Here is a 55,282-nt window from a genome sequence, read left to right on the forward strand (position 1 = left end):
GCGCGGCGTCGGGATCGGCACCATCGGCTCCGCCCGGATCAGGCGCAGCAGCGTGTCGCCGCTGACCGGCATCGCAAGACGGGTGGCCAGCCGGGTACCAGGATCGCCGCCCGCGCTCAAGGCGATGGTGCGCTGCGCCTCGGCAAGTCGCCGGGTGCGCCGGACCCGCGGCGCCGCGACCATGCGCAGGCGTTCGGTGAAGACACGGCGTGGGCAGTCCGCGGCCGGACACCGGAACCGGCGGACTTGCAGACGCAGTTCACCCATACGTGCCAGGGCAGATCGCCCAGGCGGCGGTTGTAACGACTGTGGACGCGGCGCGATGGTCGGCGGCACAGCGGGCAGACGGCCGTAGCGGCACGCACATGGGCCGCCATCACGACACGATCGGCGTCGACCGTGACCTGATCAACGACAAGCCCGGTCGGCAGCAGGGAAAGTAGCGATTTGGACAAGGAAACGGGTACTCATGCGGGTAAATGGTTCCCTTTATGTGCTCACTCCGTTGCCCATCTACATCCGGCCTGCACCGAAAATGCGGAAGGACCCCGGGGCTGGATCCCGGTGCCGTGGTTGATCGACCTCATCGAGGACAGCCCGGCCCTGTTCGACGCGCTGCGCGCCCGCGCACGCAGACTTTGACACGGGGGGCCAGGGACATGGACAGCTTGATCGGCGAGGCGGTGGCCGCCGGGGCGGGGATCACGCATGGCGACACCCGCCGGCCGGTGAGCTATCCGTCTCCGGTCCGGGTGGAGCGCTTTCGCCAAAAGGTCGCGGTCATGCTGCGCGAGCTGCCGGAGGACATGACCGTCGCGCAGCTGCGCGACGCGCTGGAGGGGTGACGCTTCCGGTCCTTGCCGAGACAGCCCCGGCTGGCGCGCGGGACCTCGCCGACGCCCGCCACGCGGCGGCGCTGCTGCTGGACCGCATCCAGGAGCACCTCCTCGATGCCTTCTACGCCGGGCGCGGCGCCAACACCGTCCGCGCCTACCGGCAGGACCATGAGGATTTCCGGGCCTTCGTCGCCCGGCAGACCGGCATCGCCGGCTTCGGCGACAGCGCCGAGCGGGTGGTCCGCCTGCTGCTGGCGATCGAGCACGGGCAGGCCAACGCCCTGGCGCTGGGCTACCGCAACGACATGACCGGGCGCGGGCTCCAGCCGGCCACCGTCAACCGGCGGCTGGCCGCCCTGCGCTCGGTGGTGAAGCAGGGCAACATGCTCGGCCTAGTCGCCTGGGCGCTGGAGGTCGAGAACGTCGACTCCTCGGCCTACCGCGACACGCGGGGGCCGGGGCGCGAGGGCGTCAAGGCGATGATTGCCCAGGCCAAGGGGCGGACCGACGCCAAGGGGGTGCGGGACACCGCCATCGTCCGGCTGCTGCACGACGTGGCGCTGCGCCGGGGCGAGGTGGTGTCGCTGGACCTGGAGCATTACGAGAGCCGGCGCGGCACCCTCGCGGTGCTGGGCAAGGGGCGGACCCAGCGCGAGCGGGTCAGCCTGCCGGCCGCCACCAGGACGGCGCTCGAGGCGTGGGTGGCGGAGCGGGGCATCCACCCTGGCCCGCTGTTCCATCGCCTCGATGCCGCCGGCCGAGGCGGCAGGCGCCTGACCGGCTCGGCCGTCCACCAGATCGTGCGGGGCCTCGGCACCGAGGTCGGCATCGCCACCCGGCCGCACGGGCTGCGGCACACGGCGATCACCAGCGCGCTGGACGCCAGCAACGGCGACGTCCGCAAGGTGCAGCGCTTCTCGCGGCACCGGGACGTGCGGCTCCTGCAAACCTACGACGACAATCGGAGCGACTTCGCCGGGGAGAGGCGATCAAGACCAACATCGTCGCGTGGCGGGACAAGGCGGCCGAGCTGGGGCTGGCCACCGAGGGCGAGCTGACCGACGCCGCGCGCAAGGGCATCAACGCCATGTTGGGCCTGGGCACCGCGGTCACGCCGCTGCGCGGGGTGCCGGCGGTGGCGGAGCAGGCGCGGATCAACCTGGAGACGGTCAAGCCGGCGCTGACCGCGCTGGGCTACACGGCGGCCGAGCAGGCGGACATCGCCGAGCGCTACACCGCCAAGGCGATCCAGGACCACAAGGACTCGGTGGCGTTCCTCCAGACGCAGGGCCGGGTCGCCCTCGACAGTCTGGTCGACCCGTCCGCCCGGCTGTCGGTCAAGGACGGCCTGAAGGCCGCCGGCTTCGACGTCGCCGACTCCGGCCTGTCCGGCGTCATCGCCGCGTTGCAGGGGCTGGAGGGTGCGGCGGTCGGCGGCACGCTCGGCTTCGCCGCGATGGGTGAGGCACTGACCACGATCAACGCCGCGCTGTCGGATGGCGTCATCAGCGGCGACCAGTATTCCACGCTGCTGGGCTCGATCACCGCCGCCTGGAACCAGAGTCAGGCCGTCGCGGGCGCGCGGCGGTCGGGGCGCATCGCCTTCGAGACGGCGCTGGACCCGGCGTGGCGGGCCGACACCGACACGCTTCTGACCGAGGCCGGGCTGACGGCCGGCGCCATCGACGCGCTGCGCGGCTCCTTCACGTCGGTGGCCGATGGCGCCCGGACCGGCACGCTGAGCGCCGGCCAGCTGCGGACGGCCTACGATGGGCTGGAGGCGCAGCTCGATGCCGGCGCCATCACCACCGACGCCTTCACAGCGGCGGTCGGCCTCCTCACCGACGCGTGGTCGGAGAGCGCGCGCACGGCGCGGGCGCTCGCGTCCTACCAGACCGACGTGACGGCGCGGATGCTGACGGCGGTGGGCAACGCGCGCGGCGCCGGGCTGGCCACGCTCGACGCCCAGCAGGCCAACGAACTGGCCGAGGCCCAGGCCAACGGCTACGACACCTCCCGCCTGCTGCTGGTGCAGGCGGCCGAGCGCGCCCGCCAAGCCTTCGATCTGGCGCAGACTGACCTGCTGGAGGCGTACGACCGCCAGATCGAGGCGCAGCAGATTGTAGCCGCTGGGGGATCGGGGTCCAGCCGCAACGGTGGGCGTCCGGGTGCGGTCAGCGATAATTCGGAAAAGAAAAAAGGGCCGGGAAATTCCCGGCCCTTCCCGCAAAGCGATGATCGGTGTCTACGCGAAGGCCTTGTAGGCGATCAGCGTAAAGGTGTCGCGGACGCCCGGCAAGGTCTGGACATGCTCGGTCACGAAACGGCCGATGTCGTCGTCCTGTCCGAGATAGCACTTCATCAGAAGATCGTACTGGCCGGAGATGGAATGCACCTCCGACACCGGTTCAATCTGCTGGACCGCCTGGTCGGCGACCAGATAGGCCTTTCCCAGCTCGCACTTGACCATGACGAAGATGGTCTGCACGGACTCAGCCCTCCTGGCTCTGCTCGGCGGATTCCGCGACCGTCTCCGCCGCCGGGCGAGGCCGGGCCGAGCGCAGCATGAAGGCGGGCATGTGGTCACCGAAACCGATCACCGACACATCGTCGTCATCGTCGTCACGGCGGCGGCGGCGGTCGCGGTCACGATCGCGGCGCGGCTCGCCATTGCGGCGGGCTTCCGCGGCAGCCAGCGATTCGCGCGGCTGACGCTCCGGACGCTCCGGACGCTCCTCGCGAAGCGGACGTTCCTCACGGGGGGCGCGCTCGTCACGGACGGCACGCTCTTCCCGAGCGGGACGCTCCTCGCGGTTCGGCCGCTCATCGCGCGACCGGGCTTCCGGGCGACCTTCGGAACGGCTGCGGCTGCCGCCACGGCCGCCACGGCGGGGGCGAGCGTCCTCGTCGCCGAACTCGGCCGTCTCGAGGCCGTCGATGGCGATCATCGGAATCTCCCGTTTGATGAGGCGCGTGATGGCACCGACCAGCTTGGTGTCGTCGGGCGTTGCCAGCATGAAGGCGCGGCCCTGCTTGCCGGCGCGGCCGGTGCGGCCGATGCGGTGGACGTAATCGTCGGGGGTCAGGGGCACGTCGAAGTTGAAGACGTGGCTTAGACCCTGGACGTCGATGCCGCGCGCCGCGACATCGGAGCAGACCAGCAACGAGATCTCGCCCTTCTTGAACAGGTCGAGCGTCTCGGTTCGCTTGGACTGCACCATGTCGCCGTGCAGTGCGCCGGCGTTGAAGCCGTGACGCTCCAGCGACTTCTGGAGCACGGCGATGTCGCGCTTGCGGTTGCAGAAGATGAAGGCGTTCTTGACGTCCTCGGTGCGCAGCAGGTGGCGCAGAGCCTTGCGCTTGTCCATGTCCTGCACCAGGGCCATGGCCTGGGTCACCGTTTCCGCCGGGGAGGCGGGCGGGGCGACCGTCACCTCCTGCGGAGTGGTCAGGAAGGCGTCGGCCAGACGCCGGATCTCCGGCGGCATGGTCGCCGAGAAGAACAGGGTCTGGCGGGTCTTCGGCAGCTTGCTGACGATGCGCTCGATGTCCGGAATGAATCCCATGTCGAGCATGCGGTCGGCCTCGTCGATGACGAAGACCTTGATGTCGTTCAGCATGATGTTGCCGCGCTCGAACAGGTCGATCAGACGACCCGGAGTCGCGATCAGCACGTCCACGCCGCGGTCCAGCTTCTTGACCTGCTCGGAGAAGGTCTCCCCGCCGATCAGCAGCGCCATGCTGAGCTTGTGGTACTTGCCGTACATCTCGAAGCTGTCCGCCACCTGGGCGGCCAGTTCGCGAGTCGGTTCCAGGATCAGCGACCGCGGCATCCGCGCCCGCGCCCGCCCGGAGGCGAGCAGCGAGATCATCGGCAGGGTGAAGCCCGCCGTCTTGCCGGTTCCGGTCTGCGCGCAGCCGAGCACGTCGCGGCCTTGCAGGACCCAGGGAATCGCCTGTTCCTGAATGGGCGTCGGCTGGGTGTAACCCTTGTCCTCGATGGCGCGCAGGACGTCAGGGCCAAGCCCAAGTTCCGAAAATAGCATCCAACCTGTTTCTGATCTGGAGTTCGCAAATCGAGCGTGCAACGCCCGATGCCTAGATAGTGCGGCAGAATAGGTAGTCAAAGGCCCATGTCAATAGACCCGATGTTGAAACCCCCAAAATAGGCGGGAATGCCGCCGCCGTTGGCGAAAAAACCGACTTGCGATAGGTTGGGTCGCCCCCGGGAGGGCTGTGGTTCCTCGTTGGAGAGTGTCCGTCCATGCTTATCCGCGCCGAAGAGTCGGCCCTGGTCGTCGTCGACGTGCAGGCCCGCCTGCTGCCCGCCATCCACGAGTCCGGCCGGGTGCTGCGCAACGCCGGCATCCTGCTGAAGGCGGCCGGGGCGCTGTCCGTCCCGGTGCTCCTGACCGAGCAGTACGCCAAGGGGCTGGGCGAGACGGTGGAGCCGGTCCGCGCCGCGCTGCCCGCCGGCACGCCGACCATCGAAAAGATCACCTTCGCCTCCACCGGCGAGCCGGCCTTCGTCGCCGCGCTGGAGGGGCTGCGCCGCCGCTCCGTCGTTCTGTGCGGGACCGAGGCGCATGTCTGCGTGTTGCAGACCGCGCTTGGGTTGCTGCGACTCGGCTACACGGTGCATCTGGTCGCCGACGCCGTGTCGTCGCGTACGCCGGCCAATCACGCCGCCGCCATCGACCGCCTGCGAGCCGCCGGGGCCTCCATCGTCACCACCGAGATGGTGGTATTCGAATGGCTGGAGCGCGCGGGGACGCCGGTCTTCAAGACCGTCAGCGCCCTGATCAAGTGACGGCGGGACGATGATGGAGGTGGAGGGAATGACCCGGCCGACCCTGATCCTGCTGCCTGGCATGCCGCTCGACGCGGCGCTGTGGGACCATCAGGCCCGCCATCTCGCCGAGGTCGCGGAGGTCCGCGTCGCCGACCTGACGGCCCATGATTCGGTCGGTGCCATGGCGGAGCATGTCCTTGCCGGCGCGCCTTCCCGATTCGCGCTCGGCGGCCTGTCGATGGGCGGCTACGTCGCGCTGGAGATCCTGCGGCGCGCTCCGGAGCGGGTGGAGCGGCTGGCGCTGCTGGACACCAGCGCGCGGCCCGACACGCCGGAGCAGACGGCCAACCGCCGCGACGCCGTGGCGCTCGCCCGCCAGGGCAAGTACGGCTCGGTGATGCGGGCCGGGCTGGCACGGTTGGTCCATCCCGACCGGCTGTCCGACCGGTCGCTGGTCGACTCGGTGCTGGCCCAGATGGAGCGGGTCGGAGTCGACGGCTACGCGCGCGAACAGAACGCCATCATGAACCGGCCGGACAGCCGGCCCGGCCTCGGCGCCATCCGCTGCCCGACCCTGGTCCTGTGCGGGCGGGAGGACGCGCTGACCCCGCCCGACCTGCACGCGGAGATGGCCGCCGCCATTCCCGGCGCCCGGCTGGCGCTGGTCGAGCAGTGCGGGCACCTGTCGGCGATGGAGCAGCCGCAGGCGGTGACCGCGCTGATGCGCGACTGGCTGCTGCGTCCCTGACGGTTCATCTGGAAGCAACCGCCTCCAGGCTTTTTCCATCGTGACCGGGCTTGTCACGGCATGACGCGCCGGAGGACGGCGGACACGATGGGGGGGCCGGGAGCCTGCCCTTCACAATGCCCCTGAGGCCGTGGCGTCAGGGCCTCGGATGCCTCGGCGGGACGCCTCAGCAGGACGCCTCAGCAGTCTGGGGTGCCGCCACACCGTGTGTCGTTGGCCTGCCTCGTCGGGAACAGCGAGAAGGTCATGTCGCTGATCAGATACTGGAAATCCCGGTCGTCGGGCCCCTGCGGCCGGTCGAGCCAGCCGGTGGCCGAGGTCAGCGCCCCGCCGCCACGGCAGAAGGCGCCCTGGACGACGATCGGGCCGCCCGGCGGCCGCGTCGGGATGGGGGCGTCGCCGCAGATGGCGGAACTGAGCGTCGTGTTGGCGATGTTGAAGGCCAGCACGACCTTGTAGTCGGGCCGGGCTGTCTCGTTCGGCGTGGTCGTCAGAGTGGTCTTCACGCCGAAGACGCGGTTCTGCATCGAGGGCAGCACCTTTGCGGCGAAGCTCTGCGGGTCCAGTCCGAAAGGGTCGCCGATCAGGACCACCCGCAGATCCCGCTCCGACGCGGCGTAGGCGACCTCGCTGAGCGTGTAGGCGGGCATCGGGTCGTTCGCCACCACCCGTTCGTTCATGCAGCCCCCCAGCAACGGCAGGGCCGTTCCGGCGAGGAGCAGGGCCGGGAGCGCACGCCAGCGAGTCATCTCATCCTCACTCCAATCAGAAACCGTCCTGCTCTGATATGGCGCGCCGGGGCACGATTGACAGGAGCAGGACGGGAGCGCCCCGCCGCCGTCAGACGTCGATGTCGTCGGCCTTCACGAACTTGGCGTTGTCCTGGATGAAGCGGAAGCGCAGCTCCGGCCGCTTTCCCATCAGATCCTCGACCAGCATCCGGGTGCGGTCGCTGTCGGCACGCTCCTCCGGATCGGCGGCGTTGGGAACGACGACGCGCAGAAGGGTGCGCTTGGCCGGATCCATGGTGGTGTCGCGCAACTGCGCCGGCATCATCTCGCCCAGGCCCTTGAAGCGGCTGATGTCCGGCTTCTTGCCCTTGAACTGGCGGGACAGCAGTTCGTCCTTGTGGGCGTCGTCGCGGGCGTAGACCTGCTTGTTGCCGTGGCTCAGCCGGTAGAGAGGCGGCAGCGCCAAGTACAGGTGCCCGTTCTGGATCAGTCCCGGCATCTCCCGGTAGAAGAAGGTCATCAGCAGCGAGGCGATGTGGGCGCCGTCCACGTCGGCGTCGGTCATGATGATGACCCGCTCGTAGCGCAGCTTGTCGCTGGAGAAGTCCTTGCCGACGCCGCAGCCCAGAGCCTGGGTCAGGTCGTTCAGCTCCTGATTCGCCCGCATCTTGTCGGTCGAGGCGCTGGCGACGTTCAGGATCTTGCCGCGCAGCGGCAGGATCGCCTGGGTCTCGCGCTGGCGCGCCTGCTTGGCGGAGCCGCCGGCCGAATCGCCCTCGACCAGGAAGATCTCGGTGCCTTCGGGCGAGTTGCGCGAGCAGTCGGCCAGCTTGCCGGGCAGGCGCAGGCGGCGGGTCGCGGTCTTGCGGCCCATCTCCTTCGACTGCTTGCGCCGCATCCGCTCCTCGGCCTTCTCGATCAGCCGGTCGAGCAGGGCGTTGGCCGAGGGCGGGTTGCCCGACAGCCAATGGTCGAAATGGTCCTTCACCGCCGTCTCGACGAGGCGCTGGGCCTCGGCCGTGACCAGCTTCTCCTTGGTCTGGCCTTGGAAATGCGGCTCGCGGATGAAGACCGACAGCAGGATGCAGGCGTCGCCCATCACGTCGTCGGCCGTCACCTGACCGGCGCGCTTGTTGCTGGTCAGCTCGCCGTACGCCTTCAGGCCGCGCGTCAGCGCCGCCCGCAGGCCCGCCTCGTGCGTGCCGCCGAGTGGGGTGGGCACGGTGTTGCAGTAGGTGTGCGAGAAGCCCTCGTCGTCGTCCGGCCACGCCACCGCCCATTCGACGCGGCCCTGGCCGCCGGGAAAGTCCAGCGCACCGGCGAAGGGGGAGGGGGTCAGCGTCCTGCGGTCGCGCAGCGCCGCCGTCAGGTAGTCGAGCAGGCCGCCGGGGAAATGCAGCGTCTCCGCCGCCGGAGTCGTCGCGTCGACGGACAGCAGCGCGGGATCGCAACTCCAGCGGATCTCGACACCGCGGTAGAGATAGGCCTTCGAGCGCGCCAGCCGGTACAGCCGGTGCGGTTCGAAACGCGCGGTCTCCCCGAAGATCTCGGGGTCGGGGTGGAAACGGATGGTGGTGCCGCGCCGGTTGACGTTGCCCTTGGGCGTCAGCGGCCCCTGCGGCAGGCCGCGGCTGTACTCCTGCACGTACAACTGCTTCTCGCGGGCGATCTCCACCGTCAGCCGGTCGGACAGGGCGTTGACCACCGACAGGCCGACGCCGTGCAGACCGCCCGAGGTCTCGTACACCTTGTTGGAGAATTTTCCGCCCGAATGCAGCGTCGTCAGGATGACTTCTAGCGCCGACTTGCCGGGGTATTTCGGGTGGTCGTCGATCGGGATGCCGCGCCCGTTGTCGCGCACCACCACGGTGCCGTCGGCCGTCAGCTCCAGGTCGATGCGGCTGGCATGGCCGGCGACGGCCTCGTCCATCGCGTTGTCCAGAACCTCGGCGACGAGGTGGTGCAGCGCCCGGTCGTCGGTGCCGCCGATGTACATGCCAGGGCGACGGCGGACGGGCTCAAGCCCTTCCAGAACCTCGATGTCCTGGGCGGAGTAGCTGTCGGCCTTGGGCCCTTTGTTCTCGAAAAGATCGCTCATGGCGGCATGATAGGAATTTCGTCAGGGGTGCGCAAGCGCATCCTGTGGCGCTTATATACCCTCGATACAAGATTTGGTGCGTCAATTTTTTGCGACTGCGAGGGCCGATGACCAAGGGTGCAGGGACCGGGGGGACGGGGACCGGAGGTGCGGGGTATGATTTCGACAACGGGCCGGCCTTGCGGGCCATCGCCATGCCGGCCGACACCAACCCGAACGGCGACATCTTCGGCGGCTGGCTGTTGGCGCAGATGGATCTGGCCGGCGGCACGGTGGCGGTGCGCCGCTCGCGCGGCCGGGTCGCCACCGTCGGAATCGAGGCGATGACCTTCCACAAGCCGGTCTATGTCGGCGACGAGGTGAGCTGCTTCGCCACCGTCGAGAAGGTCGGCCGCACCTCCATCCGGGTGCGCATCGAAACATGGGTGCGCCGGGAACGGTCCGGAGCCGAACCGATCAAGGTCACCGAGGGTGTCTTCACCTACGTCGCCATCGGCGAGGACCGCAAGCCGCGCGAGGTGCCGCCGGGGTGAGCGCGCCAAGCGCCTATCCGCCGGTCGTTTCGCAGCCGGGCTGAAGGCCGGGATCGCCGGCGAAGCTGCCGTCGTCCACCGTCTTGTCGGCGGCGCCGTAGTCCGGGTTGACGGTGGCCTGGAGCGCCGCCAGACGGTGGGCGGTGGCGACGCGGGCCTCGCGCTCCACCGCGCGGTAATGGTCGATCACCTGCTCGCCGAAGGCGGTCAGCACGGTGCCGCCGCCATGCTTGCCGCCGACCGCGGCGCTGACCACCGGCTCGCGGAAGATGTGGTTGAGGTCGTCGACCAGCAGCCACGCCCGCCGGTAGGACATGCCGAGCGCCCGCCCGGCGGCGGAGATCGAGCCGGTTTCCCGGATTCGTTCCAGCAGCATGATCTTGCCGGGGCCGATCGATCCGCCGGGCTGGAAATCGATCCGGATTCGCATGCGGGTCATGGCGTTCCCTGCCTTTCCGGGCGGTCGGCCGTCGCCAGCTCCCAGCCGTCCCCCTCTGTGCTCCACGCGCCGGTGCGGAAGAAGCCGTCGATCCGGGCGATCCACGGATCGATGTCCAGCCCGGCGCTGGCCAGCCAGTCTCGGTTGAAGTAGGTGCCGGCGTAGCGTTCCCCCGAATCGCACAGCAGGGTGGCGACGCTGCCCCGCCGCCCCTCGCGCAGCATTCCGGCGATCAGCGTGATGCAGCCGACCAGATTGGTGCCGGTCGAGCCGCCGCAGGAGCGCCCCAGCCGGTCGCGCAGAACCCAGGCGGCGGCGACGCTGGCGGCGTCCGGCACCTTGACCATGCGGTCGATGACGCCCGCCTGGAAGGAGGGTTCCACCGTCGGCCGCCCGATCCCCTCGATGCCCGAGCCGCGCGGCGCGGTGGCGTCGGGGTTGCCGTCGCGGAAGCTCTCGAAGAAGGCGGATTGTTCCGGATCGGGAACGCAGACCCGCGTCGGCAGCCGGCGGTAGCGCACGTAGCGCCCCATCGTGGCCGAGGTGCCGCCGGTGCCGGCGCCGCAGACGATCCAGTCGGGAACCGGGTGCGGCTCCTGCGCCAGCTGCTCGAAGATGGATTGGGCGATGTTGTTGTTGCCGCGCCAGTCGGTGGCGCGTTCGGCGTAGGTGAACTGGTCCATGAAATGGCCGTCGCAGGACCGCGCCAGCCTCCGTGCCTCCGCGCAGACCTCCGACGCGCGCTCCACCATGTGGCAACGGCCGCCGTAGAACTCGATCTGCGCGATCTTGGCCGGCGAGGTGCCGCGCGGCATCACCGCGACGAAGGGAAGGTCGAGAAGCTGGGCGAAATAGGCTTCCGACACGGCGGTCGAGCCCGACGACGCCTCGATCACCGTGCTGCCCTCGCGGACCCAGCCGTTGCACAGCGCGTAGAGGAACAGGGATCGCGCCAGCCGGTGCTTCAGGCTGCCGGTGGGGTGGGTCGATTCGTCCTTCAGGTACAGCGTCACCCCCGGCCCCCCCGGAATCGGCAGGCGCAGCAGGTGGGTGTCGGCCGAACGGTTGACGTCCGCGTCGATGCGCCGCAGCGCCTCGTCGAGCCAGCCGCGCGGCGTCGAAACGGCCGCGGGTATGGGCACGGTGGAGGAGGGGGTGGTCATGGAAGCCATCCAGGAAATCCGAATCCTTCCATAGCGCGGATTGTTGCGGAATGCACCCCGTCCCGCGACCGCCCCCTCCGGATCCCCTTTATCCCTGCCGGATCTTGGCGAGGAAGCCCGACACCTCGGTCCGCATCCGCTCGGTCTGGCTGCTGACGGCGCGGGCGGCCTCGGCCACCTCGGCGGAGGCGTTGCCGGTGGCGGTGGCGTGGCCGCACACCATCGTCAGGCTGCTCGACACCTGGGCGACGCCCTGCGCCGCCTCGTTGACGTTGGCGCTGATGTTGCGGGTCGCCGCCCCCTGTTCCTCGATGGCGGCGGAGATGCTGGAGGCGACGTTGTTCACCGTCTCGATCACCCCGCCGACCCCGCGCATGGCGTCGACCACCGAGGCGGTGGCCGCCGTCATCGCCGCGATCTGCGCCTGCACGTCGTCGGTCGCCTTGGCGGTCTGGTTGGCGAGGTTCTTCACCTCGCTGGCGACGACGGCGAAGCCCTTGCCGGCCTCGCCGGCACGGGCCGCCTCGATGGTGGCGTTCAGAGCCAGCAGGTTGGTCTGCGCGGCGATGGAGCGGATGAGGTCGACCACCTCGACGGTGCGCTTGGCCACCGTGTCGAGCTGTTCGATGAGCTGGTAGGTGCGCCGCACATCCTCGACCGCGCGGGTCGAGCCGGCGGTCGATTCGGCGACCTGCTGGGCGATCTCGCGGATCGAGGCGGCGAGCTGCTCGGTCGCCTCGGCCACGGCGTTGACGTTGCCGGACGTGTGGCTGGCGGCCTCGGCGGCGGTGCCCATCAGGCCGGTGGTCTGATCGGCGCCCCGGCTCATGGCGCTGGAGGTGCCGGTCAGCGTCTCCGCCGCCTCGGCGACCGAGCGGACCAGGCCGCCGACCGTGCGCTCGAAATCATCGGCGAAGCGGTTCATGGCGGCGCGGCGTTCCTCGGCGGCGCGGGCTTCCAGCGCCGTCTGTCCGGCGCGCAGGTTCGCCGCCTCGATGGCCGTCAGCCGCAGGGCTTCGACCGCGCGGGCCAGCGTGCCGACCTCGTCGCGCCGTTCCGCCCCCTCGACCGTGGTGGCGAGGTCGCCCCTGGCGATCTTGCCGGTGGCCCCGGCGATGCTGTCGAGCCCGTTGGCGATGCGCGACACCAGACGGTAGCCGAACAGCCCGAGCAGCAGGGCGGTGGCGACGGTGGTCGCCAGCGTGCCGACCAGGATCGAGCGGAAGGCGGCATCGACGTCGTCGATGTAGACGCCGGTGCCGATCATCCAGCCCCAGGGCCCGTAAAGGGCGGCGTAGGCGAGCTTGGGGAGGGGCTGGTCGCCGCCGGCCTTGGGGAAGTCGTAGACCAGGAACCCGGTGCCGGCCCGCGCGCGGCTGAGCAGTTCGCGGATGATCAGGGTGCCGTCGCTCGACTTGAAATCGGCCAGCTTGCGGGTGCCCTCGATGTCGGGCCGTATGTGGAACACGTTGGTCCCGTCATACTCGAAGCCGAAGACGTATTCCTGCCCGGAGAAACGCACCGAGCGCAGCGCATCCTTGGCGCGTGCCTGCGCCTCTTCCCTGGTGAGTTCGCCCTTGGCCATCCGCGCGTCGTAGGATTTCAGGATCGCGACGGAGGATTCCACCACCGAGCGGATGGTGTTCTCGTAGCCGTCGACCATCATGGCCCGCTTCGCATAGGCCGACCAGACCCCCGCCGCCAGGATGGCGACGATGAAAAGCCCCTGAAGGATCAGAAGCTTCGCTCTGATGCTGTGAAAGGAAATACGCATGCCGACCGTCCGCTTTCCATCGGTTCGCCCACGAGCGGACCGGCGGCGCCCAAACAGCGCCGCTCCGGCCCGAGCGGGGAATATCAACAAATTTTCCATGGCTAATACGGCGCAATGGCCGTACGCAATCGTCACTAAAGACAGACGGACAGTATGACGCAGGTGCAAAAACTGTGATCTTTGCAAGACATCGGGCCCGACGGGCGCCCCAATCCGGTGCGACGTCCTATCCGGCTCGGACGGCTTACCACCCGGCACCGCATCTGGCAGAGTGACCCCATGACCTTGATCGCATACCCGCTGTCGGGCGCGCTTCCCGATATACGTCCCGCCCGCGCCACGCGCGATTGGATCGACGCGCTGCCGGAGCAGTACGGCTACCGCTGTCTGCCCCTGAACATCGCCAGCATGCACGGCTGGGAGGTGTGCAGCCCCTGCCGCGCGACGGCGGTGTGGAACGGCGGCACCGGCATCGACGCCATCACCGTGACGGCGGAGGAGCAGCATCCGCTGCTGCCGGCGAGCCATTTCGGCAGCGGCGTCCTGACCTTCCACGTCGCCGTGCTGTTCCGCACGCCGCCGGGGATCAACCTGATGGTCACCGGGCCGATCAACCATCCAAAGCACGGGATCATGGGACTGTCGGGAATCATCGAGACCGACTGGTCGCCCTATCCCTTCACCATGAACTGGAAGTTCACCGCGCCCAACGTGCCGGTGACCTGGGAGAAGGGCGAGCCCTACGCCCACCTGATGCCGATCCAGCGCGGTCTGGTCGAATCGCTGGAGCCGGAGATCCGCGAACTCGACAGCGACCCCGAGACCGCCGCGCAGTACCGCCACTGGGCGACCTCGCGCAGCCAGTTCAACGCCGAACTCCAGAAGCCCGGCAGCGCCGCCACGCAGGAGCGCTGGCAGAAGGGCTATTACCGGGGCAAGCAGCCCGACGGCAGCGACGGCCCGGACGGGCACGAGATCAAGCTGCGGCCGAAGCCGTTTCCCGCAAGGTGAGAAAGCTCGGCTTTCTTCGAGGCGGGGCGTTGACAAGATCCATCGCCTGTCGATAGGTGAAGGACAGCCGTCCGCTGTCGGGCGGTGTCATAGCGCTTGTTCTCAGGGCAGGGTGGAAGTCCCTACCGGCGGTATCCTCCTCGCAAGGGAGGGAGCCCGCGAGCGCCCGCAGCCATTGGCCGCGGGGTCAGCAGACCCGGTGAGACGCCGGGGCCGACGGTCACAGTCCGGATGAAAGAGAATGAGCCGGCCATGGTTGGCGTCCCCGGAAAACCGGCGGCGGCGGCGGTGGCCTGCGACGATGGTCCGGGGATCCCGTTCCCGGCTGTCGGCCGTCTCTTTGCGCCCTGATTCAGGCTTGCTCGAACCGGAGTAAGACCCATGAATCAGTTTGTGAATCAGTCTGTTCAAGCCCAGCACGGCAACAGTCTCCTGGCCCGTTTCGGCACGGCCGCCGAACGGATCGACCGTGCGCTCGACGCGCTGCGCGAGGGGCAAGGCGTCATCGTCGTGGACGACGAGGACCGCGAGAACGAAGGCGACATCGTCTACGCCGCCGAAACCATCACGGCCGCGCAGATGAACTTCCTCATCCGCACCTGCACCGGCATCGTCTGCCTCATCCTGCCGGCCGAGCATCTGCGACGGCTGGAACTGCCGCCAATGGTCGAGTCCAACAGTTCGCGCTTCGGCACCGGCTTCACGGTGTCGATCGAGGCGCGCGAGGGGGTGTCGACCGGCGTGTCGGCGGCGGACCGCGTCACCACCATCCGCGCCGCCATCGCCGACGATTGCCGGCCCGACGATCTGGCGCGTCCCGGACACGTCTTCCCGATCCGCGCCCATCCGGGCGGGCTGGCGGCGCGCCGGGGGCACAGCGAGGCGACCATCGAGCTGATGCGCCGGGCCGGCCGCAAGCCCGCCGGAGTCCTCTGCGAGGTGATGAACCCGGACGGCAGCATGGCGCGGCTGCCGGAACTGGTCGCCTTTGCCGAGACGCACGGCATGCCGATCGTCACCATCGAGGATCTGGTGGCGAGCGCCCGGCTGTCGTCGGTCGCCTGAGGCAAAGGGAAGAAGCCCCGTTCCATCGGGACGGGGCTTCTTCCGGTCCCCGCCTACAGCGCGGCCTGCACGGTCTGCACGAATCGCGGCAGGCCGACCTGCCGGCGGCGGCGCAGCCGCTCGGCGCGCAGGATGGCCTCCACCGCCGCCACGCTTTCCTCGACGTCGTGGTTGACGATGACGTAATCGTATTCGGCCCAGTGGCTGATCTCGTCGGACGCCTTGGCCATGCGGTTGGCGATGACCTCCGCCGAATCCTGGGCGCGGCTGTGCAGACGGCGTTCGAGCTCCTCGCCCGAGGGCGGCAGGACGAAGACGCTGACGAGATCGTCGCGGGCGTTCTGCGCCAACTGCTGGGTGCCTTGCCAGTCGATATCGAACAGCACGTCGCGGCCGGACGCCAGCGCGTCCTCGACGGCGCCGCGCGGCGTGCCATAGCAGTTGCCGAAGACGCGGGCGTATTCGAGCAGTCCGCCGGCCTCGACCATGCGGTCGAACAGCGCGAGGTCGATGAAATGGTAATCGACGCCCGGAACCTCGCCGGGGCGCATCGGGCGGGTCGTCACCGACACCGACATGGCGAGGTCGCCGTCGCGGTCGAGAAGGCGGCGCGAGATGGTCGTCTTGCCGGCGCCCGAGGGCGACGACAGCACCAGCATCAGGCCGCGCCGGGATATGGTCTTCGAAGGGGAAGCGGGCGACTGGGTGCTTTGCGGGGCCATGGCGGTCACTCGATGTTTTGGACCTGTTCGCGAAGCTGCTCGATCGAGGCTTTCAGCGACAGGCCGATGCGGGTCAGTTCCACGTCGGCCGACTTGGAGCACAGCGTGTTGGCCTCGCGGTTGAATTCCTGGCAGAGGAAGTCGAAGCGGCGGCCGATGGCGCCGCCCTCCGTCATCATGTCGCGGGCGGCCTGGATGTGGGCGCGCAACCGGTCCATCTCCTCCCGCACGTCGGCCTTGCCAATGAGGATCGCCGCCTCCTGGGCGAGGCGCTCCTCCGACAGGGCGGGGAAGGAGCCGAGAATGGTGGCGACCTGGGTGCGCAGCTTCTCGCGCAGCGCCTCGGGCTGGGTCGAGGCGCAGGCTCCGGCGGCCTCGACCAGCCGGGCGATCTCGTCGAGATGGCCGTTCAGCACCGCCGCCAGCCGGGCGCCCTCGGCCAGCCGGTTGACGGCGAGCTGGTCGATCAGCTTGGCCAGATCGGCCTTCAGCGCCGATTCGACCCGTTCACGCGCCTCGGTCTCGTCCTCCTCGACCGGCTCGATGATGCCGCGCACCGCCAGCAGCGAATCGAGGCGCGGCGGCGCAGCCCCGGCGCCCTCGATCTCGCGGGCCAACTCCAGCACCTGGGCCAGAAGCTCGCGGTTGATGCGGAGCTGCGAGACGGCCTGGCTGCGGTTGACGGTGAGGGTCAGGTTGACGTTGCCGCGCGCCAGCCTCTTCGGCACCTCGGCGCGGGCCACCGCCTCGACGCCGTCGAAGCCGGACGGCAGGCGGCAGCGCAGATCCAGGCTGCGGCCATTGACGCTCTTCGCCTCGAAGGTCCAGGAGAAGCCATCCCCGTGCCCGTCCACACGCGCGAAACCGGTCATGCTGGCGACAACAGGGCGATGGGCGGGCAAGGGGACCTCGGCTGCAAGCTGTGGGATGATATGGCCCACCTTATACCGGCGGTATGATCCGGCAACAAGCGGGCAAGGGAGAGGTTTCATGCGGGATCCGCGTTCCATCGTCATCACCGGCGCCTCCAGCGGCATCGGCGCGGCCCTGGCCGACCTCTACGCCGCGCCCGGCATGGCCCTGGCGCTGACCGGCCGCGATCCGGCGCGGTTGGAGGAGGTGGCGGAGCGCTGCCGCCGGGCCGGCGCGTCGGTCACCGCCGGGCTGGTGGACGCCGCCGATCGGGAGGCGATGGCGTCGTGGCTGACGGCGGTGGACGCCGCGACTCCGGTCGATCTGGTGATCGCCAACGCCGGGATTTCCGCCGGCACCGGCGGCGGTGTGGAGAGCGAGGCGCAGGCCCGCCGCATCCTGTCGGTCAACATCGACGGCGTTCTGAACAGCATCCATCCGCTGCTGCCGGCGATGCGGGCGCGGCGGCGCGGACAGATCGCGCTGATGGCGTCGCAGGCGGGCTTCCGGGGGCTGCCGGGCGCTCCGGCCTACTGCGCCAGCAAGGCGGCGGTGCGCGTCTATGGCGAGGCGCTGCGCGGCGATCTGGCGGCGGAGGGGATCGGCGTCTCGGTGATCTGCCCCGGCTTCGTCAAGAGCCGGATGACGGCGGTCAACCGTTTTCCCATGCCCTTCCTGGTCGAGACCGACGCGGCGGCGCGGACGATCAAGCGCGGGCTGGAGCGCAACGCGGCGCGCATCGGCTTTCCCTGGCCGATGGCGGCGGCGGTGTGGCTGCTGGCGCTGCTGCCGCCGGGCTGGACCGACGCCGCCCTGACCCGCGCGCCGAAGAAGGGGTGAGGATCAGTCGGCCTTGGCGTGGGCGATGGCGTCGCGGACGCTGACGCCCTTGCGCAGGATGTTGTCCACCGCGCGGCCCTGGACGAAGTTGATGCCCATCTTGTGCGCGTAGACGAGGCTCGACACGCTGTCGCAACGCGCCAGGATGAATTTGCAGCGGTCCTGCTCGGCGATGCGGTCGCGGAAGTACTTCTCGAAGGACGGCTCCATCTCCAGCATGTCGTTCGACCAGAAGATCTTCGCGTAATCGGCGTTGAGATACTCCAGATCGAAGTTCGTCACCCAGAAGGGGTTCAGCCCGTCCACCGCGATCTGGTAACGACGGTCCTGCGCGAACTCGACCACCTCGTTGAACAGCGACAGGTTCTCGATCAGGTCGCCCTTGGAGACCTCCAGCACGACCTGCCCACGGAAATCCATCGGCAGCCGTTCGTCGAACTTCACGAAGCCGGTGGAGATCACCGTCGACAGGTTGATGTTGATGCCGATCCGCCGCCCGCGCATGAAGCTGAGACCGTGGTTCAACGCCCGCAGCACCGACTGGTCGAGGTTGGCGGTGAAATAGTTGAACAGCCATTTGTTGGCGGTGATGTCGTAGTCCGGGCAGAGACGCTCCTGCAACAGCTTGATGGAGATGTAGAGTTCGAAATACTCCATCTCCTCCTCGCTGCCCTTGCCGATGTTGGCGATGGCCTGATTGAACAGGAAGGGCGACAGGTCGAACATCTGCATGGAGCGCTCGAGCTTGCCCAGTTCCTCCAGCGTGATGGGGGGCTTGGTCTCCAGCGGGCCGCCGCCGGTCTCGTTGGCCTGCAACTCCTCGATGAAGCGGATGACGTTGATGAAGTTCAACGCCAGTTCCATGATCGAGTAGAGCGAATACTCCTTGTAGGGATTCGGCCCGGTCAGCGTCGTCTTCGACAGGAAGACCTGTTCCAGCTTCTGGCAAACGTCGGTCACGCCGGTCAGCTTCAGCCCCTTGTAGAGGATGATGACGTCGCCGTTGGAGATGTTGAAGGATTGCAGGAAGGACGCCTTGCTTCCCAGTTCCTGGATGATGGTGCGGACCATCATCTGGCTGGTGGGATCCTTGTCGCGCAGCAGCGACAGGTGCATGTGGATCAGCCGCATGCCCTGGAGTTCGCTCTTGGCCGAGCGCAGCAGATTCAGCAGCTTGTCATTGTCGAAATCGGGGCGCTGGTCCTTGGCGGCGGCGACGGCGGCCTGCTTTTCCGTCGTGGAAAGCCGGACCCGGTCCCGTCCCATCGGTGGTTTGCCGCCGAACCTGCTCATTCCGTGCCTTCCCCCGAACCGACTTTTCCCGATCACGCCCCGTGTCCGCAGACACCGGCATGCCCGCGCGCTCCCGACCAGGAAAGCGCCGGATGACGGGCGGAGCCGGAGTCACGTTCCGCCCAAGCACTGGAAGCACTGGACAAGGACATGCGGCCCCGAACCGATACTGCTTGCAACTTTCTTTAAAAAGCCTTTAAGGCATGGTTAACGAAATAAATGCATTCGATATTGTGCCTAAAGCGATAGGCCCATCGAAACCACGCCATCCAGAAACGTCAAGTTTCGGTTTCTTCGGATTTCGGGAGCGGCATCGGTTCTCCAGCAGGAACGATGCGGACGCGACGGTTTATGACCGCGAGCGCGATCCTTCCATGCTTGAGGGCGAGCGCGTCGTCTCCGAACAGTTCGCGGCGCCAGCCCTGCATCGCCGGAACGTCCGCGGAATCGTCGGCCGCCATCGCCTCCAGGTCGGCCGATGAGGCGACGAGCTTGGCGGCGACGTTGTTTTCGTCGCACTTCATCTTCAGCAGGACGCGGAGAAGCTCGACGATCGGTTGCAGTCCGGGCGGCGGCTCCTCCCGCGGCTCGATCTTGGGCAGGTCGCGGTCGGGAATGTCGAGACCGGCCTGGACGGCGGACAGCACGTCGGCCCCCTGGCGCCCCTCGGCGAAGCCCCGGCCCATGCCGCGGGTGCGGGCGAGGTCGTCGACGCTGGTCGGCGCGTGGGCGGCGATCTCCAGCAGCGCCTCGTCGCGCAGCACGCGCGAGCGCGGCATGTCGCGGCGCTGCGCCTCGCGCTCGCGCCACGCCGCCAGCTCCTTCAGCACCGCCATGAAGCGCGGCTTGTTGGTGCGCACCTTCAGCCGCAGCCAGGAGCTGTCGGGATCGACCTGGTAGGTGCGCGGGTCGGTGAGGATCGCCATCTCCTCCTCCAGCCAGTGCGAGCGGCCGGTGCGGGCGAGGCGGCGCTTCAGCTTCTCGTAGGCCGGGCGCAGGTGGATGACGTCGGACAGCGCGTAGGTCAGCTGCCGCTCGGTCAGCGGACGGTGCGACCAGTCGGTGAAGCGGCTGGACTTGTCGATGCGCGCGCCGGCCAGCTTGGTGACCAGCGTCTCGTAGCCGACGCTCTCGCCGAAGCCGCAGACCATGGCGGCGACCTGGGTGTCGAACAGCGGGGTGGGGATGCTGCCGGACAGGTGCCAGAAAATCTCCACGTCCTGGCGGGCGGCGTGGAAGACCTTGAGGATCGACGGATCGCCCATCACGGCGTAGAGCGGCGCCAGATCGAGCCCCTCGGCCAGCGGGTCGATGGCGACGGCGCCGTCGGGTCCCCCGATCTGCACGAGGCAGAGCTGCGGCCAATAGGTCTTCTCCCGCAGGAACTCGGTATCGACCGTGATGTATTCGGCCCCGGCCAGCGACTGGCAGAAGGCCTGAAGGGCGTCGTTTGTCGTGATGAGCGTCATGGTTGCTTCATACACGAGGCGGCGGGCGGGTTAAAGGGGGGTGAAAGATCGTTGCGCTTTCGCTCGGCGACGACGCGCCGCGTGCGCATTCGTCGTACGCGGCTTGACTTTCACCGGCTTACGGTGTGGTGTGTCGGACCCCATTTCCTTGCCGGAATCCGACCTTTTCAAGGTGTTTCGACCCATGCACCCCTACCGCACGCACACCTGCGGCCAGCTTCGTGAAGAGAATGCCGGCGAAACCGTCCGCCTGTCGGGCTGGATCAACCGGAAGCGCGACCACGGACAGCTTCTGTTCGTCGACCTGCGCGACCATTACGGCCTGACGCAGTGCGTGGTCGACACCTCGAATCCCGCCTTCGAGGTCGCCAACCGGCTGAAGCTGGAATCGGTGATCACCGTCACCGGCAAGGTCGTCAAGCGCACCGCCGAGACGATCAACGACAAGCTGCCGACCGGCCGCATCGAGTTGCAGATCGCCGAGCTGACGGTCCAGGGCGAGGCGGAGCAGATCCCGCTCCAGGTCAACCAGGAGGCCGACACCGGCGAGGACATGCGCCTGCGCTACCGCTTCCTCGACCTGCGGCGCGAGCGCATCCACGAGAACATCCTGCTGCGCTCGCGCGTCATCGCGTCGGCGCGCCGCCGGATGATCGACCAGGGCTTCACCGAGTTCCAGACGCCGATCCTGACGGCCTCCTCGCCGGAGGGCGCCCGCGACTATCTGGTGCCGAGCCGCAACCACCCCGGCAAGTTCTACGCCCTGCCGCAGGCGCCGCAGCAATTCAAGCAACTGCTGATGGTCGCCGGTTTCGACCGTTACTTCCAGATCGCGCCCTGCTTCCGCGACGAGGACGCGCGCGCCGACCGCAGCCCGGGCGAGTTCTACCAGCTCGACTTCGAGATGTCCTTCGTCACCCAGGAGGACGTCTTCGCCGCCGTCGAGCCGGTGCTGCACGGGCTGTTCGACGAGTTCGGCGGCTTCCGCCGCGAGACCAAGCCGGTCATCGACCAGGCGCCGTTCCGCCGCATCAGCTTCGCCGAATCGATGCTGAAGTACGGCAACGACAAGCCCGACCTGCGCAACCCGCTGGTCATCACCGACGTCACCGAAATCTTCAAGCGCGACGACGTCGAGTTCCGCGCCTTCAAGCAGACGGTGGAGAAGGGCGGCGTCGTCCGCGCAATCCGCGCGCCGAAGGTCTCGGACCGTCCGCGCAGCTTCTTCGACAAGCTGAACGACTGGGCGCGTGGTCTCGGCGCTCCCGGCCTCGGCTACATCGTCATGGAGGCCGCCGGCGGCAAGGGCCCGATCGCCAAGTTCGTGCCGGAGGCCGCCCAGGCCGCCCTGCGCGAGCTGGTCGGGCTCGAGGACGGCGACGCGGTCTTCTTCGTCTGCGACCAGCCCGGCCCGGCGGCCAAGCTGGCCGGCTTGGCCCGCACCCGCATCGGCGAGGAACTGGACCTCATCGAGAAGAACGCCTTCCGCTTCTGCTGGATCGTCGATTTCCCGATGTACGAGCTGGACGAGGAGACCAACAAGGTCATCTTCAGCCACAACCCCTTCTCGATGCCGCAGGGCGGGCTGAAGGCGCTGGAGGAGATGAATCCGCTCGACATCAAGGCCTACCAGTACGACATCGTCTGCAACGGCGTCGAGCTGTCGTCGGGCGCCATCCGGAACCATCTGCCGGAGGTGATGTACAAGGCCTTCGACATCGCCGGCTACCCGCCGGAGGAGCTGGAGGCCCGATTCGGCGGCATGCTGAGCGCGTTCAAGCTGGGAGCCCCGCCGCACGGCGGCTCAGCGCCGGGCATCGACCGCATCGTCATGCTGCTGGCCGACGAGCCGAACATCCGCGAGGTCATCGCCTTCCCGCTGAACCAGCGGGCCGAGGATCTGCTGATGCAGGCCCCGGCGCAGGTCGATCAGGCCCGCCTGAAGGAACTGCACATCAAGCTCGATCTGCCCAAGCCGAAGGTCGCCGCGCCGCAGGCGTAAGGAGCAGGGCGCACGCGTTCATCGCGAGGGGGCCATGGCGTCGGACGCCATGGCCCTTGCCATTTTCCGGCTTGCCGTTCGCTCAAGCCTTCTTCCGGGAAAATTTCTCCTTCTCGATCTCCCGCACGATCGACGCGAAGCAGGAGCGGACCTGATCCTTGTCGTACCGCAACTCGACCGGGCGGAGCGTGAAGAGGACGGAAGCGATCGACTGGTAGAACCGCATGTAGGTCCAGTTCAGCGCGGCGCCCAGGACGGCGCCGGTGATGGGGACCGATTGCGCCAGGATCTTCGGGGAAATCGCGATCGCGTAGCGGCCGGCGACCTTGGTGATCATTTCGGAGATGGGGGCGGCGCCCAGCGTGGCTCCGAGCCTCGACGTCACGAAGGCGATGTCGGCATCGTCGTCATCCTCGAGCGGACCGCCATAGGCGAAGACCTCGATGCAGGTCGCCTGGACGCCGACATCGTCGAGATCGGCGCCTTTCGAGCGCGCAATGTCGGCGATCGATCGCATGATGGTCGCCGTCGCGATCGGAAGCTCCGCGGCGGTGGCCGCCAGCCCGAAAAAGCCGCTCGCGGCCCCCGTGGCGGCGCCGATGAGGCTGTACAGCCCCGTGGACGCCTCGCGGCCCTTCTCGTTGTCCATGTAGCCGGTCGATATCCGGTGCGCGTGCTCCAAGGCGCCGCGGATGGCGTCGAGGAGGGTCGCCCTTGTTCCCTCCGGCAGCATGTCGATGCCAGCCTCGATCTTGCTGCCGAGCGAGGACATGAAGCTCATGAGAGTGCTTCTGGCCGCGATGTATTCGTTCGCGGCCTGCACGAGGATCTCGAAATCCTCCCTCTCCAGGATGGCGCATGAATTCGTGTTTCTGGAAATCTCATGAGGATCCGGCACGTTTCCATTCCTTGGCGCTGTTGAGTTCCAGTGAAGAGCCGCGAACGCCGCGCGAACATCTCCAACGGTTTTCCCGGTCTGGCGAGATTGCGCGCAACGGATGGTCGTCGGGAAATATGGGGACGAATCGGGTTCGGGAGGAGGGAGGATCCGACCTGCCGCCCGGTCCCGCCGCGACCGGCAGGGATCGATGGCATCCGACCGTTCTTTTCCTGCCATCGCTGTTGCCAAACCCGGTTCATCGGGCTATGTAAGCGCCGTCGTCAAAACCTCACGCGGGCTGGCGGACCCTCGGTTTTACCCCGATGGCCCGATCCGGTGTCCACACCTGTGGACAGACGCCCGCGGCGGACCAACCGGAAAAAGGGATTTTTCCATGGCTATGCCCACCTTCACCATGCGCCAGCTGCTCGAGGCCGGTGTCCACTTCGGTCACCACACCCGTCGCTGGAACCCGAAGATGAACCAGTACATCTTCGGTGTGCGCAACGGCGTGCACATCATCGATCTGGAGCAGACCGTCCCGATGCTGCACCGCGCCCTCCAGGCCGCGCGCGACGTCGTCGCCGGCGGTGGCCGCGTGCTGTTCGTCGGCACCAAGCGCCAGGCCCAGGAGCGCATCGCCGAGGCCGCCTCGAAGTGCGGCCAGTACTACGTCAACCACCGTTGGCTCGGCGGCATGCTGACCAACTGGAAGACCATTTCGCTGTCGATCAAGCGCCTGCGCGAGATGGAAGAGCGTCTGGGCGGCGACACCTCGGGCCTGACCAAGCGCGAGATCCTCGAGTTGACCCGCGAGCGCGACAAGCTGGAGCGCGCGCTGGGCGGCATCAAGGAGATGGGCGGCCTGCCGGACGTCATCTTCATCATCGACACCAACAAGGAGTCGATCGCGGTCAAGGAAGCCAACAAGCTCGGCATCCCGGTCATCGCGGTCCTCGACAGCAACTCCGATCCGGACGGCGTCGCTTTCCCGATCCCGGGCAACGACGACGCCCTGCGCGCCATCGACCTGTACTGCGATCTGGTGGTCGGTTCGGTCCTCGACGGCCTGCAAGCCGAGATGAGCGCCGCCGGCATCGACGTCGGCGCCCGTGAGGACGCCCCGGCCGAACAGCTGCCGGAAGACGAGACCGCCGCCGAAGCCGCCCAGGCCTGACCCCAGCGGTTTGGAAAGGGGCAGCCGGGCCTTATGACCAATGGCCCGGCTGCCTTTTTTGTGGGTTGCCACCCGAATTGACTTTGTGACTCAATCCGATCCGCCACGGATCGCTTGTAAGGAAGAGGGCGCAACATGGCCGAGATTACCGCCTCGCTCGTCAAGGAACTGCGCGAGAAGACCGGCGCGGGCATGATGGATTGCAAGAAGGCTCTGAACGAGACCCAGGGCGACCTCGAGGGCGCCGTCGACTGGCTCCGCAAGAAGGGCCTCGCCGCCGCCGCCAAGAAGTCGGGCCGCATCGCCGCCGAGGGTCTGGTCGCCGTCGCCACCGCCGGCACCAAGGGCGCCGTCGTCGAGGTGAACGCCGAAACCGACTTCGTCGCCCGCAACGACAAGTTCCAGGGCTTCGCCGCCAAGGCCGCCGAGATCGCGCTCGCCACCGGCGGCGACGTCGAGGCGCTGAAGGCCGCCGCCTACCCGGGCACCGCGCACACCGCCCAGGACGAGCTGACCACCCTGATCGCCACCGTCGGCGAGAACATGAACCTGCGTCGCGCCGTGACGCTGGAGGTGTCGGCCGGCACCGTCGTCAGCTACGTCCACTCCGCCATCGCGCCGGGCCTCGGCAAGATCGGCGTGCTGGTCGCGCTGGAGTCGACTGGCGACGTGGCCAAGCTGGCCGACCTCGGCAAGCAGATCGCCATGCACATCGCCGCCGCCCGTCCGGAGGCGCTCGACATCGCCGACGTCGACAGCTCGGCGCTGGAGCGTGAGCGCAGCGTGCTGGCCGAGCAGGCCCGCGCCTCGGGCAAGCCGGAGAACATCATCGAGAAGATGGTCGAGGGCCGCGTCCGCAAGTATTACGAGGAAGTCTGCCTGCTGGAGCAGGTCTACGTGATCGACGGCGAGACCAAGGTCCGCAAGGTGGTCGAGAACGCCGCCAAGGACATCGGCGCTCCGGTCAAGGTCGCGTCCTTCGCCCGCTTCGCGCTGGGCGAGGGCATCGAGAAGGCCCAGAGCGACTTCGCCGCCGAAGTGGCCGCCACCGCCGCCGGCCAGGCCTGATAACCTCCACGCCGCGCCGCATTCGAAACAGCAAGGGAGCGTTCCCCTCATGCCCGAGATCAACGGGGCCGAGACCACCGGAACCACCACGCCGGCCATCGCACCGGAGAGCATCCGCTACAAGCGGGTGCTGCTGAAGGTGTCGGGCGAGGCGTTGATGGGGCAGCGCGACTACGGCCTCGATCCGGACATGGTCAACCGCATCGCCAACGAGGTGAAGGCGGTGGTCGCGCTCGGTGTCCAGGTTTGTCTGGTCATCGGCGGGGGGAACATCTTCCGCGGTGTCAAGGGTGCGGCGGGCGGCATGGAGCGTGCGTCGGCCGACTACATCGGGATGCTCGCCACCGTGATGAACGCGCTCTCGATGCAGAGCGCGCTCGAGCGGATGGGCGTGCCGACCCGCGTGCAGTCGGCCATCCCCATGTCGTCGGTCTGCGAGCCCTACATCCGGCGCCGCGCGATCCGTCACATGGAAAAGGGCCGGGTGGTGATCTTCGCCGCCGGCACCGGCAACCCCTTCTTCACCACCGACACCGCCGCGGCGCTGCGCGCCTCGGAAATGGGGTGCGACGGGCTGCTGAAGGGAACGCAGGTGGACGGCGTCTACACCGCCGATCCCAAGAAGGACCCGACCGCCACGCACTACGACCGCCTCACCTACATGGACGTCCTGGCCCAGGATCTCCAGGTGATGGACGCGTCGGCGATCGCCCTGGCACGAGACAGCCGGATCCCCATCCTGGTCCTCTCGATCCACACCCCCGGCTCCTTCGCCGAGGTGATGCAGGGCCGTGGCAAGCACACCATCATAACGGAAGAAAGGGAGTAGGTCCCGTGGCTGCGCCCGACACATCGGACCTGAAGCGCCGCATGGAAGGCGCGCTCGAGTCGTTTCGCAAGGAACTCACCGGCCTCCGCACCGGCCGCGCCTCCTCCAGCCTGCTGGAGCCGGTCATGGTCGAGGCCTATGGCAACCGCGTCCACCTCAAGGAGGTCGGCACCGTCTCGGTTCCCGAGCCGCGCCTCATCACGGTGCAGGTGTGGGACCGCGGCATGACCAAGGCGGTCGAGAAGGCCATCCGCGATTCGGGCCTCGGGCTGAACCCGCAGGCCGAGGGTCAGGTCATCCGCGTGCCGCTGCCCGACCTGACGCAGGAGCGCCGCGCCGAGTTGGCGAAGGTCGCCCACAAATACGCCGAGCAGACCCGCGTCGCCATCCGCAACATCCGCCGCGACGGCATGGACGGCCTGAAGAAGGCCGAGAAGGCCAGCGAGATCACGCAGGACGAGCTGAAAACGCAGTCCGACAAGGTGCAGGCGCTGACCGACCAGCACATCAAGCTGGTCGACGACACGCTAGCGCAAAAGGAAAAGGACATCATGCAGGTCTGATCCGGAATGCGCGACGCGGACGAGAACCGGATGGACGGAAGCGGTTCGATCACCCCTCCCGAGCATGTGGCCATCATCATGGATGGCAACGGGCGCTGGGCGAAGGCGCGCGGCCTGCCGCGCACCGCCGGCCACAAGAAGGGCGTGGACGCCGTCCGCCGCACCGTGGAAGCGGCGCGCGAACTGGGCGTCGGCACCCTGACCATCTTCAGCTTCTCCTCGGAGAACTGGCGGCGGCCGGAGGAGGAGGTCACCGACCTCATGGGCCTGCTGCGCTTCTATCTGCGCAGCGAGGTCGCCGAACTGCACAAGGCCGGCATCCGGCTGCGGGTGATCGGCGACCGGCTCCGCCTGTCCGACGACATCAACCGGCTGATCGACAACGCCGAGGCGTTGACCCGCGACAACCGGACGATGACGCTGGTCGTCGCCCTCAGCTACGGGTCGCGGCAGGAGATCGTGCTGGCGGCCCGGCGACTGGCCGAGGATGTGGCGGCCGGCCGGGTGAGCGCCGGCGCCATCGACGAGGGTGCCTTCGCCGCCCGCCTGTTCACCGCCGACATTCCCGATCCCGACCTGATCATCCGCACCAGCGGCGAGAAGCGCATCAGCAATTTCCTGCTGTGGCAGGCGGCCTACGCCGAGCTGGTGTTCATCGACACGCTCTGGCCCGATTTCACCAAGCGCGATCTGGAGGCGGCGATTGAAGAGTTCCACCGACGGGAACGCCGCTTCGGCGCCACCACGGCCGGCTCCCGCTGAGCCGGTCTCCGCGGGAAAACCCAACCCGAAGACGGGCGACCTCAAGACCCGCGTGGTCTCGGCGCTGATCATGGCGCCGATCGTGCTTGGCGCCGTCTGGGCCGGCGGCTGGGTCTTCCGCGCCTTGATCGCCTTCGGCGCGGTCGTCGCCATTTCCGAATGGATCAATCTGGTCCCCAGCGCCCGGCGCCTGCCGGCGCGGCTGATGTCGGTCGCCGGCGTGCTGGTGTCCCTGATGGCGCAATTGGCCGCCGGACCCTGGGTCGGGCTGGGGGTGGCCGTCGCCTTTTCCGTGCTGACCGCGCTGGCCGGCGGCGGCCGCGACCGCGGCCTGCTCGGCTTCGGCGTTTTCTACGTCGCGGCGGGAATGGCCGGTCTGACATGGTTGCGCGACCTGCCAAGCGATGGGCTGGCCCTGTTCCTTTTCGCCATGCTCGCCATCTGGGCCACCGACATCGGCGCTTACGCGGCCGGCCGTTCCATTGGCGGACCGAAGCTGGCGCCGCGCATCAGCCCGAAGAAGACCTGGGCCGGCCTGATCGGCGGCATGGCCGCCGCCGCCCTGATCGGCTGGCTGATCGCTCTCGCCGTCGGCGCGGCGATGCCGGCCCTGGCGTTGCTGATGGGCGCCGTGGCGGCGGTGGTGGGGCAGGCGGGCGACCTCTTCGAATCGGCGGTCAAGCGCCGCTACGACGTCAAGGACAGCGGCCAGCTCATTCCCGGGCATGGCGGCATCCTCGACCGCATCGACGGGCTTCTGGTCGCCGCCCCGGTGCTGGCTGTTTTCCACGCGACCATCGGAACGGCTCTATCATGGTGGTGACGACGGGCGGTGGCCCCCGGCGGGTGACGATCCTGGGTTCGACCGGCTCGGTCGGGACCCAGACCGTGGATCTCGTCGCCCGCGACCCGGAGCGCTTCCCGGTCGAGGCGCTGACCGCCAACCGCAACGTCGCCCTTCTTGCCGAGCAGGCCCGGCGCCTGAAGGCCCGGCTCGCCGTCGTTGCCGATCCCGCAGGGCATGCCGAGCTGAGGGAGCGCCTTGCCGGCACCGGCATCGAGACGGCCGCCGGTCCGCGGGCGGTGGCCGAGGCGGCGCAGCGTCCGGCCGATTGGGTGATGGCCGCCATCGTCGGCGCCGCCGGGCTGGAGCCGACGCTCGCCGCCGTGCGCCGCGGCGCCATCGTCGCCTTCGCCAACAAGGAGGTGCTGGTCTGCGCCGGCGACCTGATGATGGAGGAGGTGCGCGCCCACGGCGCCACGCTGCTGCCGGTCGACAGCGAGCATTCCGCCATCTACCAGGTCTTCGACTTCGCCCGGACCGAGAGCGTCGCCCGGCTGATCCTGACCGCGTCGGGCGGCCCGTTCCGCACGCGCGACCGCGCCTTCATGGCGACGGCGACGCGTGAACAGGCAGTGGCGCACCCGACCTGGGACATGGGCGCCAAGATCTCGGTCGACAGCGCCACCATGATGAACAAGGGGTTGGAGCTGATCGAGGCGCATTTCCTCTTCGGCATCCCCGAGGAGCGCATCGACATCCTGGTCCACCCGCAGTCGGTGATCCATTCGCTGGTCGAGTATGTCGACGGCTCCGTGCTGGCGCAGCTCGGCACGCCCGACATGCGCACGCCGATCGCCTATGCGCTCGGCTGGCCGGCGCGCATCGCCACCCCGGCCGAGCGGCTCGACCTGACACGGGCGGCGACCCTGACCTTCGAAGCGCCGGATCCCGTGCGTTTTCCGGCCCTGCGGCTGGCCCGCGCCTCCTTGCAAAGCGGGGGGGGCGCTCCTACTATTCTCAGTGCCGCCAACGAGGTGGCCGTCCAGGCGTTTCTCGACCGCCGGATCGGCTTCCTCGACATCGAAAAAATCGTCGAGGGCACGCTGGCGGCGTTGCCCCACCGCCCGCTGCGTGATCTTGCCGCAGTGCGCGAGGCCGACGCCGAGGCGCGCCGCGACGCCGCCGCGCGCGTGACGGCCTGCGGTGCGTCGGCGGTTGGCAGCCGGTGATCCGAGTTCGAGGCCCGAACGGGCGCAAAGGGTGGTGATGGACGTTCTCGGCGGTTTCTGGACCTCGGTTCTCGCGTTCCTGGTGGTCCTCACCGTGCTCGTGTTCGTGCACGAGCTTGGCCATTATCTGGTCGCGCGGCGCAACGGCGTGCGGATTGAGGTCTTCTCCATCGGCTTCGGGCCGGAGTTGTTCGGTTTCAACGACCGCGCCGGCACGCGCTGGAAGTTCAGCGCCCTGCCGCTCGGCGGCTACGTCAAGATGTTCGGCGACGCCGATCCGGCGAGCACGCCGGGCGCCCATCTGACCGCCATGTCGGCGGATGAGCGCGCCGTCTCCTTCCATCACAAGAGGCTGGGCCAGCGCGCCGCCGTGGTCGCCGCCGGCCCCATCGCCAACTTCGTCTTCTCCATCGTGGTGCTGGCGGTGCTGTTCGCCACCGCCGGCCAGTCCTTCACGCCCGCCGACGTCGGCGGCGTGCAGCCGGGCAGCGCCGCCGAGCGCGCCGGGCTCCAGCCGGGCGACCTGATCCTGTCGATCGACGGGGCCGGCATCCAGCGCTTCGAGGAAATCCGCCAGATCGTCTCGATCAAGCCGGGCGAGACGCTGCGGATGGAGGTCGAGCGCGAGGGCAGGGTGGTCACGCTCGACGCCACGCCCGACGCCCGCGAGATGACCGACCGACTCGGCAACACCCACCGTGTCGGCCAGCTCGGCATCACCCGTGGCAGCGTCGATATGAAGCGCCACGACCCGGTGACCGCCGTCTGGCAGGCAGGGCGTGAGGTGATGGGGATGATCACCGGCACCTTCACCGCGCTCGGCCAGATGGTCGAGGGCTCGCGCGGGACCGAGGAGCTGGGCGGGCCGCTGCGCATCGCCCAGATGTCGGGCGAGGTGGCGCAATCGGGCTGGTACCCGCTGGTCTGGTTCATGACCTTCCTGTCGGTCAACCTTGGCCTGATCAACCTGTTCCCGGTGCCGATGCTCGACGGCGGCCATCTGCTGTTCTACGGCATCGAGGCGCTGCGCGGACGCCCCCTCGGAGCGAGAGCGCAAGAATACGGTTTCCGCATTGGATTGGCTTTGGTATTAACGCTCATGGTCTTCGCCACGTGGAACGACCTCGTTCAATTGCGCGTGGTCGATTTCTTCCGGGGACTGGTGTCGTAACGCCAGCCCCTTGCCAGGGAGCGTGATTTGCCGGTGTCGAGCAAAGTTCTGGTGGCGGGCCTGCTGGCCGGCTGCGCCATGACGACGGTGTCTGTCGCCCTCGCCCAGTCAGGGTCCCCGTCAGCGGCGTTCGGGTCGTCGGTCGCCCAGGTCTTTTCCGGCGGAACGGTGCGCGACATCCGTGTCGATGGCATCCAGCGCATCGAGGCCTCCACGGTCCGCTCCTATCTGGCGATCCAGCCGGGCGATTCGTTCGATCCCGACCGCATCGACCAGTCCCTGAAGGCGCTGTTCAACACGGGCCTGTTCGCCGACGTCACGCTGCGGCGCGACGGCGACACGCTGGTGGTGGCGGTGGTCGAGAACCCGATCATCAACCGCATCGCCTTCGAGGGCAACAAGCGGATTGAAAAGGACAATCTGGAGAAGGAAATCCAGCTTCGTCCGCGCGTGGTCTACACCCGCACCCGCGTGCAGAACGACGTCCAGCGTATCCAGGACATCTACCGCCGCCAGGGCCGATTCGCGGCCACGGTCGAGCCGAAGATCATCCAGCTCGACCAGAACCGCGTCGATCTGGTCTTCGAGATCAACGAGGGTGTGCGCACCGGCGTGCGCGGCATCACCTTCGTCGGCAACGAGAAATTCTCCGACGGCTCCCTGCGCGAGGCGATCCAGACCAAGGAGACCGCCTGGTGGCGGTTCCTGACCTCGGACGACAACTACGACCCCGACCGGCTGAACTACGACCGCGACCTGTTGCGCCGCTTCTACCTGAAGGAAGGCTACGCCGATTTCCGCGTGGTCTCCGCGGTGGCCGAGCTGACGCCGGACCGCGAGGCGTTCTTCATCACCTTCACCATCGAGGAAGGCGAGCGCTACAAGTTCGGCAAGATCGACATCAAGTCCTCGCTGAAGCAGCTCGACCCGGCGACCCTTGAGACGATCACGACGACCAAGGAAGGGGACTGGTACAACGCGCAGGAGGTGGAGAACACCATCACCAAGCTGACCTCGGCGGTCGGCGACCTGCAATACGCTTTCGTCGATGTCCGGCCGCGCATCTCGCGCAACCGCGAGACCCAGGCGATCGACATCACCTACGAGATCAACGAGGGGCCGCGCGTCTTCGTCGACCGCATCGACATCAACGGCAACGTCCGCACGCTGGACAAGGTGATCCGGCGCGAGATGCTGCTGTCCGAAGGCGACCCGTTCAGCTCCTCCAAGCTGAAGCGGTCCGAGCAGCGGATCAAGGATCTGGGGTATTTCGAGCGGGTGAACGTCACCACCGCCGAAAGCAGCGTTCCCGACCGCACCGTGGTCAACGTCGAGGTGGCCGAACAATCGACCGGCGAGATCTCCATCGGCGCCGGTTTCTCGACCTCCGACGGTCCTCTGGGCGACTTCTCGATCCGAGAGCGCAACCTGCTGGGCCGTGGCCAGGACCTGCGGCTGGGCGCGACGATTTCCGGCGTCCGCCAGGAATACGACATTTCCTTCACCGAGCCCTATTTCCTCGACCGCGACCTGTCGGCCGGCGTCGACATCTTCCGTGTCCGCCGGAATTACCAGGATGAGAGCTCCTTCAACGAGAAGAACACCGGCTTCTCGCTGCGTCTCGGCTTCCCGCTGAGCGAGAACCTGCGCCAGCGCGTCTACTACCAGCTCCAGGACACCCTGATCGAGGAGGTGCCGGTCACCGCCTCGAAGTACGTGCAGGAGCAGAAGGGCGAGCGCCTGACCTCGCTGATCGGCCAGGAGCTGACCTACGACCGGCGCAACAGCAAGCTGACGCCGACCGAGGGTTACTTCATCCGCCTGACCAACGACATCGCCGGTCTCGGCGGTTCGGTGCGCTTCCTGCGGAACCGTCTGGCCGGCGGCTACTACCTGCCGTTGGACGGCGAGAACTGGGTGCTGAGCACCACCGGCGAACTGGGCTACATCCTCGGCATGGGCCAGAAGGTGGCTTTGGCCGACCGCTTCTTCATCGGCGGCGACACGCTGCGCGGCTTCAACACCGCCGGCATCGGTCCGCGCGACATCACGACCGGCGATTCGCTGGGCGGCACGCGCTACGCCCGCGCCTCGGTCGAGATGAGCTTCCCCTTCGGCCTGCCGGAGGAATTCGGCCTGCTCGGCCACGCCTTCACCGACGTCGGCTCGCTGGGCAAGGTCGACATCAGCGACCCGAACGTCGTCGACAAGGAGTCGATCCGCGTGTCGGTCGGCACCGGCGTGTCGTGGAAGTCGCCGTTCGGCCCGATCCGTCTCGACGTGGCGCTTCCTCTGCGCAAGGAAAGCTACGACAAGAAAGAGCTCATCCGTTTCAGCTTCGGAACCAGGTTCTAAGATGCAATCCAGCACGCTCAAGGCGACGCTTCGCGCCGCCGCCCTGTCGGTCGCCGTGACCGCCGGTCTGTCCTACGCTCCGGCGGTCCTGGCCCAGGCGGCTCCCAAGGCGGAACCGCCCAAGGCGGCCGCTCCGGCTCCCGCCGCGGCGGGAGCCCCCGCCGCCGCTCCGGCGACGGGCGAGCTGAAGGCTCCGGTCATCGCGGTGATCGACGTCCAGAAGATCATGCAGGAATCCAACGCCTCGAAGGGGATCTCCAAATCCTTCGAGACGCTGCGTGAAACCTACCAGAAGGAAATCTCCGCGCTCGAGGACAAGCTGCGCAAGGGCGAGGACGAGTTGCGCAAGCAGCAGACCGTCCTGGCGCCGGAAGCGCTCGCCAACAAGCGGCGCGACTTCGAGAAGCAGGTCGCCGAGGTGCAGAAGACCGTCCAGACCCGCAAGCGGGTGCTGGAGACCTCGCTGAACGAGGCGATGGCGGTGGTCCATAAGACGATGGTCGAGATCGTCGCCGACATCTCGCGCGAGCGCGGCGCCAATCTGGTTCTGGCGCGCCAGCAGTTCGTTCTGGTCGACACCCAGCTCGACGTCACCGACACCGTGCTGGAGCGGGTGAACAAGAAGCTGCCGCAGGTCGCTCTCAACGTTCCCAAGCAGTAAGGGCGTCCGGAAAAAAAGGGCCGCCACCGTCCATCCGGGCGATGGCGGCCCTTTTCGTTGCCGGGGGACGCCGGCTGAGCGATTGCAGTCGCCGCCGAAATCGGGCAAGAAGGCGGCGAACAGGTCAGACGCCGCGGCGACGCGGCGCCCCGTTCCCGGTTCTGGGAACGCGGAAACTTTCGGCGGTTTTGGAAAGGCGGGCGGCCGGACGATGGATGTAACGGCAGACAACAACGCGCAAAGCAACACGCTTCCCGATCTCGACGTGAACCGGATCATGCAGATGATCCCGCACCGCTATCCGATCCTGATGATCGAGCGGGTGGTCGACATCGTGCTGGGCGAGAGTGCCACCGGCATCAAGAACGTCTCGATCAACGAGCCCTTCTTCCAGGGGCATTTCCCCTCGCGTCCGGTCATGCCCGGCGTGCTGATCATCGAGGCGATGGCCCAGACCTCGGCCGTCCTGGTCGTCGGCACGCTCGGGGCCGAAGCCGAGGGCAAGCTGGTCTATTTCATGACGGTGGACGAGGCGCGCTTCCGCCGCCCGGTGACGCCGGGTGACACCATCCACATCCATGTCACCAAGCAGCGCAAGCGCGCCAACGTCTGGAAGTTTCAGGGCGAGGCCAAGGTCAACGGCGTCCTCGTCGCCGAAGCCGTCTATTCCGCCATGATCCTGGACGAGAAATGACCGTCACCATCCACCCGTCCGCCATCGTCGATCCCGCCGCCTCGCTGGGCGAGAGCGTCTCGATCGGCCCCTTCTGCGTCGTCGGTCCCCAGGTCGAACTGGGCGATGGCGTGCGGTTGGTGTCCCATGTCGCGGTGGAGGGGCGGACGCGCATCGGCGCCGGCACGGAGATCTACCCCTTCGCCTCCATCGGCCATCGGCCGCAGGACCTGAAGTTCCATGGCGAGCCGTCGGAGCTGGTCATCGGCGCGCGGAACCAGATCCGTGAGCATGTGACGATGAATCCGGGGACCGAGGGCGGCGGCATGATCACCCGCGTCGGCGACGATGGGCTGTTCATGATGGGCTCGCATGTGGCGCACGACTGCATCGTCGGCAACCATGTGATCCTGGCGAACAACGCGACGCTGGGCGGCCATGTGACGCTGGGCGATTACGTCATCATCGGCGGTCTGTCGGCGGTGCGTCAGTTCGTCCGCATCGGTGCCCACGCCATGATCGGTGGCATGTCGGGCGTCGAGAACGACGTGATCCCCTTCGGCCTCGTCATGGGCGACCGGGCACGCTTGGCCGGGCTCAATCTGGTCGGGCTGGAGCGGCGTGGCTTCAAGAAGGACGACATCCACGCGTTGCGGGCCGCCTACCGCATGCTGTTCGGTCCGGAGGGCACCTTCGCCGAGCGTGTCGAGGGGGTCGGCCGCGATTTTGGCGAACGCGCCCTGATCACCGACGTGCTCGACTTCATCCGCGCCAAAGAGGCCCGCTCGCTCTGCCAGCCGCGTGAAGGCTGAGGCGGCGGAGCCCCGCCCCGTGACCGCCGTTCCGCAGAAGCTCGCCATCCTCGCCGGCGGCGGCACGCTGCCGGCGCGCATCGCGGCGGCAGCGCTGGGGCAGGGGCGGCCGGTCTTCCTGGTCGCCTTCGAGGGGCACACCGATCCCGACACCGTGACCGGGCTCCCGCATCTGTGGAGCCGTTTCGGGGCTGCCGGGACCATCATCCGCCGCCTGCACGACGAGGGCGTCGGCGACGTGGTGTTTGCCGGACCGGTCAAGCGTCCCTCCTTCACCGAACTGCTGCCCGACTGGCGGACCACGCGCTTCCTGGCGCGGGTCGGCGCTCGGGCGCTCGGTGACGACGGGCTGCTGCGCGCCGTGGTGCGCGAACTGGAGGAGGACGGGTTTCGTGTTGTCGGGTTGCATGATGTGCTGAAGGATTTGCTGACCACCCCCGGCCCCGTCGGATCGTTGGTTCCGGACGCGGAGGCCCTGCACGACATTGCCCGCGCGGCCGAGGTGGCGCGGGCGATGGGCAATCTCGACGTCGGGCAGGGCGCGGTGGTCCAGCAGGGCATCGTGCTGGCGGTCGAGGCCATCGAGGGCACCGACGCCATGCTGGCGCGTTGCGCCGGGCTGGCGCGGCCGGGGCCGGGCGGGGTTCTGGTCAAGCTCGCCAAGCCGCGCCAGGACCGTCGCATCGACCTGCCGACCATGGGCGTGACGACGGTGGAGAACGCGGCGGCGGCCGGTCTGCGCGGCATCGCGGTCGAGGCGGGCGGCAGCCTGCTGGTCGATCGCGCGGCGGTGGCGCGGACGGCCGACCGGCTCGGCCTGTTCGTCGTCGGCATCGACGCGCCGGGCGCTTCCACCGGGCCGGCGCCATGAGCGTGCCGACCCTCTTCCTGATCGCCGGAGAGCCGTCGGGCGATGCGCTCGGCGCCCGGCTGATGGCCTCGGCCAAGCGGCTGACCGGCGGGCGTGTGCGGTTCGCCGGCATCGGCGGCGAGCGGATGATCGCCGAAGGGCTTGAAAGCCTGTTTCCCATGGCGGAACTGACGCTGTTCGGCATCTTCGAGCTGTTGCCGCATCTTCCCAACCTGATCCGCCGCATCGACCAGACGGTGGCGACGATCCTGCGCGACCGCCCTGCCGTGGTGGTCGGCATCGATTCGCCCGGCTTCACGGTGCGGGTGTCGAAAAAGGTCCGGACGGCGGCGCCCGGCATTCCGCTGGTCCATTACGTCGCGCCGACGGTCTGGGCCTGGAAACCCAAGCGCGCCGCCAAATACGCGGCGATCTACGACCACCTTCTTGCCGTCCTGCCCTTCGAACCGCCCTATTTCGAGCGCGAGGGGCTGGCCTGCACCTTCGTCGGCCATTCGGTGGTCGAGAGCGGGGCGGGGGCCGGCGATGCCGGCCGCTTCCGGGTGCGGCATGGTCTGGCCCCCACCGACCGACTGGTCGCCATCCTGCCGGGCAGCCGCAAGGGCGAGGTGAGCCGCCTGCTTCCCGATTTCCGCGCGACGCTGGAACGGTTGCGGCCGACCCATCCCGGTCTGGTCGCCGTCGTGCCGACGGTGGCGACGGTGCGCGACCGCGTCATCGCGGCGGTCGCCGACTGGCCCGTGCGCACCATCGTGATCGAGGGCGACGCCGCCAAATACGACGCCTTCGCGGCGGCGGAAGCGGCGCTCGCCGCGTCGGGAACCGTGGCGTTGGAACTGGCGCTCGCCCGGTTGCCGGCGGTGATCGCCTACCGGCTGAACCCGGTGACGGTGGCGCTCTATCGACGACTGATCCGCGTGAAGTATGTCAATCTCGTCAACCTGATGCTCGACCGGATGCTGGTGCCCGAGCTGTTGCAGCAGGAGTGCCGGCCCGAAAGGCTGGCCAAGGAGTTGGCACGGCTGCTCGACGATCCGCAGGCCCGGCAGGCGCAGATCGACGGCGTGGTCGAGGTCGCGCGCTGGCTGGGGCAGGGCGACCGTCCGCCCAGCGAGCGGGCCGCCCGCGCCATCCTCGACGTCATCGCCCGACACCACCCCAACCCCGAAGCGGGAGAGGCAAGACCATGAGCGATTTCCGACTGCTGCACACGATGCTGCGCGTTCTTGATTTGGACAAGTCGATCGATTTCTACACGCGGCTGCTCGGCATGAGGCTGCTGCGCCGCAACGATTACGAGGGCGGCCGCTTCACCCTGGCCTTCGTCGGCTACGGCGACGAATCCGACACCGCGGTGCTGGAACTGACCCATAATTGGGACCAGGCGGAGCCCTACGAGATCGGCACCGGCTATGGCCACATCGCGCTTGGCGTGCCGGACATTTACGCCACCTGCGACAAGCTGGCGGCGGAAGGCGTCAAGATCCCGCGCGCGCCCGGCCCGATGAAGCATGGCAGCACCGTGATCGCCTTCATCGAGGATCCGGACGGCTACAAGGTCGAGTTGATCGAGAAGAAGTAAGAATTCCCGGACGGCTGGCGGCTTGAACGCCGCCGGCCGCCGGGACGCGGTGCTGCCCGTCGTCCGCCCGCAACCCTATGGCGCAGCTTTTGCTTGAGCCTCCCCCAACGCAACCGTGTGTCCTTGGGGAGGCTCAAGCATGTCGTCCGGTCAACTCACCGTCCAGTTGGGCTTGGGCCCATATTCGATCGCCAACGCCACGCGCATCGATGTTTCGGGACTGAAGGCCGTCAAGCTGACGGAAGCTCCGCAGGAGCATTTCCAAAGGCTGATCGACTCCCAGGAGATGATGCTGCGGCATCGCTACACCGAACCCGCGGATGTTTCCAACCATCCGGCCTACAAGGACTACGCGCGGGTCATGGTCGGTGGGAAGGAGGTCGCGCGGGTCGACAACAACGGCTTCCTGATCACCTCCAACAGCGTCGCCGTCCAGGTCGAAGGGCGCATTCCCGACATCGGGCCAACCGGGAAATCCGGGCCGCTGCTGGCGCAGGCGCGGGCGGAGGCGGTGGCCAAGCTGCTTGGCGGCAAGGTGGTGGCGTCCGAGACCGCGATAAACCAGCAGCGTTACGACTCGCTGCCCAAGCCCAAACCGATCTTTGACGAAACGGCGATGATGCAGGATCCCGTGTATGGGCAAATCCAGGAAACCAAGCGGGCGCGCCTGCTGTTCCTGGCGCAGCAGATGGCGTGATCTTGCCGGCCGGACAATTTTGCCGGGAAAAATTGTTTCGGCGCTGTTGCAGCCGGTCTCAAACGGAGCGGCGGAACCGCGCCCGGTATGTCGCCGGGCTGATGCCCAGCCGCTGGCGGAAATGGTGGCGCAGGGTGGCGGCGGAGCCGAAGCCGGCCCGTGTCGCCACCTCCTCCACCGCCGTCTCGCCGCTTTCCAGCAGGGTGCGGGCACGGGCGAGCCTTTCGGCGAGAAGCCATTCCCCCGGTGTCCGGCCGGTCAGCGCGTTGAAGCGGCGCAGGAAGGTGCGCAGGCTCATGCCGGCCCGCTCGGCCATGGAGGCAAGCGTGTGCTCTTCCTCCAGCCTTTCCCGGAGATGATCGAGCAGGGGGCCGAGCCGGGCGCCCTCCCGCGCCGTGGGAACCGGCGTCTCGATGAACTGCGCCTGGCCACCCTCGCGGTGCGGCTGGACCACCAGCCGGCGCGCGACGCTGTTGGCGGCCTCTGGGCCGAAATCGCGCCGCACCAGATGCAGGCACAAATCGATCCCGGCGGCGCTGCCGGCGGAGGTCAGGATGTTCCCTTCGTCCACATAGAGCACGTCGGGCGCCACACGGATCGCCGGATAGAGATCGCCGAGCGTTTCGGCGTAGCACCAGTGGGTCGTCGCCCGCCGGCCGTTCAACAGGCCGGAGGCGGCGAGAACGAAGGCGCCGGAGCAGATCGACAGGATGCGGGCGCCCCGCGCATGGGCCCGCCGCAACGCTTCCGTCAGGATGTCCGGAACCGGCTCACGGGCTCCGCGCCAGCCGGGAATGACGATGGTGCCGGCCGCCTCCAGCAACTCCAGCCCGCCGTCGGCCAGCAAGCGGACGCCGCCCATCGCCCGCAGCGGACCGGGGTCGAGCGCCGCGACGGCGAAGCGGTACCAGTCCGGCCCGAGTTCCGGACGCGGCAGGCCGAACACTTCGACGGCGACGCCGAACTCGAAGGTGCAGAGGCCGTCATAGGCGAGGGCGACGACGAGGTGCGGAGTGTTTGGCATGATCCGCACGGTAACTGGCATCCGCGCCACTTTCCAGCCTGTGCCGGCTGCGGCACCGTCGGGGTCGGTCATATCCCCGAACGGAGCCTGTTCCATGCCCAGTCTGGTCGCCGAGATCGCCGCCGCTCCCTCCACCCTGGCCGAGGAGCATTTCGCTCGCCGCCTGTCGCTGGAGACGGATTGCTGGGACGTCCATGAGGCGCTGAAGGGCGGTCCCGCCGACTTCGTTCTGCTCGACGTGCGCGGTCCGGCGGCCTTCGCGCGTGGCCATGTTCCGGGAGCGTTCAATCTGCCGCATGGCAAGATGACGGCGCGGCGGATGGAGGAGTGGGCGGCGGAGACACTGTTCGTCGTCTATTGCGCCGGGCCGCACTGCAATGGAGCGGACCGGGCGGCTCTGCGGCTGGCCCGTCTCGGGCGGCCGGTCAAGCTGATGATCGGCGGCATGACCGGGTGGGCCGACGAGGGCTTCGCCATCGCGGCAGGGCAGGACACGGAGTGACGGTGCTCAGATCAGCACGACGCCGGCGACCAGCGCCAGGATCAGCAGATACACCACCAGCCGGCGCAGGCGCCAGCCGAGCGGCGCCTTGTTGTCGTTGGCCGGCGGGTGCAGACGCACCCGCCGGGCCGGCACGATGAACGCAGCCGGGTCCTGGGCGGCCCCGTTGGAGCCGCCCATTCCGATGTGAGCCGTGGGCCGGTTAGCCACGCTCGTTCAGCGGCACGAACGGCCGCTTGGTCTCGCCGGTGAAGAGCTGGCGCGGACGGCCGATCTTCTGCACCGGATCCTCGATCATCTCCTTCCACTGGCTGATCCAGCCGACGGTGCGGGCCAGCGCGAACAGCACGGTGAACATGCTGGTCGGGAAGCCCATCGCCTTCAGGATGATGCCCGAGTAGAAATCGACGTTCGGGTACAGCTTCTTCTCGATGAAGTAGGGGTCGGACAGCGCGATCTTCTCCAGCTCCATCGCGATGTCGAGCAGCGGCTCGTTCTTGATGCCGAGCTCGGCGAGCACCTCGTGGCAGGTCTCGCGCATGACCTGGGCGCGCGGGTCGTAGTTCTTGTAGACCCGGTGGCCGAAGCCCATCAGGCGGAAGTTGTCGTTCTTGTCCTTGGCGCGGCGGACGATCTCCGGAATGCGATCGACCGAGCCGATCTCCTCCAGCATCTTCAGCACGGCCTCGTTGGCGCCGCCATGGGCGGGACCCCACAGCGAGGCGATGCCGGCGGCGATGCAGGCGAACGGGTTGGCGCCCGACGAGCCGGCGAGGCGGACGGTCGAGGTCGAGGCGTTCTGCTCGTGGTCGGCGTGCAGGATGAAGATCTTGTCCATCGCCTTGGACAGGATCGGGTTGACCTTGTACGGCTCGCAGGGCGTGCCGAAAGTCATGTAGAGGAAATTCTCCGCGTAGGTCAGGTCGTTGCGCGGATACATGAACGGCTGGCCGACCGAATACTTGTAGGCCATCGCGGCGATGGTCGGCATCTTGGCGATCAGGCGGTGCGCGGCGATCTTGCGCTCCACCGGATCCTCGATGTCGGTCGAGTCGTGATAGAAGGCCGACAGGGCGCCGACGACGCCGCACATGATCGCCATCGGGTGCGCGTCACGGCGGAAGCCGCTGTAGAACTTGGTGAGCTGCTCGTGCACCATCGAGTGGCGACGCAGGATGATGTCGAACTCGGCGCTCTCGGCGGCCGTCGGCAGATGGCCGTTCAGCAGCAGGAAGCAGACCTCCGGGAAGGTCGAGTTCTTGGCCAGCTCGTCGATGGCGTAGCCGCGGTGCAGCAGGACGCCCTCGTCGCCGTCGATGTAGGTGATCGCCGACTCGCAGGAGCCGGTGGACGTGAAGCCCGGATCGTAGGTGAAGTAGCCGGTGGCGGCGTAGAGCTTGCGGATGTCGATCACGCTCGGCCCCACGCTGCCGTGCAACACCGGCATCGTGACCTGTTTGCCCGTTTTGTTGTCGATGAGGGTGACGGTGTCGTTGCCGTCCTCAGTCTGGGTCATCTCGGCACGTCCTTATCGTTGAGGTCTGGGCTTGGTGCCCTTTTTTGCGTCGGCGCAGCATAGTTCTATGACAGGCCGATGGCAACGCACGGAACCGACTTTATGCTGCACCCGCTGCGTCGCGGATGCGAGACAAAGTCTCCTCCCGGCCGAGAAGTTCGGCAACCTCGAAGATCGGGGGCGATACGGTCGAGCCGGTCAGCGCCGCCCGCAGCGGTTGCGCCACCTTGCCCAATTTTTCACCACTCGCTTCGGCAAAGGCACGGACACGGGCCTCCAGCGCCGCCGCGGTGAAGTCCGTCTCCCTGGCGAACTGGTCGGCCAGTTCCTTCAACAGCCCGCGGCCTTTTTCGTCCAGCAGGGCCGACGCCTTTTCATCATAGGCGAGCGGCCGGGTGGCGACGTAGAAGCGGGCGCTCTGGGCGAGGTCGACCACCGTGCGGGCGCGCTGCTTCAGCCCGTTCATCGCACGGGTCAGCAGGGCGCGGTCGGAGTCGGAGAGCGCGCGGCCGAGGTCGGCCTCCAGCCGCGGCACGACCAGCCCGACCAGCCGGGCGTCGTCGGCCTGGCGCATGTAATGGGCGTTGAGGTTGTCGAGCTTGGCGAAGTCGAAGCGGGATGGCGAGCGGCCGATGCTCTCCAGGTCGAACCACTCGATGGCCTGCTCGGTCGAGATGATCTCCTCGTCGCCGTGCGACCAGCCGAGCCGCATCAGGTAATTGCGCACCGCCTCCGGCAGATAGCCGAGGTCGCGGTAGGCGTCGACGCCGAGCGCGCCGTGGCGCTTGGACAGCTTGGCCCCATCGGCGCCATGGATCAGCGGGATGTGGCCGAACTGCGGCAGGTCCCAGCCCATGGCGTTGAAGATCTGGATCTGGCGGAAGGTGTTGGTCAGGTGGTCGTCGCCGCGCACGACGTGGGTCACGCCCATGTCGTGGTCGTCCACCACCACGGCCAGCAGATAGGTCGGGGTGCCGTCGGCGCGCAGCAGGATCAGGTCGTCGAGCTGGGCGTTCTGCACCGTCACCTCGCCCTGGACGAGGTCCTTGAGGACGGTCTGCCCCTCCTGCGGAGCCTTCAGGCGGATGACGGGGGCGACTCCGGCCGGGGCGTCGGACTCGGGACGGTCCCGCCAGCGGCCGTCGTAGCGCATCGGCTGGCCGGCGGCCTTCTGGGCGGCGCGCATCTGCTCCAGCTCCTCCGGGCTGCAATAGCAGCGGTAGGCCTTGCCGGCGGCGAGCATCTGGTGGGCGACCTCGGCGTGGCGGTCCTTGCGCTCGAACTGGCTGACCGCCTCGCCGTCCCAATCCAGGCCCAGCCACTGCAAGCCGTCGAGGATCGCGTCCACGGCGGCCTGGGTGGAGCGTTGCCGGTCGGTGTCTTCGATCCGCAGCAGGAACTTGCCGCCCATCCGCTTGGCGTACAGCCAGTTGAACAGGGCGGTGCGGCCACCGCCGATGTGGAGAAAGCCGGTGGGCGACGGGGCGAAACGGGTGACGACGGTCATCGGTGTCTCAATTCCGGGTTCTGCGCTGCTACACTGCAACGGAGTGTGTTCCATCGTTTACCACAGGGACCCGGTTCGGGGGCAATGCCATGCGCGCATGGGCGGCAAAGGAGGCTGTGCGGCAGCGATCGCTGGACGGGCGGCGCGCGTGACCGACCGTTCCGCCGACGGGGGGGCCGGGGATGCGCTGGACGAGGCGTGGGAAACGCCCCCGGCGAAATCCCCGCCACGGCTGCTCGGTCCGCTGTTCCGGGTCTGGAACTGGCTGGCCAGGCAACTGGCAGCGGAGCGTGAACGCTGGGTGCTGTGGATCCCCGTGGGCTTCGGGTTCGGCGCGGTTCTGTACTTCGCCTTGCGGAGCGAACCGCCCGCATGGGCCGGTCTTGCGGCGGTCGGTGGCGCGGTTCTGGGGGGTGCGCTGTTGCGCCGCTGGCTGCCCGGTCTGGCCGTCGCGCTGGGATTGCTGGTGGTGGCCGCCGGATTCCTGACGGCGCAGGGTCACGCTTGGCGGGTGGCGAGCCCGATCCTGGCGCGCGAAATTCCGTCGGCGGTCGTCACCGGCCGGGTGATGGCGGTGGAGCGGCGGCCGGGCGCCTTGCGAATCACCCTGCGCGATCCGACGGTGAGCCGGCTGAAACCCGAGGAGACGCCCGCCGCCTTGCGGATCCGCCTGTCGGACCGCTATCCGCCGCCACCGCCCGGCGCCCTGGTGCGGCTTCGCGCCACCCTGTCGCCGCCGGCTCCGCCCGCCGAGCCGGGAGCCTTCGATTTCCAGCGGCGGGCCTATTTCATGGGGCTGGGCGCTGCCGGATTCTCGGTCGGGGCGGCGGAGGTGATCGAGGCGCCGCCGCTCACCGGCTGGGCCGCCGTGACCGTGGCCTTCGAGCGCGCGCGCGGCCACATCGCCGAGCGGGTGGCGGCGACCATCCCCGATCCGGTGGAGGCCAGCGTCACCGCCGCGCTGCTGAACGGCGAGCAGTTCGCCATTCCCGACGCGACGATGGACGCCTTCCGCAACAGCGGGCTGGCGCATCTGCTGTCGATTTCCGGCCTGCATGTGGGGATCGCGGCGGGCATCCTGTTCTATGTGGTGCGGGCATTGCTGGCGGCGATCCCCTTCATCGCGCTGCGCTGGCCGATCAAGAAGATCGCGGCGCTGTGCGGAATCCTGTCGGCGCTCGCCTACACACTGCTGGTGGGCGCGCCGCTGCCGACGGTGCGCTCGGTGCTGATGACCGGCCTCGTCATGGGCGCGGTCATGCTGGACCGTGACCCGCTCAGCATGCGGCTGGTCGCCTTCGCCGGCATCGTCACGGCGGCGATGGACCCGGAAGGCATGCTGGGCCCGAGCTTCCAGATGTCCTTCGCGGCGGTGGTGGCGCTGATCGCCGCCTTCGAGGGCGGTGGACCGCTGGCGCGCTGGGGGCGCGACGCCGGCTGGTTCGGACGGTCCGCGCTCTATGTCGGCGGGATCGTGCTGACCAGTGTCATCGCGACGCTGGCGACGCTGCCCTTCTCCCTGTTCCATTTCCAGCAGATCGCCTTCTACGGCGTGCTGTCCAACATGATCGCCATTCCCGTCACCTCCTTCTGGGTGATGCCGTGGAGCCTGATCGCCTACGCGCTGTTCCCCTTCGGGCTGGAGGCTCCGGCGGTGATCGCGATGAATTGGGGCGACCGGGTGGTGATCCGGACCGCCGAGTTCTTCGGCGGGCTGCCCTGGGCGTCGCTGACCGTCCCGGCGATGCCGGCCGGCGGCTTCGCGGCGGTGATCCTTGGCGGCCTCTGGCTGTGCGTGTGGACCCGCCGCTGGCGCTGGTGGGGGCTGGCCGCCGTGGCCGCCGGCCTCGCGACCCCGGCGCTGGTCGAGCGGCCGGATGTCCTCGTGTCCGGCGATGGCAGGATCGCCGCCGTTCGTGCCGCCTCCGGCCGTCTCAGCCTGTCGGTGAAGAGCGAGGGGCGCACCGCCGAAACCTGGTTGCAGCGGGACGGCGTTCCCGAACCGGACGAGCCCTGGCCACGCACCGGAGCCGGCGCCGGGGGAGAACTGACCTGCGACGCGCTGGGCTGCCTCTACCGGAGGGGTGGCCGGACCGTCGCCCTGTTGCGTCTGCCCGACGCGCTGGATGAGGATTGCGGCGGTGCGGACGTCGTCGTCGCCGCCTTTCCAGCCCGGGCCTGCCGGGCGCCGCTGGTCATCGACCGCTGGCGCCTGCGCCGGGATGGCGCGCACGCGCTGTATCTGGAACCGGAAGGCATCCGGGTCGAGAGCGTGCGCGACCAGCGCGGCGACCGTCCCTGGACGGGGCGGCGGTGACGTCAGTACTTGCGGACCAGCCCGACCAGCTTGCCCTGGACGCGGACACGGTCGGCGCCGAAGATCCGGGTTTCGTAGGCGGCGTTGGCGGGCTCCAGCGCGACGGTGTTGCCCTTGCGGCGCAGCCGCTTCAGCGTCACCTCGCCCTCGTCGACCAGGGCGACGACGATGGCGCCGTTGTCGGCCGAATCGCAGCGCTGGATGATGACGGTGTCATGATCGAGGATTCCGGCCTCGATCATCGAATCGCCGGCCACCTCGAGAGCGTAATGGTCGCCGGCGGTCAGCATCGTCGCCGGGATGTCGATGAAGGAGGATCCGTCGCGCAGCGCCTCGATCGGCGTACCGGCGGCGATCCGGCCATAGAGCGGCAACTGCACCGCCTCGACCGCCGGGGACCGGCTCACCTCGCGGCCGGTCAGGGCGAAGTCGCCCTTGATGACGTTCGGCTGGAACTTCGAGCGGGCCGAGGCGGAGGACGACCGGCCACGGGACGCCTCCAGCCCTTCCGGCAGGCGCAGGACCTCCAGCGCGCGGGCGCGGTGGGGCAGGCGGCGGATGAAGCCGCGCTCCTCCAGCCCGGTGATCAGACGGTGGATGCCCGACTTGGACTTCAGCCCGAGCGCGTCCTTCATCTCGTCGAACGAAGGGGAAACACCGCCCTGGCCGAGCCGCTCGTTGATGAAAAGCAGCAATTCGTGCTGCTTGCGCGTGAGCATTTGTGCCTCCCGGCGGTCGCCACACTGGACATGGAACAAAAGTAAAACGTTACCCAATGTTCTAGTTTGGTTCCCGCGGAACGTCAAGGTCTCTCGACGCGGCCTCACCGAAGGTTGGATCGATTTCGGCCCCGGTCCCCGCTAAGGATTCAGCGCGCCGCCGGACAGGGAAAGGATCTCCACCATCTCGCCGGGACTGGCCGGCGGAGCGTGGGCGGCGCGGCGGATCAGGCAGTCGGCCCGGGCGTAGAGCGAGGTGAGCGCGCTGTCCTGTCGGGCGAAGGGCGTAACGGTCAGGCCGCCGTCGGCCCCGGTCGCCAGCGTGGCGCGCAGGTAATCCTCGCGCCGGTCGTTGGCCTTCAGCGCCACCGCCAGCCGGGCGCGGACCGGCCCGGCATCCTCGTCCGGCGGCAGCCCTTGCAGCACCCGCAGGACCGGCCGGAGAAACAGGAGGGCGGTCACGCCGGTGGACACCGGGTTTCCGGGAAGCCCCAGCAGCGGAACGCTTCCAGCCCGTCCGAACATCACCGCCTTGCCGGGCCGCATGGCGATGGCGTGGACGTCGAGCGACACGCCCTTGTCGGCCAGCACGTCGCGAACGAGGTCGTAATCGCCCTGGGCCGCGCCGCCGGTGGTCACCAGCAGGTCGCAGCCGGCCGCGCCGGCGGCCATGGCGGCGACGCTCTCGGCGGTGTCGCGGGCGATGCCGAGATTGTGGGCGACGCCGCCCTGGGTCGTCACCAGGGCACAGAGGCCGAGCGCGTTGGTGCTGACGATCTGGCTCGGCCCCAGCGGATCGCCGGGCAGGGCGATCTCGTCGCCGGTGGCGAGAACGGCGACGCGCGGGCGGCGGTGGACGGCGAGCCACGGCACATTGGCGCCGGCCGCCAGCGCGACGTCGCGCGCGGTCAGCCGTCGGCCCTTGGGCAGCAGTTCCTGTCCGGCGGCGAAGTCGAAGCCGGCGTGGCGCACGAAACGGCCGGCGGCGACGGCACGGCCGATGCGGACCGTGTGGGCATCGGCCGTGCAATCCTCCTGCATCACCACGGCGTCGGCACCGGCGGGCAGGGGCGCGCCGGTGAAGATGCGCACGGCCTCGCCCGGCCCCACCCGGCTGGAAAAGGCGTGGCCGGCGGCGGATTCGCCGATGCGGCGCAGCGTGACCGGGTGGTCGGCACAGGCCTCGGCGACGTCAGCGGCGCGCACCGCCCACCCGTCCATGGCGGCAGCGTCGAAGGGCGGCTGGGTCAGCCGGGCGACGACCGGCTCGGCCAGCACGCGGCCGAGCGCGTCGGGGAGGGCGACCGTCTCGGCCGGCAACGCCGCGAAGGCGGCGAGGATGCGGGTGCGCGCCTCGGCGACGGAGATCATGGGGACGATGCGGGGTGCGCGCCCGGCGTCCAGTCGCCGCTCTTGCCGCCGGCCTTGTGCAGCAGGCGGACGGCGGTGATCGTCATGCCGCGGTCCACCGCCTTGCACATGTCGTAGACGGTCAGCGCCGCGACGGAGACGGCGGTCAGCGCCTCCATCTCCACCCCGGTGCGGCCCTTCAGCTTGCAGGTCGCGGTGATGTCGACGGCGTTGCGGTCGGGGTCGCAGGTCAGCTCCACCTTGACCGAGGTCAGCATCAGCGGGTGGCACAGCGGGATCAGGTCGGGGGTGCGCTTGGCCCCCATGATGCCGGCCAGCCGGGCGACCGACAGCACGTCGCCCTTCTTGACGCCGCCTTCCATGATCAGCTGCAGCGTTTCCGGCCGCATCAGCACCGATCCGGCGGCGATCGCCGTGCGCTCGGTCTCCGCCTTGTCGGAGACGTCGACCATCACCGCGCGCCCTTCCGCGTCGAAATGGGTGAAGCCGGTCATAGGGCCTTTTCCATGAAGATGCTGAGGGGAATGTCCGGATAATCGGCGTAGGGGCCGCGTTCCGTGAAGCCGGCCTTGCGGTAGAGCCTCAGCGCCTCCGCCTGATGGATGCCGGTCTCCAGCCGCAGGGAGTTCAGCCCCTCGACCCTGGCCTGCTCCGCCAACCGGTCGAGCAGCCGTGCCCCGATGCGGCCGCCACGCACGGTGGGCGCCACATACATGCGCTTGACCTCGCCATAGCCCTCCGGATCGACGCGCAGGGCGGCGCAGCCGACCGGATGCCCGCCCTTGCGCGCCACGAGGAAGCGAACGTCGGCGGCCGCCAGCGATTCGACATCGAGCAGGTGGCAGGCGTCCTCCGGGTAGAGGTCCGTCAGGTAGGAGTCGAGGGCGGCGACCAGGGCGGTCACCGCCTCCTGGCGCGGATCCTCGGCGACGATGGCGACGTCCGGCATGGGATCAGCCTCTGGCCAGCAGGGCGCGGGTCGCGGCGGCGACGTCCTCCTGCCGCATCAGCGATTCGCCGACCAGGAAGCAGCGCGCGCCCACCGCCGCCATCCGCGACAGGTCGACCGGGCTGTAGAGCCCGCTCTCCGCCACCAGCATGCGGTCGGCCGGCACGTTGCGCGCCAGTTCCTCCGTCGTTGCGATGTCGACGGCGAGCGTCTTGAGGTTGCGGTTGTTGACGCCGAGCAGGGGCGTCCTCAGCAGCAGGGCGCGGTCCAGCTCGGCGCGGTCGTGCACCTCGACCAGCACGTCGAGCCCCTGGGCGATGGCGGCGTCCTCGATCTCGCCGGCCTGGGTGTCGGACAGCGAGGCCATGATGATCAGGATGCAGTCGGCGCCGAGCGCGCGCGCCTCGACGATCTGGTAGGGATCGACCATGAAGTCCTTGCGCAGCACCGGCAGATCGACGGCGGCGCGGGCGGCGACCAGATACTCGTCCTTGCCCTGGAAATAGGGTTCGTCGGTCAGCACCGACAGGCAGGTCGCCCCGCCCTCGCGGTAGGCGCGGGCGAGCGCCGGCGGGTCGAAGTCGGCACGGATCAAGCCCTTCGACGGGCTGGCCTTCTTGATCTCGGCGATCAGGCCGTAGCGGCCGGCCTCGACGGCGCCGCGCAGCGCACGGATGAAGCCGCGCGCCGGGTCGGCGGCGCGGGCCGCCGCCTCGACCTCCGCCAGCGGGCGGGCGGCCTTGCGCGCGGCGACCAGCGCGCGCTTGTCGGCGTTGATGCGGGTCAGGACGTCGCTCATGCGGGCACCGTCTCGTTGGTGATGGCGACGAGGCGGTTCAGCCGCTCGCGGGCGGCCCCGCCGTCGATGGCGTCGGCGGCGAGCGCCACGCCGTCCTTCAGCGTGGCCGCCTTGCCGGCCACCAGCAGGGCGGCGGCGGCGTTGATCAGCACGATGTCGCGGTAGGGGTTGCGCGCTCCGTCGAACAGGGCGTGGATCGCCGCCGCGTTGACCTGGGCGTCGCCGCCGCGCAGATCGTCGATGGCGGCGCGCGGCAGGCCGGCATCCTCGGGCGTCACCTCGAACACGGTGACGGCGCCGTCCATCAACTGGGCGACGGTGGTCGGGCCGGTGGTGGTGATCTCGTCGAGCCCGTCGGAGCCGTGGACGATCCAGGCGGCCTCCGAGCCGAGGCGCTTGAGCACCTGGGCCAGCGGCTCCACCCACTGCCGGGCGTAGACGCCGAGGAGCTGGCGCTTGGCCGTCGCCGGGTTGGAGAGCGGCCCCATCAGGTTGAAGATGGTGCGGGTGCCCAGCTCGACCCGCGTCGGGCCGACGTTGCGCATGGCAAGGTGGTGGCGCGGCGCCATCAGGAAGCCGATGCCGGCGTCCCACAGGGCCTTGCGGACCAGACCGAGATCGCAGTCGAGGTTGACGCCGAGCGCGCCCAGCACGTCGGCCGCACCCGACTTCGACGACATGGCGCGGTTGCCGTGCTTGGCGACGGGGACGCCGCAGGCCGACACCACCAGCGCGGCGGCGGTCGAGATGTTGTAGGTACCGACCCCGTCGCCGCCGGTGCCGCAGGTGTCGATGGTGCCGGCCGGCGCTTCGACCGGAACCGCCTTGGCGCGCATGACGCGGGCGGCGCCGGTGATCTCGTCCACCGTCTCGCCGCGAACGCGCAGCGCCATCAGGAAGCCGCCCATCTGCGAAGGGGTGGCGTTGCCCGACATGATGATGTCGAAGGCGAGGCCGGCTTCGGCCTCGCTCAGCGTGTGGCCGCTGGCGACGCGCGCCAGGATGGCCTTCATGTCGGCGATGTCGCCATGGGAGGACGGGGTGCTCATGCCGCGCTCTCCAGGCGGGGGCGGGTCATGTCCAGGAAATTCCGCAGGATTTGGTGACCGTGCTCGCTCTCGATGCTTTCCGGATGGAACTGCACGCCGTGGATCGGCAGCTCGCGGTGGGCGAGCGCCATGATCAGGCCGTCCCCCGTCTCGCCGGTGACCTCCAGGCAGGCGGGCAGGCTGGCGCGTTCGACGATCAGCGAATGATAGCGGGTGGCGCGGAAGGGGGAGGGCAGGCCGGCCAGCACCCCGCGCCCGTCATGCCGCATGCTGTCGACCTTGCCATGCATCGGCACCGGCGCGCGGACGACCTTGCCGCCGAAGGACTGGCCGATCGACTGGTGGCCCAGGCAGACCCCCAGCAGCGGCAGCCGCGCCTTGGCGGCGGCGTCGATCAGGGGCAGGCAGATGCCGGCGCGGTCGGGATCGCAGGGGCCGGGCGACAGCACGATGCCGTCGGGGCGCAGTGCCATGGCTTCGTCCACCGTCAGGGCGTCGTTGCGGCGGACCTGCACGTCTGCGCCCAGCTCGCCCAGATAATGGACGAGGTTGTAGGTAAAGCTGTCGTAGTTGTCGATGAGCAGCAGCATGCGCCTTCGCCTTCGCCTTAATCGTCCGGTCGAGCCGCTGGCCAAGCCCCGGCTGCGCCGTTCCGGGGCCGCGCCGTTCCGGCCCCGTTCCAACGCCGCCACCCTAGCGGCTGGGGGGGCGGATTTCCAGCCTCCCGAGTCTGTCGCGTCACGCCGTCGGCGCCCGGCCCACGAACGCCGCGAGCCGGTCGCGGACATCCTGGAGCGGCGTCCGCCAGTCGCCGGGTGTGGGCTGGCGGAACAGGCGGGCGCTTGGATACCAGGGCGAATCCGCGCGGTCGCGCAGCCAGCGCCAGTTGGGGGCGAAGGGCAGCAGCACCCAGAGCGGATGGCCGAGCGCTCCGGCCATGTGGGCGGTGGCGTTGTCGATGGTGACGACGAGATCCGTCGCTGCGATCTGGGCCGCCAGGCCGTCCAGATCGCTCCACGGGTCGATCGCATCCGGCAAGCGGATGTCGATCCCGTCCTTCGCAAGCGCCGCGACCTCTCCGGACCAGTCGCCATATTGCAGAACCACCATCCGGACGCCTGGCAGGTTGAGGCTCCGAGCAAGCGTGGCGAGTGGAAGGTTCCGGCTGCGCCCCTGCTTGGGATTGGTCGTGTGCCAGGCGATGCCGATCAACAGCGGACGGCTTGGCAAGGCGTCGGCGGCGGCGGCGGTGCAGCGTGCCCGCAGGGTAGCGGTGCGCTCCGGATCGGCCTTCAGATAGGGATCGAGCCTGAACCGGCCGCTGTCTTCCAGGAGAAACCGGGGCAGGGAGCCGGACGGGCACTGCGCCGCGATGCCGGGCGACAGCAGCGCCGGGTCGGGAGGGGTGGTGCGGGCGACCAGCCGGACGGCGGGCAGGGAACGCTCGAACAGCGGGATAAGGCGCTCATCGCATTCCAGCACGCAGTCGATCCCGGCCCGCGTCAAGGATGGAACGAGGGCAGCGAACTGGATTTCGTCACCCACGCCCTGCTCCCCCCAGATGAGCAACTGTCCGGAGGCGGGAGGGCGTCCGTCCCAAGCCGGCTGCGGGAAGCGCGCGGCGAATAGACTCCAGGGTTCAGCCAACCAGCGGTCTTCCCAGGCGGCCCATCCCTGCGCGAAACGTTCGAGGGAGAGCAGCGCGACGGCGCGGATGACCCTGGCATCCGCAAGCTCGGGAGCCAGGGCGAGCGCCTGCTCCGCCGCGTCCAGCGCGTTCTCCGCTTCGCCGGACAGCAGGAAGGCGTCGGCCAGATTGTTCAGGATCGCCGGTGAATCGGGAAAAAGCGCATGAGCGCGGCGCAGAGCCGCCACGGCTCCCGGAAGATCGCCTTGTCCCTTCAGAACGCTCGACCGGTTGTTCCACATCTCGGCGGCGCCGGGGGCCAGCGACAATCCCCGCTCGTAGCTGCGGCGCGCCTCGGAAAGCCTTGAGTCGGCTTTCTGCCGATTGCCGAGGAGATTCCAGGCATCGGGCTGTGCCGGATCGAGACGGACCGCGCGGACCAGGATCCGCATGGCATCCTGCTCCCTGTTCAACGCGCACAGCCGTTCAGAAAGAATCCGTGCCGCGCTGGCATCGTCCGGGACGAGGAGCAGCCCGGCCCGGTGCTGGGCCGCCGCTTCCGCGTCCCGCCCGAGCCGGGTCAGGGCAAGGGCGAGATTGTAGCGCAATTCGGGCAGCAGCGGAGCGGCCGCCACCCCGTCCCTCAGGATCCGGGCGGCCAGATCCGGCTGGCCTTGGCGCAGCCGGCGGGCGGCGAAGCCGTTCAGGGATTCGACCTTGGTGGAATCCAGGGCCATGGCAGCGGTGAGACGGTCGGCGGCCTCGTCCTGGCGGTCCAGTGCTTCGAGTATGCTCGCGAGGTTGGCATGATAATCCGCCTTTGCCCCGTTTCCGGCGATCGCCCGGTCGATGTGCCCGGCCGCTTCCTCCAGGCGGCCGGCTTCCGCCAGGATGAGACCACGGAGGTGGAGCGCCTCGGGAAAGCCCGGAGCAACGTCCAGAATGCGCTGGTAGATGGTGTCGGCTTCCGTCAGGCGGCCTTCCCGGTGAAGGTCGAACGCGAAGAGAAGCGCCTCCTGGACGGTGGCCATAATTCTGTCCCTTGCGAATCCGGTGGGCGGTGATGCCTCAATGGCGCCGGCGCCGGTCAAGCTCCGCCGTCGGTGCTGCCCTGCGTGCTCGCGCCGAAAGGCCGGTTGCGGCGGGTGGTGGCCGGGTGCCACTGTGCCGCCCTTTCGTCGTCATCAGGATGGAACGTCCCGCCATGGTCCGCAAGACCCCGCGCAAGGCCACCCGCAAGACCGCAGGCAAAGCGGCTGGCAAGGCCGGTCTCGCCAGAAACCCGCTCGTTCTGGCACTCGCGGCCGTCGCGGCGGTCTTCGCCATCGGCTTCGGCGTGTCGCTGGTGACGGAGTCCGGAAGCAAGCCGGCGGTTCAGGTCGCGGCCCCCGCACGGCCGGTCCAGCCTGCCGTCTCGGCGCCGGCTCCGGTTCCTCAGCCGCCCCCGTCCCCCGTCACCGTCAAGGCTCCGTCGCCGGTCGAACCGGTGGTTCCCACGCCGCCCCCGATCGTTCGGCCGGATCCGGCGATGGGCGCGGAAGAGGAGGAGGTCGCCGCTCCGCCTCCGGTCGCTCCATCACCCGCTCCGCTGCCGACAACCCTGGCGATGCTGCCGCCACCGGCGCCGCCCGCCCATCCGCCGGTGCAGCCGCCGGCCGGCAACGCCGCCCTATGGCGGAGGAACGCCGTGCCGGTGACGGTGCCGGCGGGCAAGCCGGTGATCGCCATCGTCATCGACGACATGGGGCTGGACCGCAGGCGTGCGGCCCGGATGGCGGCGTTGCCGGGGCCGCTGACCCTGTCCTGGCTGCCCTATGCCCGTGACCTGCCGGCCCAGGCCCGCGCCGCCCGCGCCAACGGGCACGAGCTGATGCTGCACATGCCCATGGAACCCAGCGTCAAGGCCGACCCAGGCCCCGAGGCGCTGCTGGTCTCGCTCGACAAGGGGGAGGTCCTGCGCCGCTTCCGCGCGGCGCTCGACAGCTTCGACGGCTATGTCGGGGTGAACAACCACATGGGCAGCCGATTCACCGCCGACCGCGCGGCGCTGGCCCCGGTGCTGGCCGAGCTTCACCGGCGCGGCCTGCTGTGGCTGGACAGCCGGACGACTCCGAAAAGCGCCGGCATCGGCCTAGCCCAGGAACTGAGGATGCCCTTCGCCGGTCGCGACATCTTCCTCGACAACACCGCCCAGGTCGCCGCCATTCGCGCCCAGTTGGCCAAGGTCGAGCAGGTCGCGAAGCGCCAGGGCTACGGCATCGCCATCGGGCATCCCTATGATGCGACAATCGAGGCACTGGCGTCCTGGGTGCCGGATGTGCAAAAGCGTGGGTTCGTTCTGGTCCCGGTCAGCGCCGTGGTCCGCGCGCATCACGCGGGCGGCTGAGGCGTGCCCACGAGGAGAGTGAAGTCATGACTGATGCGTACAAGGTGGGCGGGATGACCTGCAGCGGCTGTGCCCGTTCGGTTTCGAACGCCATCGTCAAGGCGGCGCCGGCCGCCGCCGTCACCGTCGATCTGTCCGTCGGCACCGTGATCGTCGCGGGCGGCGTGCCGCTGGAAACGGTGCGGACGGCGGTCGAGGCCGCCGGCTTCGACTTCGGCGGCGCCGCCTGAGCGCTGCGCCGCAACAAAACCATTTTATTTTTACGGTCATGGGGGAATACTCGGCGGGTCCGGATCACCACCGCACCTGTCCGCGAGGCCCCATGCCGCTCTATTCGTTCCGTTGCAAAGCCTGTGACCACGGCTTCGAAACCCTGGCCCGCTTTTCCGAGACGCCGCCCTGTCCGGCTTGCGCGAGCGTCGACGTGACCCGTCTGGTGTCGTCGATCGCCGCCGAGGGCAAGTCCGGCGCGATCATCCAGGGCGCCCGCAGACAGGCGGCGCGCGAAGGGCATTTCAGCAATTACAGCCGGTCGGAACGGCCGAAGCGGTGACGGAACGCTCCGGGAGCCTCTCCTCCATGTCGGGGGAAGGGCTCCTGGAACTGCCGGACACCTACCGCGCGGAGGTCGCCTTGACCGTTTCCTCGGCCGCGCGGATCAACGCCTTGGCCTTGTTGACGGTCTCCTGGTACTCGGCTTCCGGGTCGCTGTCGGCGACGACGCCGCCGCCGGCCTGGACATACATCATGCCGTCCTTCAGGACCGCCGTGCGCAGCGCGATGCAGGTGTCCATCGCCCCCGAGGCGCCGAAATAGCCGACGCAGCCGGCATAGACGCCGCGCCGTGCCTTTTCCAGCTCGTCGATGATCTCCATGGCGCGGACCTTCGGCGCGCCGGACACCGTGCCGGCCGGGAAGCCGGCGATCAGCGCATCCAGCGCGTCATGCTTCGGGTCGAGGTCGCCCTCGACGTT

55 protein-coding genes, 1 pseudogene and 1 riboswitch (1 of these 57 cut by a window edge) are annotated in these 55,282 nt (G+C 68.8%); of the genes and pseudogenes, 30 read left to right on the forward strand and 26 right to left on the reverse strand.

The window, feature by feature from the left end; genetic code table 11:
* Positions 1–455: pseudogene (locus J2847_RS02385) on the reverse strand (transposase family protein); the annotation flags it as partial.
* Positions 456–659: 204 nt separating this feature from the next.
* Between J2847_RS02385 and J2847_RS02390 the strand changes: the two are divergent.
* Both J2847_RS02390 and J2847_RS34765 read left to right on the forward strand, forming a co-directional pair.
* Positions 660–845 carry a hypothetical protein gene (locus tag J2847_RS02390; RefSeq protein WP_209776747.1) on the forward strand — a complete coding sequence of 62 codons (186 nt, stop codon included), beginning with the start codon at positions 660–662 and terminating at the stop codon, positions 843–845.
* The gene (locus J2847_RS34765) at positions 842–1,894 is read left to right on the forward strand and encodes a tyrosine-type recombinase/integrase (RefSeq protein ID WP_209776749.1); all 1,053 of its coding nucleotides are present in this window, start codon (positions 842–844) and stop codon (positions 1,892–1,894) included. Before J2847_RS02390 ends, J2847_RS34765 begins: the two co-directional genes overlap by 4 nt.
* Before the next feature lie 1,187 nt (positions 1,895–3,081).
* On the opposite strand, the gene J2847_RS02400 is transcribed toward J2847_RS34765, so the two are convergent.
* Both J2847_RS02400 and J2847_RS02405 read right to left on the reverse strand, forming a co-directional pair.
* Complete coding sequence (locus J2847_RS02400; RefSeq protein ID WP_085556872.1) at positions 3,082–3,324, reverse strand: Lrp/AsnC ligand binding domain-containing protein; 243 nt, start codon at positions 3,322–3,324, stop codon at positions 3,082–3,084.
* Positions 3,325–3,328: 4 nt separating this feature from the next.
* Entirely contained in the window at positions 3,329–4,882 is a 1,554-nt protein-coding gene (locus tag J2847_RS02405) for a DEAD/DEAH box helicase (protein WP_209776751.1), read from the reverse strand.
* Between the two features lie 218 nt (positions 4,883–5,100).
* Here J2847_RS02405 and J2847_RS02410 point away from each other — a divergent pair, with 218 nt between their 5' ends.
* Both J2847_RS02410 and J2847_RS02415 read left to right on the forward strand, forming a co-directional pair.
* Positions 5,101–5,646 (forward strand): hydrolase, encoded by a 546-nt coding sequence (locus tag J2847_RS02410; RefSeq protein ID WP_209776752.1) that lies wholly within the window; start codon positions 5,101–5,103, stop codon positions 5,644–5,646.
* A gap of 28 nt (positions 5,647–5,674) precedes the next feature.
* Entirely contained in the window at positions 5,675–6,376 is a 702-nt protein-coding gene (locus J2847_RS02415; protein WP_209776754.1) for an alpha/beta fold hydrolase, read from the forward strand.
* Positions 6,377–6,555: 179 nt separating this feature from the next.
* On the opposite strand, the gene J2847_RS02420 is transcribed toward J2847_RS02415, so the two are convergent.
* Both J2847_RS02420 and parE read right to left on the reverse strand, forming a co-directional pair.
* Positions 6,556–7,125, reverse strand: a complete 570-nt coding sequence (locus tag J2847_RS02420; protein WP_233474244.1) for a hypothetical protein — start codon at positions 7,123–7,125, stop codon at positions 6,556–6,558.
* A 91-nt stretch (positions 7,126–7,216) separates the two neighbouring features.
* Complete coding sequence (gene parE / locus J2847_RS02425) at positions 7,217–9,205, reverse strand: DNA topoisomerase IV subunit B (protein WP_209776756.1); 1,989 nt, start codon at positions 9,203–9,205, stop codon at positions 7,217–7,219.
* Positions 9,206–9,312: 107 nt separating this feature from the next.
* On the opposite strand from parE, the gene J2847_RS02430 reads away from it, so the two are divergent.
* The gene (locus J2847_RS02430; protein WP_085556866.1) at positions 9,313–9,738 is read left to right on the forward strand and encodes an acyl-CoA thioesterase; all 426 of its coding nucleotides are present in this window, start codon (positions 9,313–9,315) and stop codon (positions 9,736–9,738) included.
* 13 nt (positions 9,739–9,751) lie between these two features.
* Here J2847_RS02430 and J2847_RS02435 read toward each other — a convergent pair whose 3' ends face one another.
* From J2847_RS02435 to J2847_RS02445, 3 genes are all read right to left on the reverse strand, one after another.
* Positions 9,752–10,177 (reverse strand): winged helix-turn-helix domain-containing protein, encoded by a 426-nt coding sequence (locus J2847_RS02435; protein WP_209776757.1) that lies wholly within the window; start codon positions 10,175–10,177, stop codon positions 9,752–9,754.
* Positions 10,174–11,340: a PLP-dependent cysteine synthase family protein gene (locus J2847_RS02440; protein ID WP_209776759.1), complete on the reverse strand. Its 1,167-nt coding sequence runs from the start codon at positions 11,338–11,340 to the stop codon at positions 10,174–10,176. The genes J2847_RS02435 and J2847_RS02440 overlap by 4 nt, the downstream gene beginning before the upstream one ends.
* Before the next feature lie 88 nt (positions 11,341–11,428).
* Positions 11,429–13,114, reverse strand: coding sequence for a methyl-accepting chemotaxis protein (locus J2847_RS02445; protein WP_209776761.1), 1,686 nt, complete (start codon positions 13,112–13,114; stop codon positions 11,429–11,431).
* Between the two features lie 279 nt (positions 13,115–13,393).
* Here J2847_RS02445 and J2847_RS02450 point away from each other — a divergent pair, with 279 nt between their 5' ends.
* A complete protein-coding gene (locus J2847_RS02450) occupies positions 13,394–14,125 on the forward strand; it encodes a DUF6065 family protein (protein ID WP_209776762.1) in 732 nt (243 codons plus the stop codon).
* Between the two features lie 94 nt (positions 14,126–14,219).
* Positions 14,220–14,372: riboswitch (FMN riboswitch) on the forward strand.
* Positions 14,373–14,506: 134 nt separating this feature from the next.
* Entirely contained in the window at positions 14,507–15,190 is a 684-nt protein-coding gene (gene ribB, locus J2847_RS02455) for a 3,4-dihydroxy-2-butanone-4-phosphate synthase (protein ID WP_209776764.1), read from the forward strand.
* Between the two features lie 53 nt (positions 15,191–15,243).
* On the opposite strand, the gene gmk is transcribed toward ribB, so the two are convergent.
* Together gmk and J2847_RS02465 are read right to left on the reverse strand one after the other, a co-directional pair.
* Positions 15,244–15,912, reverse strand: a complete 669-nt coding sequence (gene gmk / locus J2847_RS02460) for a guanylate kinase (RefSeq protein WP_209776765.1) — start codon at positions 15,910–15,912, stop codon at positions 15,244–15,246.
* Between the two features lie 5 nt (positions 15,913–15,917).
* Entirely contained in the window at positions 15,918–16,784 is an 867-nt protein-coding gene (locus tag J2847_RS02465; protein WP_209776767.1) for a YicC/YloC family endoribonuclease, read from the reverse strand.
* A 118-nt stretch (positions 16,785–16,902) separates the two neighbouring features.
* On the opposite strand from J2847_RS02465, the gene J2847_RS02470 reads away from it, so the two are divergent.
* On the forward strand, positions 16,903–17,664 hold the full coding sequence (locus J2847_RS02470) for an SDR family NAD(P)-dependent oxidoreductase (protein ID WP_209776769.1): 762 nt from the start codon (positions 16,903–16,905) through the stop codon (positions 17,662–17,664).
* Positions 17,665–17,667: 3 nt separating this feature from the next.
* On the opposite strand, the gene J2847_RS02475 is transcribed toward J2847_RS02470, so the two are convergent.
* Positions 17,668–18,957, reverse strand: a complete 1,290-nt coding sequence (locus tag J2847_RS02475) for a hypothetical protein (protein WP_085556858.1) — start codon at positions 18,955–18,957, stop codon at positions 17,668–17,670.
* A 278-nt stretch (positions 18,958–19,235) separates the two neighbouring features.
* A complete protein-coding gene (gene rnd, locus J2847_RS02480; RefSeq protein WP_209776770.1) occupies positions 19,236–20,426 on the reverse strand; it encodes a ribonuclease D in 1,191 nt (396 codons plus the stop codon).
* Between the two features lie 184 nt (positions 20,427–20,610).
* Between rnd and aspS the strand changes: the two genes are divergently transcribed.
* A complete protein-coding gene (gene aspS, locus J2847_RS02485) occupies positions 20,611–22,428 on the forward strand; it encodes an aspartate--tRNA ligase (protein WP_209776772.1) in 1,818 nt (605 codons plus the stop codon).
* 82 nt (positions 22,429–22,510) lie between these two features.
* Here aspS and J2847_RS02490 read toward each other — a convergent pair whose 3' ends face one another.
* Positions 22,511–23,326, reverse strand: a complete 816-nt coding sequence (locus J2847_RS02490) for an EcsC family protein (RefSeq protein WP_209776774.1) — start codon at positions 23,324–23,326, stop codon at positions 22,511–22,513.
* Between the two features lie 376 nt (positions 23,327–23,702).
* Between J2847_RS02490 and rpsB the strand changes: the two genes are divergently transcribed.
* From rpsB to J2847_RS02570, 16 genes are all read left to right on the forward strand, one after another.
* A complete protein-coding gene (gene rpsB / locus J2847_RS02495) occupies positions 23,703–24,485 on the forward strand; it encodes a 30S ribosomal protein S2 (RefSeq protein WP_085556854.1) in 783 nt (260 codons plus the stop codon).
* Between the two features lie 135 nt (positions 24,486–24,620).
* Positions 24,621–25,553, forward strand: coding sequence for a translation elongation factor Ts (gene tsf, locus J2847_RS02500; RefSeq protein WP_209776776.1), 933 nt, complete (start codon positions 24,621–24,623; stop codon positions 25,551–25,553).
* Between the two features lie 49 nt (positions 25,554–25,602).
* Positions 25,603–26,382, forward strand: a complete 780-nt coding sequence (gene pyrH / locus J2847_RS02505; protein ID WP_085556852.1) for a UMP kinase — start codon at positions 25,603–25,605, stop codon at positions 26,380–26,382.
* Positions 26,383–26,387: 5 nt separating this feature from the next.
* The gene (gene frr, locus J2847_RS02510) at positions 26,388–26,945 is read left to right on the forward strand and encodes a ribosome recycling factor (protein ID WP_085556851.1); all 558 of its coding nucleotides are present in this window, start codon (positions 26,388–26,390) and stop codon (positions 26,943–26,945) included.
* A 6-nt stretch (positions 26,946–26,951) separates the two neighbouring features.
* Positions 26,952–27,707 (forward strand): isoprenyl transferase, encoded by a 756-nt coding sequence (locus J2847_RS02515; RefSeq protein ID WP_209776777.1) that lies wholly within the window; start codon positions 26,952–26,954, stop codon positions 27,705–27,707.
* Positions 27,649–28,530, forward strand: coding sequence for a phosphatidate cytidylyltransferase (locus J2847_RS02520; protein WP_209776779.1), 882 nt, complete (start codon positions 27,649–27,651; stop codon positions 28,528–28,530). The genes J2847_RS02515 and J2847_RS02520 overlap by 59 nt, the downstream gene beginning before the upstream one ends.
* On the forward strand, positions 28,521–29,720 hold the full coding sequence (locus tag J2847_RS02525) for a 1-deoxy-D-xylulose-5-phosphate reductoisomerase (protein WP_209776780.1): 1,200 nt from the start codon (positions 28,521–28,523) through the stop codon (positions 29,718–29,720). Before J2847_RS02520 ends, J2847_RS02525 begins: the two co-directional genes overlap by 10 nt.
* 37 nt (positions 29,721–29,757) lie before the next feature.
* Entirely contained in the window at positions 29,758–30,891 is a 1,134-nt protein-coding gene (gene rseP / locus J2847_RS02530) for an RIP metalloprotease RseP (RefSeq protein WP_209776782.1), read from the forward strand.
* Positions 30,892–30,918: 27 nt separating this feature from the next.
* The gene (bamA, locus tag J2847_RS02535; protein WP_209776784.1) at positions 30,919–33,246 is read left to right on the forward strand and encodes an outer membrane protein assembly factor BamA; all 2,328 of its coding nucleotides are present in this window, start codon (positions 30,919–30,921) and stop codon (positions 33,244–33,246) included.
* A gap of 1 nt (position 33,247) precedes the next feature.
* Positions 33,248–33,907, forward strand: a complete 660-nt coding sequence (locus J2847_RS02540; protein WP_209776785.1) for an OmpH/Skp family outer membrane protein — start codon at positions 33,248–33,250, stop codon at positions 33,905–33,907.
* Between the two features lie 211 nt (positions 33,908–34,118).
* Entirely contained in the window at positions 34,119–34,601 is a 483-nt protein-coding gene (gene fabZ, locus J2847_RS02545) for a 3-hydroxyacyl-ACP dehydratase FabZ (protein WP_085556846.1), read from the forward strand.
* A complete protein-coding gene (gene lpxA / locus J2847_RS02550) occupies positions 34,598–35,392 on the forward strand; it encodes an acyl-ACP--UDP-N-acetylglucosamine O-acyltransferase (RefSeq protein WP_209776787.1) in 795 nt (264 codons plus the stop codon). The genes fabZ and lpxA overlap by 4 nt, the downstream gene beginning before the upstream one ends.
* 19 nt (positions 35,393–35,411) lie before the next feature.
* Positions 35,412–36,263, forward strand: a complete 852-nt coding sequence (locus J2847_RS02555) for an LpxI family protein (protein ID WP_209776788.1) — start codon at positions 35,412–35,414, stop codon at positions 36,261–36,263.
* Positions 36,260–37,453, forward strand: coding sequence for a lipid-A-disaccharide synthase (gene lpxB / locus J2847_RS02560; RefSeq protein WP_209776790.1), 1,194 nt, complete (start codon positions 36,260–36,262; stop codon positions 37,451–37,453). Before J2847_RS02555 ends, lpxB begins: the two co-directional genes overlap by 4 nt.
* Complete coding sequence (gloA, locus tag J2847_RS02565) at positions 37,450–37,845, forward strand: lactoylglutathione lyase (protein WP_209776791.1); 396 nt, start codon at positions 37,450–37,452, stop codon at positions 37,843–37,845. Before lpxB ends, gloA begins: the two co-directional genes overlap by 4 nt.
* Positions 37,846–37,984: 139 nt before the next feature.
* Entirely contained in the window at positions 37,985–38,542 is a 558-nt protein-coding gene (locus tag J2847_RS02570) for a hypothetical protein (RefSeq protein ID WP_209776793.1), read from the forward strand.
* Positions 38,543–38,600: 58 nt separating this feature from the next.
* On the opposite strand, the gene ftrA is transcribed toward J2847_RS02570, so the two are convergent.
* On the reverse strand, positions 38,601–39,566 hold the full coding sequence (gene ftrA / locus J2847_RS02575; RefSeq protein ID WP_209776794.1) for a transcriptional regulator FtrA: 966 nt from the start codon (positions 39,564–39,566) through the stop codon (positions 38,601–38,603).
* Positions 39,567–39,660: 94 nt separating this feature from the next.
* Here ftrA and J2847_RS02580 point away from each other — a divergent pair, with 94 nt between their 5' ends.
* Complete coding sequence (locus J2847_RS02580) at positions 39,661–40,068, forward strand: rhodanese-like domain-containing protein (RefSeq protein WP_085556840.1); 408 nt, start codon at positions 39,661–39,663, stop codon at positions 40,066–40,068.
* A gap of 6 nt (positions 40,069–40,074) precedes the next feature.
* Here the strand turns inward: J2847_RS02580 and J2847_RS02585 are convergent, their stop codons facing one another.
* The 3 genes from J2847_RS02585 to gltX form a co-directional block, all read right to left on the reverse strand.
* Positions 40,075–40,248, reverse strand: coding sequence for a hypothetical protein (locus J2847_RS02585; RefSeq protein ID WP_179166230.1), 174 nt, complete (start codon positions 40,246–40,248; stop codon positions 40,075–40,077).
* A 22-nt stretch (positions 40,249–40,270) separates the two neighbouring features.
* Positions 40,271–41,584: a citrate synthase gene (gltA, locus tag J2847_RS02590; protein WP_085556839.1), complete on the reverse strand. Its 1,314-nt coding sequence runs from the start codon at positions 41,582–41,584 to the stop codon at positions 40,271–40,273.
* A 100-nt stretch (positions 41,585–41,684) separates the two neighbouring features.
* Positions 41,685–43,091, reverse strand: a complete 1,407-nt coding sequence (gene gltX, locus J2847_RS02595) for a glutamate--tRNA ligase (protein ID WP_209776796.1) — start codon at positions 43,089–43,091, stop codon at positions 41,685–41,687.
* Positions 43,092–43,239: 148 nt separating this feature from the next.
* Here gltX and J2847_RS02600 point away from each other — a divergent pair, with 148 nt between their 5' ends.
* Positions 43,240–45,408, forward strand: a complete 2,169-nt coding sequence (locus J2847_RS02600; RefSeq protein WP_325169311.1) for a ComEC/Rec2 family competence protein — start codon at positions 43,240–43,242, stop codon at positions 45,406–45,408.
* A 2-nt stretch (positions 45,409–45,410) separates the two neighbouring features.
* Here J2847_RS02600 and lexA read toward each other — a convergent pair whose 3' ends face one another.
* The 8 genes from lexA to J2847_RS02640 form a co-directional block, all read right to left on the reverse strand.
* Positions 45,411–46,127 carry a transcriptional repressor LexA gene (gene lexA / locus J2847_RS02605; protein WP_209776798.1) on the reverse strand — a complete coding sequence of 239 codons (717 nt, stop codon included), beginning with the start codon at positions 46,125–46,127 and terminating at the stop codon, positions 45,411–45,413.
* Positions 46,128–46,268: 141 nt separating this feature from the next.
* On the reverse strand, positions 46,269–47,498 hold the full coding sequence (locus J2847_RS02610) for a molybdopterin molybdotransferase MoeA (RefSeq protein ID WP_209776799.1): 1,230 nt from the start codon (positions 47,496–47,498) through the stop codon (positions 46,269–46,271).
* Entirely contained in the window at positions 47,495–47,992 is a 498-nt protein-coding gene (gene moaC / locus J2847_RS02615) for a cyclic pyranopterin monophosphate synthase MoaC (protein ID WP_209776801.1), read from the reverse strand. Before moaC ends, J2847_RS02610 begins: the two co-directional genes overlap by 4 nt.
* Positions 47,989–48,447 carry a GNAT family N-acetyltransferase gene (locus J2847_RS02620; protein ID WP_209776802.1) on the reverse strand — a complete coding sequence of 153 codons (459 nt, stop codon included), beginning with the start codon at positions 48,445–48,447 and terminating at the stop codon, positions 47,989–47,991. The genes moaC and J2847_RS02620 overlap by 4 nt, the downstream gene beginning before the upstream one ends.
* Before the next feature lie 4 nt (positions 48,448–48,451).
* Positions 48,452–49,246: an indole-3-glycerol phosphate synthase TrpC gene (trpC, locus tag J2847_RS02625; protein ID WP_209776804.1), complete on the reverse strand. Its 795-nt coding sequence runs from the start codon at positions 49,244–49,246 to the stop codon at positions 48,452–48,454.
* Positions 49,243–50,295, reverse strand: a complete 1,053-nt coding sequence (trpD, locus tag J2847_RS02630; protein ID WP_209776806.1) for an anthranilate phosphoribosyltransferase — start codon at positions 50,293–50,295, stop codon at positions 49,243–49,245. Before trpD ends, trpC begins: the two co-directional genes overlap by 4 nt.
* Positions 50,292–50,885, reverse strand: a complete 594-nt coding sequence (locus J2847_RS02635) for an anthranilate synthase component II (RefSeq protein WP_209776808.1) — start codon at positions 50,883–50,885, stop codon at positions 50,292–50,294. The genes trpD and J2847_RS02635 overlap by 4 nt, the downstream gene beginning before the upstream one ends.
* A gap of 148 nt (positions 50,886–51,033) precedes the next feature.
* Positions 51,034–52,953, reverse strand: a complete 1,920-nt coding sequence (locus tag J2847_RS02640; protein WP_209776809.1) for a tetratricopeptide repeat protein — start codon at positions 52,951–52,953, stop codon at positions 51,034–51,036.
* A 173-nt stretch (positions 52,954–53,126) separates the two neighbouring features.
* Between J2847_RS02640 and J2847_RS02645 the strand changes: the two genes are divergently transcribed.
* The 3 genes from J2847_RS02645 (at position 53,127) to J2847_RS02655 (ending at position 54,861) form a co-directional block, all read left to right on the forward strand.
* The gene (locus J2847_RS02645) at positions 53,127–54,308 is read left to right on the forward strand and encodes a divergent polysaccharide deacetylase family protein (protein WP_209776811.1); all 1,182 of its coding nucleotides are present in this window, start codon (positions 53,127–53,129) and stop codon (positions 54,306–54,308) included.
* A 26-nt stretch (positions 54,309–54,334) separates the two neighbouring features.
* The gene (locus J2847_RS02650) at positions 54,335–54,538 is read left to right on the forward strand and encodes a heavy-metal-associated domain-containing protein (RefSeq protein WP_085556828.1); all 204 of its coding nucleotides are present in this window, start codon (positions 54,335–54,337) and stop codon (positions 54,536–54,538) included.
* Positions 54,539–54,630: 92 nt separating this feature from the next.
* Positions 54,631–54,861, forward strand: coding sequence for an FmdB family zinc ribbon protein (locus J2847_RS02655; protein WP_209776813.1), 231 nt, complete (start codon positions 54,631–54,633; stop codon positions 54,859–54,861).
* 61 nt (positions 54,862–54,922) lie between these two features.
* Here J2847_RS02655 and trpE read toward each other — a convergent pair whose 3' ends face one another.
* Positions 54,923–55,282: the 3' end of an anthranilate synthase component I gene (gene trpE, locus J2847_RS02660; RefSeq protein WP_209776814.1), read on the reverse strand. Its footprint extends 1,152 nt past the window's final position; 360 of the gene's 1,512 nt are visible here — the last part of the coding sequence; the start codon falls outside the window, past its right edge; its stop codon occupies positions 54,923–54,925.

The sequence above is a fragment of the Azospirillum agricola genome, from assembly GCF_017876095.1.
Classification (GTDB): domain Bacteria; phylum Pseudomonadota; class Alphaproteobacteria; order Azospirillales; family Azospirillaceae; genus Azospirillum; species Azospirillum agricola.

What these genes read in the sequence shown, in the direction of transcription:
- parE (WP_209776756.1), bottom strand. Translation starts at nt 9,205, where the DNA reads ATGAGCGATCTTTTCGAGAACAAAGGGCCCAAGGCCGACAGCTACTCC.
- rpsB (WP_085556854.1), top strand. Translation starts at nt 23,703, where the DNA reads ATGGCTATGCCCACCTTCACCATGCGCCAGCTGCTCGAGGCCGGTGTC.
- lpxA (WP_209776787.1), top strand. Translation starts at nt 34,598, where the DNA reads ATGACCGTCACCATCCACCCGTCCGCCATCGTCGATCCCGCCGCCTCG.
- ribB (WP_209776764.1), top strand. Translation starts at nt 14,507, where the DNA reads ATGAATCAGTTTGTGAATCAGTCTGTTCAAGCCCAGCACGGCAACAGT.
- J2847_RS02390 (WP_209776747.1), top strand. Translation starts at nt 660, where the DNA reads ATGGACAGCTTGATCGGCGAGGCGGTGGCCGCCGGGGCGGGGATCACG.
- J2847_RS02655 (WP_209776813.1), top strand. Translation starts at nt 54,631, where the DNA reads ATGCCGCTCTATTCGTTCCGTTGCAAAGCCTGTGACCACGGCTTCGAA.
- J2847_RS02645 (WP_209776811.1), top strand. Translation starts at nt 53,127, where the DNA reads ATGGTCCGCAAGACCCCGCGCAAGGCCACCCGCAAGACCGCAGGCAAA.
- aspS (WP_209776772.1), top strand. Translation starts at nt 20,611, where the DNA reads ATGCACCCCTACCGCACGCACACCTGCGGCCAGCTTCGTGAAGAGAAT.
- J2847_RS02465 (WP_209776767.1), bottom strand. Translation starts at nt 16,784, where the DNA reads ATGACCGGTTTCGCGCGTGTGGACGGGCACGGGGATGGCTTCTCCTGG.
- J2847_RS02635 (WP_209776808.1), bottom strand. Translation starts at nt 50,885, where the DNA reads ATGCTGCTGCTCATCGACAACTACGACAGCTTTACCTACAACCTCGTC.
- J2847_RS02515 (WP_209776777.1), top strand. Translation starts at nt 26,952, where the DNA reads ATGCGCGACGCGGACGAGAACCGGATGGACGGAAGCGGTTCGATCACC.
- gmk (WP_209776765.1), bottom strand. Translation starts at nt 15,912, where the DNA reads ATGGCCCCGCAAAGCACCCAGTCGCCCGCTTCCCCTTCGAAGACCATA.
- J2847_RS02440 (WP_209776759.1), bottom strand. Translation starts at nt 11,340, where the DNA reads ATGACCACCCCCTCCTCCACCGTGCCCATACCCGCGGCCGTTTCGACG.
- rseP (WP_209776782.1), top strand. Translation starts at nt 29,758, where the DNA reads ATGGACGTTCTCGGCGGTTTCTGGACCTCGGTTCTCGCGTTCCTGGTG.
- ftrA (WP_209776794.1), bottom strand. Translation starts at nt 39,566, where the DNA reads ATGCCAAACACTCCGCACCTCGTCGTCGCCCTCGCCTATGACGGCCTC.
- J2847_RS02405 (WP_209776751.1), bottom strand. Translation starts at nt 4,882, where the DNA reads ATGCTATTTTCGGAACTTGGGCTTGGCCCTGACGTCCTGCGCGCCATC.
- trpC (WP_209776804.1), bottom strand. Translation starts at nt 49,246, where the DNA reads ATGAGCGACGTCCTGACCCGCATCAACGCCGACAAGCGCGCGCTGGTC.
- gltX (WP_209776796.1), bottom strand. Translation starts at nt 43,091, where the DNA reads ATGACCGTCGTCACCCGTTTCGCCCCGTCGCCCACCGGCTTTCTCCAC.
- trpD (WP_209776806.1), bottom strand. Translation starts at nt 50,295, where the DNA reads ATGAGCACCCCGTCCTCCCATGGCGACATCGCCGACATGAAGGCCATC.
- J2847_RS02620 (WP_209776802.1), bottom strand. Translation starts at nt 48,447, where the DNA reads ATGCCGGACGTCGCCATCGTCGCCGAGGATCCGCGCCAGGAGGCGGTG.
- rnd (WP_209776770.1), bottom strand. Translation starts at nt 20,426, where the DNA reads ATGACGCTCATCACGACAAACGACGCCCTTCAGGCCTTCTGCCAGTCG.
- J2847_RS02640 (WP_209776809.1), bottom strand. Translation starts at nt 52,953, where the DNA reads ATGGCCACCGTCCAGGAGGCGCTTCTCTTCGCGTTCGACCTTCACCGG.
- J2847_RS02610 (WP_209776799.1), bottom strand. Translation starts at nt 47,498, where the DNA reads ATGATCTCCGTCGCCGAGGCGCGCACCCGCATCCTCGCCGCCTTCGCG.
- J2847_RS02420 (WP_233474244.1), bottom strand. Translation starts at nt 7,125, where the DNA reads ATGACTCGCTGGCGTGCGCTCCCGGCCCTGCTCCTCGCCGGAACGGCC.
- J2847_RS02470 (WP_209776769.1), top strand. Translation starts at nt 16,903, where the DNA reads ATGCGGGATCCGCGTTCCATCGTCATCACCGGCGCCTCCAGCGGCATC.
- moaC (WP_209776801.1), bottom strand. Translation starts at nt 47,992, where the DNA reads ATGACCGGCTTCACCCATTTCGACGCGGAAGGGCGCGCGGTGATGGTC.
- J2847_RS02570 (WP_209776793.1), top strand. Translation starts at nt 37,985, where the DNA reads ATGTCGTCCGGTCAACTCACCGTCCAGTTGGGCTTGGGCCCATATTCG.
- J2847_RS02525 (WP_209776780.1), top strand. Translation starts at nt 28,521, where the DNA reads ATGGTGGTGACGACGGGCGGTGGCCCCCGGCGGGTGACGATCCTGGGT.
- gloA (WP_209776791.1), top strand. Translation starts at nt 37,450, where the DNA reads ATGAGCGATTTCCGACTGCTGCACACGATGCTGCGCGTTCTTGATTTG.
- pyrH (WP_085556852.1), top strand. Translation starts at nt 25,603, where the DNA reads ATGCCCGAGATCAACGGGGCCGAGACCACCGGAACCACCACGCCGGCC.
- lpxB (WP_209776790.1), top strand. Translation starts at nt 36,260, where the DNA reads ATGAGCGTGCCGACCCTCTTCCTGATCGCCGGAGAGCCGTCGGGCGAT.
- J2847_RS02410 (WP_209776752.1), top strand. Translation starts at nt 5,101, where the DNA reads ATGCTTATCCGCGCCGAAGAGTCGGCCCTGGTCGTCGTCGACGTGCAG.
- J2847_RS02540 (WP_209776785.1), top strand. Translation starts at nt 33,248, where the DNA reads ATGCAATCCAGCACGCTCAAGGCGACGCTTCGCGCCGCCGCCCTGTCG.
- J2847_RS02585 (WP_179166230.1), bottom strand. Translation starts at nt 40,248, where the DNA reads ATGGGCGGCTCCAACGGGGCCGCCCAGGACCCGGCTGCGTTCATCGTG.
- lexA (WP_209776798.1), bottom strand. Translation starts at nt 46,127, where the DNA reads ATGCTCACGCGCAAGCAGCACGAATTGCTGCTTTTCATCAACGAGCGG.
- J2847_RS02475 (WP_085556858.1), bottom strand. Translation starts at nt 18,957, where the DNA reads ATGAGCAGGTTCGGCGGCAAACCACCGATGGGACGGGACCGGGTCCGG.
- J2847_RS02450 (WP_209776762.1), top strand. Translation starts at nt 13,394, where the DNA reads ATGACCTTGATCGCATACCCGCTGTCGGGCGCGCTTCCCGATATACGT.
- fabZ (WP_085556846.1), top strand. Translation starts at nt 34,119, where the DNA reads ATGGATGTAACGGCAGACAACAACGCGCAAAGCAACACGCTTCCCGAT.
- tsf (WP_209776776.1), top strand. Translation starts at nt 24,621, where the DNA reads ATGGCCGAGATTACCGCCTCGCTCGTCAAGGAACTGCGCGAGAAGACC.
- J2847_RS02430 (WP_085556866.1), top strand. Translation starts at nt 9,313, where the DNA reads ATGACCAAGGGTGCAGGGACCGGGGGGACGGGGACCGGAGGTGCGGGG.
- J2847_RS02445 (WP_209776761.1), bottom strand. Translation starts at nt 13,114, where the DNA reads ATGCGTATTTCCTTTCACAGCATCAGAGCGAAGCTTCTGATCCTTCAG.
- J2847_RS02650 (WP_085556828.1), top strand. Translation starts at nt 54,335, where the DNA reads ATGACTGATGCGTACAAGGTGGGCGGGATGACCTGCAGCGGCTGTGCC.
- gltA (WP_085556839.1), bottom strand. Translation starts at nt 41,584, where the DNA reads ATGACCCAGACTGAGGACGGCAACGACACCGTCACCCTCATCGACAAC.
- J2847_RS02435 (WP_209776757.1), bottom strand. Translation starts at nt 10,177, where the DNA reads ATGACCCGCATGCGAATCCGGATCGATTTCCAGCCCGGCGGATCGATC.
- J2847_RS02415 (WP_209776754.1), top strand. Translation starts at nt 5,675, where the DNA reads ATGACCCGGCCGACCCTGATCCTGCTGCCTGGCATGCCGCTCGACGCG.
- J2847_RS02580 (WP_085556840.1), top strand. Translation starts at nt 39,661, where the DNA reads ATGCCCAGTCTGGTCGCCGAGATCGCCGCCGCTCCCTCCACCCTGGCC.